A 57,671-nucleotide genomic window follows, 5' to 3' on the forward strand; every position below is an offset into this window, starting at 1 on the left:
CGAGTTGTTTTGGACTTAAACGTGATGCGTATTACAAATACAAATCTAGAGCTGATAAGCGTTTAAAAACAGAACAACAGATTATTGAAATTGTTAGAAAAAGACGCAAATCCCTTCCTAGAGAAGGTGTACGGAAACTTACTAAATCTTTAAATGTAGATTTTACTAAAGCCAATATTAAAGTTGGTAGAGATACTTTGTTTAGCGTGCTTAGAAAACACCAAATGCTGACACTTAGAAAGAAAACTAGTGCCAGAACAACCAATTCTTATCATCGCTTTTATAAATATAACAACATCATAAAAGACTTAGAAATCAATAGAGCTAACCAAGTCTGGGTTAGTGACATAACTTATATTAGAACCGTAAAAGGTTTTTGCTACTTGGCTTTAATTACAGATATGCACTCTCGTAAAATTGTTGGCTATGACCTTAGTGATAGTCTGGAATTAAAAGGTTGTGTAAGAGCATTAAATAAAGCTATTTATCAAGCTAAAGACATTAAACAACTCATTCATCATTCAGACAGAGGTATACAATATTGTAGCAATGTTTACACACAAATACTCAAAAGAAAAAAGATAAATATTAGTATGACCGAAGAAAATCATTGTTACGAAAACGCCATGGCTGAACGTGTAAACGGAATTTTAAAAGACGAGTTTTATCTCGACCAAACCTTTGATAACGTGGCTCACGCAAAGCGGGCTACAAAAAATGCAATTAATTTATACAACGAAATAAGATTACACTTATCTTTAGATTTCAAAACACCTAATATGGTATATAAATTATCAGCGTAAATTCAATTTTAACCTGTAGCCATATTTCAGGACGAGACAGATTTCGTCAACATTGATAATCCCTACGCTTTTACTACTTCGAATTCGTTCAGTTCTATGAGACCAAGATCTCGTTTTCAAGTTGTTGAATTGTTGGTAGTGTTTTCTTTCCAATCCTTTTTTCTTATGAGTAAAAATAAACAATTTTTAGGAATCGATGTTAGTAAAGAAGTCTTAGATGTGTATGATAATCAAGGCAATTGGAGTCAATTTACAAATGATGCATCAGGCTTTAAAGAGCTGTTGTTAATCACAAGCAGCTTAACTCATTGTATAATGGAAGCAACAGGATATTATCATGTACGATTAGCCTATTTTTTATTAGAAAAAGGAATTTTGGTATCGGTAGAAAATCCGTTGAAGGTAAAACGATTTATTCAAATGAATTTATCAAAAGTAAAGACGGATAAGAGTGATGCAAAGCAGTTATATGATTATGGCGTAAGTCAAGCCCCATCTTTATGGAAAGGAGAGAGTAAGGAACAACAAGAATGTTTACAAATAGTACGTTTATTGGGAGTTTACACGAAACAATCTACTCAGTTAAAGAATAAGCTTCATGGCGAATCTGTCTTAGGAAATCCATCAAAAGCTGTAGTTAATTCATTAAAAAGGCATCTAAAAAACATACAAAAAGAGATGTTTAAATTAGAGGAGTTATTGTCAGAGAACGTAAAAAAGAGCTACCAAAATGAAGTGACATTACTAAAGTCTATACCCGGAATAGGAAGCAAGACAGCACTGATGTTATTAGTTTTTACCGATGGGTTTAATCGTTTTACTTCAGCAAAAGAGCTGTGCAGTTACGCAGGTATTACTCCCACTATTAGAGAATCAGGAAGTAGTATAAAGGGAAGACCACGAATAAGTAAAATGGGGAACCCTAAGCTTAGGAATTTATTGTTTATGTGTAGTTTTAATGCTTGTAAATACAACAAAGCATGTCGAGAACTTTATGAACGAATAGTTGCTAAAGGTAAGAGTAAAAAACTTGCTTTAATAGCGGTGTGTAATAAGCTACTAAAACAAGCTTTTGCCATAGTAAAAAGTGGTTTACCTTATGACGCAAATTATAAAAGTACGTTGGTTTAAAAAAGTATAAAATGTATTTGTTTTTTACCTCAGTTCTTTGTTGCCTGTCAGTATTTTTTTTGTTCTTGAATCTCTCCAGTTTCTTTATAAAAAATTTTGCTTATTGGATCTCCGTGTTCATCAATATTTATTAATACTCTTAACTGTCCGCTTTCATAGTAAATTTTCCATTCGCTTTTAGGCGTTGGTTTATCAACGCCACTTAAAAAAAATATACTTTTTAATTGTCCACTCTCATAATAATTTATCCGTTTACCTATCTCTTCTCCTTTCTTATAATTTTTTATGCTTTTTACTTGTCCGTTTTCAAAATAGGATTTCCATTCGCCATCTCTAATATTTTGACTGTAATTACCTTCAGATTCAAGAGAACCATCTTCAAAATACCATTTCCATTTACCTATTTTTTTATTTTTGTCATAAAAATGAGTACCTGCTAAATTTCCATTTTCGTGATAATAGATCCAAGAGCCGTGTTGTTTACCCTCAATGTAATTTCCAGTATAATTCAATTTCCCAGAACTGTAATAGTATTTCCAATCCCCTGTTACTTCATCATCAGTATAGTTTCCGGTGCTTTGTAATTGTCCATTATCATAATAGAATTTCCATTTTCCTTTTTTAGTGCAGCTTTCCAAATTTGGATTGTATTCCTCTCCAGCTTCAACAGCAACAATGCCATTGTTATAGATTTCACAAGCCCCAATAGATTTAACATTTCCATTAGGATAATACTCTTTTTTTTCTTGAGCATAACTTATTAATGAAATCAATAAGCTTATAGTGATTATGGGTAATTTCAATTTACTATTTTTTATTTTAAGTTCAGTCTTTATATTGCAGGCAACACCCAAATATATGGACATTTTAGGGTTCAGACAAGTAAGATCTATTTTAAGTGTGTTGTATCACGAAAGCCTTTTAAATGCTAGTGTTTTATAAAATGTATACTTGTCCTTATTTCGTATATACTTAAGAAGGGATTTAAATTTTTAGGCTGTATTTATATACAGAATATAGACATAATTAAATCTACCTTATTACTGTAATACATAAAAATTTTGTAAGTGCTTGTAATTAAATTCAATTATACAAAATTACGTTGTCGTTTTGCCTCAAAAGTTAAGGTGGATATGGTACCGATACATTCATAGAATCTATCTCTCCTTGCATGGGGTGTTGATATTCTGAGTAGCTTTGTCTCGCCAAACTTGCGTTAACTCTGTAGCTTCAGTACCCACTACCAAAGCAGTAGCCTTAGTATAATCGTTTTTATGGCATTCGTTTGAGTTTTGTAGGGTTAGTATGTTGTGTTTCTTTAAGTACGCTATAATGTCTTCAGAAGTGTTTGTCGCTATCTGATTGGTAAATACACAACCCACACTAGAACGTATAATGTTAGGATTGAATAACTCCGTTTTTGGTATATATACTTCTTTTGTTTTTTCTATGCAGTTATCAGCCTTATGTAGAATTTTGTTTATACTTACAAAAAGAATAATTACTAGCTATTGCTGTTGTTAGGCAAGCAACAGTACTGTTGCTAAACACCAAACACTATTGTTGTTTAACACTAGGTGCTACTGTTTGAATCTTCAAACAAAACCAAAATATGGGGTGTACTAGTTTGTATTAAGCTTCATACAGTAGTGTATGAAGTCACTCGACACTACTGTTATGGTGTAATGATATAGTGGTATATGAAGTTACCATATAGTAGCGTATATTTATTGGTACCGCCAAAGGGTTTAATACCCAGAGGCTTGCCTCGTTTTTTTTCTATAAATACCTTGTGAACTTACTCTGAGGTAGTTTACTTCATAAAAAAAGCTCACCATAGGTGAGCTTTTTTATTTATAATTTTATTAAAAAACTATGCTAACATGGTAACTGGATTCTCTAAATAAGTTTTTAAGGTTTGTAAAAACTGAGCACCAATTGCACCGTCAACTGTTCTGTGATCGCATGCTAAAGTTAATTTCATGGTGTTACCAACTACAATTTCTCCATTTTTAACTACTGGTTTTTGTACAATTGCACCTACCGATAAAATAGCAGAATTAGGTTGGTTAATAATTGAAGTAAAGCTTTCAATACCAAACATTCCTAAGTTAGAAACGGTAAATGTACTTCCTTGCATTTCATTAGGAGTTAGTTTTTTGCTTCTAGCTTTTGATGCTAGTTGACGAACTTCAATATCTATTTGATTGATATTCATGTAATCTGTATTACGAAGAACAGGTACAACTAGACCTTCAGGTACCGCAACGGCTACACCTATATTTATATGTTTATTGTATATTGTTACATCATCATTCCAAGTAGTATTAACTTGAGGGTGTCTTCTCAATGCCATAGCAGAAGCTTTAACCACCATATCATTAAAAGATACTTTTGTTTCTGGCATCTGATTAATAATCTTTCTAGATTCAATAGCATTGTCCATATCTACCTCTATGTTTAAGTAGAAATGAGGAGCGGAGAATTTAGAATTAGCTAGTGCTTTAGCAATAGCTTTACGCATTTGAGAATTCTTAATTTCCTCTACAGATTCTTCTCCTGCAATAGCAAAGTTTGTAACTGCTGAATGAGTTGTAGCTGTACTTGTGGCTACAGGAGCTTCAACTTTAGCAGCAGGAGTATAGTTTTCAACATCTTTTTTGATAATACGACCATTTTCTCCTGAACCGTTAACGTCTGCTAAATTGATTCCTTTATCCTTCGCTATTTTCTTAGCTAAAGGAGAAGCAAAAATACGTCCACCTTTATTATTTGATGTAGTTGCTACTGGAGTAGCCACTGTTTCTGTTTTGTTTTCTTCAACTGCTTTAGGAGCTTCTTCTTGTTTTTCAGAAGAGTCATTATTTAAAGTACCTGCTTTATGAGCTTCTACTAATGATGAAACATCAGTACCAGCTTCACCAATAATAGCTAATAAACTATCTACAGGAGCACTTTCACCTTCTTGAACACCGATATGTAATAAAGTACCTTCATTGAAAGATTCGAACTCCATTGTAGCTTTATCAGTTTCGATTTCAGCTAAAATATCACCTTCCTCAACATTGTCTCCCACTTTTTTTAACCAAGAGGCAACGGTACCTTCAGTCATTGTATCACTTAAACGAGGCATTGTTACTACTTTTACTCCATCAGGTATCGTTGAGTTTATAGTAGTGGTATTTTTTTCTTCAGTTTTAGGAGCTTCTTCCTTAACTTCCGCTTCAGGAGTACTACTTCCATTTAATAATGCTGAAAAATCTTCTCCTTCCTCACCAATAATAGCTAATAAACTATCTACAGGAGCTGTTTCTCCTTCTTGAACACCAATATGTAATAAAGTACCATCGTGGAAAGATTCAAATTCCATCGTAGCTTTATCGGTTTCAATTTCAGCTAAAATATCACCTTCTTCAACTTTATCACCTACTTTCTTTAACCAAGAAGCTACCACTCCTTCTTCCATCGTATCGCTTAAGCGAGGCATGTTTATAATTGTAGCCATAATTTACTTAGATTTTATAAAAGGATAATCTTCTTGTTCATATACCATATCATATAATTGGTTTAGTTCTGGATATGGAGAGTCTTCTGCGAATTTCTCACATTCTTTAACCAAATCTTTTACTTCTTTATCAATTGTTTTAATTTCATCTTCTGAAGCATACTCTTTTTCTTTGATGACTTCTAAAACTTGAGTGATAGGATCTATTTTTTTATACTCTTCAACTTCGTCTTTTGTACGATAATGTTGAGCATCTGACATAGAGTGACCTCTATATCGGTATGTTTTCATTTCTAAGAAAGTAGGACCATCACCACGACGGGCTCTTTGAATAGCTTCATCTACAGCTTCTGCGACTTTGATAGGATTCATTCCATCAACAGGACCGCAAGGCATTTCATACCCTAGTCCTAACTTCCAAATATCAGTATGGTTTGCAGTTCTTTCAACAGAGGTTCCCATGGCATATCCATTGTTTTCAACAATAAACACTACAGGTAATTTCCAGTTCATTGCCATGTTAAAGGTTTCATGTAAAGAACCCTGACGTGCAGCCCCATCACCAAAATAACATAAAGTTACGGCATCACTACCTTTATATTTGTCACCAAAAGCAAGACCAGCTCCTAAAGGAATCTGACCACCTACAATTCCATGACCACCATAAAAACGGTATTCTTTAGAGAAAATATGCATAGAACCTCCCATACCATGAGAAGTACCAGTAGCTTTACCATATAGTTCTGCCATTACGCGCTTAGGGTCTTCACCCATACCGATTGGTTGAACGTGATTACGGTAAGCAGTAATCATTTTATCTTTAGTCAAATCCATTGCATGTAATGAACCTGCTAAAACAGCCTCTTGACCGTTATATAAGTGTAAAAAACCTCTAACTTTTTGTTGAATGTAAACTGCAGCTAGCTTGTCTTCAAACTTTCTCCAAAATAGCATATCTCTATACCAATTGATATAGGTTTCTTTGGTGATTTTCTTCATTATATACTTTAGTTGTTTATTTAAATGTTTGTTTGCTTTGCTTATAGCAAAACGTAGCTACAAAAATAAGTAGTTTTTAGTAATTTAAAAAAACTTATTACTAAAAGTTAAAGAAAGGTTTAAGAAAGGGAAAAGAGATGTAATTACTGTTCTTTCTCTCTAATGACTAGAGCTATTACTTTAGCTCCTCTAGCTAATTGCCATAAGTCAGAAATGACTACTTCATCATAATCATCATAAATAGTGAAGGCTCCTGTATTTGGTCTAAGGCTTCCTTCATCAACTGCTAAAATTTCAATTTTATTAAAACCAAGTTCTAAAGGGATTTTAAACTTTTTTAAACTATGCTTTAAATAGTAATTTTTAATGATAGGCACTCCGTTATTAAAAACAGTTATAATGTCTCCATCTACCTGTCCAAAATCAATAGCATTTATGTTGATGTTTTTAGATTTTGTACGAAAACTTCCTATATCTTTATCTATGAGAGGAATTTTTAAATTAAATTTTTCGGCTTTTTTTTGAAGAGTTATTTTCCTAAGTAACTCAGGGGTTAAAATTCCTTTGTTTTCTAAATCTTTTTGAGCTTGTTTTTTTTGAAGCTCTTTTTGAAGTTCAGAATTAGCTGTTTTAAAGCCATTTGTGTTATTAAAGTCTAACGTTTTAGGTTTTTTAATTTTTTTAGCCGGTGCGGTGATGATTCCAAATGAAGAGTTTCCTTTATTTTTACCACCAGTAGAACCGTCTAATTGTGCAAAACTCTTGGTTGTTATGCTACATAAAAAAAGGATAAAAAATAAATGTATGTTTTTTCTCATAATAAAAATAGAACTTAACAAATATAATGCCGATTTTTATAGCTGTATCTAAATAAAGAGTTAAAACTAATTATTTTACAGGGAAGTCGAAATAAGTTTTAGGAAAAGGCTCTCCACGTAATGTAAAGTGCCACCATTCTTTTATATAAGACCTAAAGCCGTATTTTCGCATTGTTTTTTGTAACAATGTCCTGTTCTTTTTTTGCTCATCGGTTAGGTTTTCGTACATGATGTGAGATGATATGCCAAAAAAGTCAAATGGGCTTCCCATGTCTAGCTCTTCCCCAGTTTTTAAATTAACAATAGTTAAGTCAACAGTACTGCCTCTTGAGTGACCTGATTTAGAAGCAATGTACCCTTGTTTGAATAAGTAACGCTTGTTAACTTCAGGATAATATTGTTCTTTCATTACGGTGTCATTTAGTACTCTTGCCCATTTTACAAAATGATTTACTGCTGTTTGCGGACGATAAGCATCAAATATTTTTAACCCTAGGTTTTTAGTAGCCAGTTCATCTTGGACTTTTTTTAAAGCTTTGGCGGTAGAAGTTGTTGTTATAAGAATATTTTCTTCATATCCATTAACAGGAGTTCCCATAAAGTTGTTGTTATAACAATACCTTAATTCGCCTTGTATTGTTGGAGCAACATCTTTGATATATGAAAAACCTTTGGGTAAACCCTGAGATTGAATTGCTAAGGAAGTAAGCAAAAATAATGTTAAAATCCATTTCATTTGGTAAAAGTAATAAAATGGATTTTAAGAGTTTCTTTCTTAATGAAAGATTAACTTTATTTGTCTAAAAAATCTTGATAAGCATTCTGACTAATAGCTTTTCCTAATGAGTCTAAAGGTTGATAATTACCTTCTTGTATAACAGGTTTGTTGCTTACATAATCATATACAAAAGTTCCATTTTTAGAAATGGTTCCGAAACCTTTATTAAATACATAATGCACATATTGATTTTCAGAGGTGTTAAAAATATTTTTTCCAAATTGAAACTGCTTTGGATTTCCTCCTAACATACCTGTTAAAGTATATGCTAAATCACTCTGAGCACTAAAATTATCAATAGTAATTCCTGTTTTGTTAAGAGCTCCACCTAACCAAACCATTGGGATTTGAAACCTTTTAGGAGAATTAAAATATCCTTTGTGTTTGGGTAATGGATGTCCGTGATCAGATAAAATAACAATTAACGTATTATCCCACCAAGGCTGTTTCTTAGCTTCGTTAATAAATTTACCTATAGCCTTGTCTGTATAAGCTTGTGCGCTTCTGTATAAATTTTCTACTGATTTTTTACCAAACTTGTATTTGCCAGGGAATTCGTAAGGTTCGTGACTGGTAAGTGTAAGAGCTATTTCAAAAAAAGGTTCTTTTAGGGTAGGAGCTGATAAGTCTTTCATAAATCGATCTAAAAAGATATGATCGTGAGCTCCCCATTTTGAATTCCAATTTTCTTTATCAAATTCGGTTCCATCTACAATTTTATCTATTTTACCATTACGTAAGTAGGTAATCATGTTTCCAAAATTACTATCTCCACCATAATAAAAACTAGTATTATAGCCTAGGTTTTTCATTTCTTTGGTAAGTATAGGTAGTTTTCTTGCCTTATATGGAATTTTCATGATGCTTTTTGTTGGCTGAGGATAATAGCCACTTAAAATAGCAGGAACTCCTTTATCTGTTCTGTCTCCATTTCCATAGAAATTGGTAAATAGAATACCTTCTTTAGCTAGCTTGTTTAGATTTACAGTAACATTAGGTTCGCCGCCTAAAGCACCAACAGCTTTTGCTGAAAGACTTTCCCAAATAAGTATAATAACATTTGGTTTTTTTGTGTTTAAAATAGAGTCTGTACTGGCTGTTAAAAGTTGATTTTTAGTGTTATTGATGATGTTTTTAGCAATATCACTTTTATAATGTGTATATGGATTTTTACCATCAGTTTTATGACTAATCGTATTAGCGAAATTCCAAATAAAATTTACTGCAGCATGATTAGCAAACATATTCTTAGAGAAGTACACATTACTTTGGTTAATAGGAATGTTAGCAAAACCACCTCTCATAGGAATAATTAAGCTTGCAATTAAAAGTAAAAATACAGGAGCTTCTAAAAAATGTCTTTTGCTTAATTTGCTAAGAGTTTTGTTTAAGGCCTTGTTAAAAAAGTAAATAGTAGCTACAGAAAGTAATACCCAAGCAAATATTCCGCCAACTAACTGTAAAGTACTCACTGAAGCTAGCATAGCTTTAGGAGTGTTGATGTAATTTAAAACTGTAACATCTATACGAACCCCCCAAAATTTATACAAAGACATGTCTGTTAACATAAATAAGTTGATAACCAAAAGGATTGGGAAGGTATACCCTTTAATAATATAACCAATTATTTTCTTAGGAATCCAGATTGAAAGCAAGATGATTAAAAAAGGAATGGCAGCTAAATAAGCAGCAAAAGAAAAATCTAATTGAATACCGTATAAAAATGTTCTTAAAGTGGTAAAAAAACTTAACTCTGAAGTTTTATCAAAATAATATATTAAAAATAAAAAGCGAGCGAGTAAAAAATATACTACCCACAAGAAATAATATGTAACACTAAAAAGAAACCTGTTTTTAAAGTTAGTCATTGTAGTAAAAAAGAGATTTATTCTGTAACCTTTAAACGAGCTTTGGCTGTTACAGAAATATCAGAATAATCGTTGTTTAAGTATTTTAAATATCCGGCTATTGCAATCATAGCAGCATTATCGGTGGTGTATTCAAATTTAGGAATGTAAGTTGTCCACCCCCAGTGTTTTTCAGCTAAAATTAAGCGTTTTCGTATTTCTGAATTAGCAGAAACCCCACCAGCAATTGCTATGTGTTTGATGCCAGTTTGTTTTACAGTATTTTTAAGCTTATCCATTAATATTTCAATAATAGTATATTGAATAGAAGCGCAGATATCGTTAAGATTTTCTTTAATAAAGTTAGGGTTTTCTTTTACATTCCTTTGTATAAAATATAAGATTCCAGTTTTTAATCCACTAAAACTAAATTCTAAATCACCCACTTTAGGTTTGGTAAATTTAAAAGCTTTAGGATTTCCTAATTGAGCATATTTATCAATTAAAGGTCCGCCAGGATAAGGTAATCCTAATATTTTTGCTGATTTGTCAAAAGCTTCTCCAACCGCATCATCAATCGTTTCACCTAAAATTTCCATTTCAAAATGATTGGTAATTTTTACAATTTGTGTGTGTCCACCGCTAATGGTTAAACAAACAAAAGGAAATGGAGGTGTTTTACTTTCTTCTTCATCAATAAAATGAGCTAAAATATGTGCCTGCATGTGGTTCACATCTATTAAAGGAATGTTTAACCCTAAAGCTAAAGATTTAGCAAAAGAAGTACCAACTAATAAAGAGCCCATTAATCCAGGGCCACGAGTAAAGGCAATAGTATTTAAATTGTGTTTAGTTATGCCAGCTTGTTCAATAGCTTGTTGCACAACAGGAACAATGTTTTGTTGGTGGGCTCTTGAAGCTAGCTCAGGAACCACACCACCGTATTTAGCATGCACTTCTTGGCTTGCAACAACATTACTTAATACTTTTCCGTTACAAATTACTGAAGCACTTGTGTCATCACAAGAACTTTCAATACCTAAAATATAGATGTTTTCTGTACTCAAATCTTTTCGGATTTAGGTTGCAAAAATATTGATATTACGTTAGATTTTCGTTAAAAATAAGATTTCTTTAAAATAAGGCAGCATTTTTGCAGTTTGCTGATTACTTTTGTTAAACAGGATTACAAATAAGGGAAGTTATTAAAAGATTAGGGAATATAGTAGGTAGAATAATAAAGTACGCTGTGCTTTTTTTACTCTTGCTTTTTATTTTACTATCATTACCTATTGTACAAAGTCAACTTGCTAAGTATGCAACTAATTGGGTAAATAAAGAATTCAACACCAATATTGTTGTAAAAAAGATTGATTTGTCTTGGTTTGGAAGTGTTCAGTTAAAAGATATTGAGATTAGAGACCACCACAAAGACACATTAATATTTGTAAATAATTTAAGCACTTCCTTATCAAACGCTAAGCGTGTATTAGAAAATCAAGTAGATTTAGGGGAAGCCTCTTTAGGTGGAGTTCATTTTTATATGAAGACATATAAAGGTGAAAAGAATGATAATATGTCTATTTTCATAGATAGTTTTGAAGATGGAAAACCAAGAGATAGTTTAGCAGCACCGTTTATTCTAAAAAGTGATAAAATTTCCTTAGATGGTTTAACTTTTAAATTACTAGATGAGAATAAAGGAGATCCTCTTGAGTTTGCAGCATACAATGCTGGGGCTGAGTTAAATGATTTTTCAATTGTTGGACCTGATGTTTCTATGAAAATAAGGAACATGTTTTTTACAGGAAATAGAGGAGTAAATGTGTCGAATTTATCCACTGACTTTACATATACAAGGTCCTTTATGGATTTTAAGAACACAACATTAGAAACAGATAATAAAACCAAGCTTCAAGCTAAAATTAAGTTTACCTACAACCGAAAAGACTTTGTGAACTTTAATGATAAGGTAAGAATAAAAGCAAAGTTTCAAGAAAGTGTAGTTTCAGTAAAAGATTTAAATAAACTTTACAATGAAATTGGTGGGCAGGACTTTCTATATATAAGCGGAGATATTGATGGTGTACTAAATAATTTCAGTGCTAATAATGTAAGAGTACATTCAAAGGGAGGTATGAGAATTATTGGAAATATGGGATTTGTTAATGCTGTTAAAACCAGTAGAGGTTTTGTTTTTGATGCAGACTTAGATAATCTTACCGCAAATTATTACCAATTAAGAAATGTACTACCAAATTTATTAGGAAGAACATTGCCAACGGAATTTCAAAGACTAGGTAATTTTACGTTGAATGGAATAGTGAGAGTAACACCACAACAAATGGATGCTACTGTATCAGTAAAATCAGAGATAGGGACTGCAATTTCTGATTTACAGTTAACAAATATTGATAATATTGATGCAGCAAAATACACAGGTGAGGTTGAGTTTAAAAATTTTGATCTTGGTGTTTTTGCAAATGACCCTGTATTAGGAACCGTTTCATTAAAAGCAGATGTAAATGGTAGTGGGTTTAATGTTGATAATGTTAATACCATAATTATAGGAAAAGTAAGTAGTTTATTTTTTAATGAATATGAGTATAAAAATTTACAGGTAAACGGACAGTTTCAAAACAAAAAGTTTGATGGTTTGCTAAATGCAGAAGATGATAATTTTAAATTAAAATTTGAAGGGTTAGCCGATTTTTCATCAGAAATTAACAAATTTGACTTTATTGCGAATGTTGATAGAATTGATTTGAAAAAAACAAACTTATTCACTCGTGATAGTATCTCTGAGTTAAAAGGGAATATTAACTTAAATATTTCAGGGAATACATTTGACGATATTGTAGGAAAAGCAACTTTTAAAAACCTAGTATACACAAATCAAAAACAGAGCTATCCTTTTAAGAGTTTTGAAGTAAACTCATCTGTAAAAGATAGTATAAAAACGATTGAAGTAAACTCAGAAGATATTGTAAAAGGAAGTGTAAAAGGTAAGTTTTCTTTTGAAGAATTACTGCCAATAACCCAAAACGCTTTAGGTAGCGTATATACGAACTACCGCCCTCACGAAGTGGCACCAAATCAATTTTTAGATTTTGATTTCACAATTTATAATCAAATTATCGATGTGTTTTTACCAAATATTTCAATAGGAAAAAATACAAGATTAAAAGGACGCATTAATTCAGATAAAAACTCACTAAAACTTACATTTGAGTCTCCAGAAATAAATGCATATAAAAATATAATTGAAGGAGTAGTGTTAAGGCTGGATAATAAAAACCCACTATATAACACTCACTTAACAGCAAAAAAAGTCAATACAAAGTATTATAATATTGAAAAGCTAAACCTGTTAAACCGTACTCAAAATGATACATTATTTTTTAAATCGGTTTTTAAAGGAGGGAAAGATTATGGCGAGAGTTTTAATTTAGATTTTTTTTATACAATTAATGAGCTACAAAAATCTGTTGTAGGAATTCAAAAATCGACATTATATTACAAAGGTTTTGATTGGGAAGTAAATCCTAATGACGATAAGAATAATAAAGTGACATTTGATTTGCAAAAGGATGATTTTACAATTAGTCCATTTGTTTTTAAATCAGGAGAACAAAAAATAGATTTTAAAGGAATTGTAAGGGATAGTACCTACAAAGACATACAAGCTAACTTTAATAAAGTAAAACTAGCTAGCTTTTTACCCCCAGTAGATAGTTTAAAACTAGATGGAAAACTAAATGGTACATTAGAGTTCAAACAAGAAAATAAAACAGTAGCTCCTAAAGGGAGTTTGTATGTTGAGGATTTTTATATAAACAATTACTCACAAGGAAATTTAGCGTTGAATGTTACAGGAGATAATTCCTACGAAAAATATGACGTCAACTTATATTTAGAAAGTGAAAACGCAAAAAACATTTCAGCTACAGGAGAAGTTGACTTTTCAAGAGAAAGACCAATTATAGATTTAGATATTTACCTGAAAGAGTATGATATTGGAGCTTTCGGACCGTTAGGAGAAGGTGTCTTATCTAAACTAAGAGGAAAAGTAACAGGAGATTTTACGGCAAAAGGTTATTTAAGAAACCCAGATTTTAATGGAGTTCTAAACTTTGAAAATGCAGGATTAGCTTTTCCGTATTTAAACGTAGATTTTGATTTAAAAGGAAACACGAGCGTAGTTTTAGATAAACAAGAATTTGTTTTTAAAGACATAATATTAGAGGATACAAAATACCTAACACAGGGAGATTTATCAGGAAGTATTGTGCATCAAAATTTTGAAGACTGGTTCTTGAATTTTGATATTAATACTCAAAATTTACTGATTTTAGATACACAAGAGACAGAAGAATCTCAATATTACGGAACTGGGTTTTTAGACGGTGAAGCAAAAATTAGAGGACTTACCAGCTATTTAGATATAGAGGTTAATGGAAGAACAAATAAAGGAACTCTTTTTGTAATTCCGTTAAGTGATGTTAAAACAATAGATAATTATAAGTTAATCCGATTTAAAACAGGAGAAGAAGAAGAGGGATCAAAAGGGAAAGTTATTGGTGATATAAAAGGACTTGATTTAAGATTAGATTTAGCTGTAACAAAAGATGCTGTAGCTCAAGTAGTAATTGATAAAGTTTCGGGAAGTGAATTAAAAGGAAGTGGTGAAGGAAATCTTAGAATAGATATTGATACAAGAGGGAAATTTAATATGTTCGGAGATTTTACGGTAGATAATGGTTTTTACAACTTCAAGTATGCAGGAATAACAAAGCCTTTTATAGTACAAAAAGGAGGAACTATTTCTTGGAATGGAGATCCTTATGAAGCTGATTTAGATATAACAGCAGTTTATAGAACCAAAGCAAACCCAGCACAGTTATTAGATAATATCAATTCAAATCGTAAAATTCCAATTGACTTATACACAAAAATTACAGGAGGATTATTTAGTTCAAAACAAGAGTTTGATATTAAAATACCAAATGCAAATTCAACAGTAAGTTCAGAGTTAGAGTTTTTATTAAACGAGAATGATTTAAATACAAAAATGCAACATTTCTCGTTTTTATTAGCTTTTGGTACATTTTATAATGCGGATGCTATTGGTAATAGTGCAAGTTCAGGAATTACAGGAACAGCCTCTGAAATTGCCTCAAGTATTTTAACAAATATGTTAAATAGCGATGGAAACAAATTTCAATTAGGAGTTGGGTATACGCAAGGAGATAGGGGAAATGTTGATAACCTTAATTCGGATGATCAAGTAGATGTGTCTGTGTCAACGCAGTTAACTGATAGAGTGTTGGTTAATGGTAAAGTAGGGGTGCCAGTAGGAACTAATACACAAACTAGTGTTGTTGGAGAAGTAAAAGTAGAAGTTCTTTTAAATGAAGAAGGTAACTTAAGAGGTACGGTATTTAACCGTCAAAATGAAGTGCAATATTCTACCGAAGAAGAAGGGTATACGCAAGGAATAGGTATCTCATACCAAGTTAATTTTAATAACTTGCGCGACTTAGGAAGAAAATTAGGGTTGAATAAAAAAAGAGTAAAAAGAGATACTTTAAAAGATAGTATTCCGCCAAAAAAGAAAAAAGGGCTGATAAACTTTAAATCTAAAGAGAAAAAATAACCAAACTATTTTATGAGTAGAACAAGTAAGGATTACCTTGTAATCATGTTAAAAGGAATGGCTATGGGAGCTGCAGATGTAGTTCCAGGTGTTTCAGGAGGTACCATCGCTTTTATTTCAGGGATTTATGAAGAGCTATTAGGCTCTATAAGTAATATCAATATAAAATTACTTAAAACCTTACAAAAAGAAGGTTTTAAATCAGCGTGGAAACAGGTAAACGGTAATTTTTTAGTATCTCTTTTTGTTGGGATTTTTATTAGTATCGTTTCGTTAGCAAAAATGATTTCTTGGTTATTAGTAAATCACCCAATTTTAGTATGGTCTTTTTTCTTTGGCTTAGTATTAGCAAGCGTTATTTATATAGCAAAACAGGTAACTCAATGGAATCTTGTTTCAGGAGTTCTATTAATTTTAGGAGCGATACTCGCTTACTATATAACAACATTAAACCCACTAGTTTCAGAACATTCATCAATGTCGTTTATGTTTTTAGCAGGCGCTATAGCAATTTGTGCAATGATTTTACCAGGTATTTCAGGGTCTTTTATTTTGGTGTTATTAGGGGCCTATAAACCAGTTTTAGCAGCTGTAAATAACCGTGATTTTACAACTATAACATTTGTTGCTTTAGGAGCAATAGTAGGCTTGCTAACGTTTTCAAGAGTTTTGAAATACTTGTTTTCAAATTATAAAAATTATACGCTAGTTGTGTTAACAGGGTTTATTATAGGTTCATTAAATAAAATCTGGCCATGGAAAAAAGTACTGACTTATAGAACCAATTCTCATGGAGAACAAGTTCCTTTTAATGAGTTATCTATTTCTCCGTTTTCTTATGATGGAAACCCTCAATTAATGTATGCAACTGTGTTGGCCTTAATTGGTTTCGGACTTATTTTATTACTAGAAAAAATAGCAGTAAAAAAGCATTAGAAAATAACTAACTTAGCGTTCTAATTAAACAGCATGAGCATGTATAAAGAGCGCACGCTATCACAAAAAATAAATCTTTTTTTAAAAGGATTGATAATGGGAGGAGCTAATAAAGTGCCGGGAGTTTCTGGTGGTATGGTGGCTTTTGTGATGGGGTTTTATGAAGAACTTATTTATACTTTTCAAAGAATAAATGGTAAAGCTTTTAAATTGTTGCTTAACGGTCGTTTTAAAAGTTTTGCTAGTTATACCAATTTACAGTTTTTAGTATGGGTAATGGGAGGAAGTATGTTTAGCTACTTCAGTGTTTCTCTTGTTTTAGATTACTTCTTAAGAAATTATCAACTATATGTATGGTCATGGTTCTTTGGAATGATTATAGGCTCCATTTACTACATATCAAAAGATTTTGGAGATTGGAAACCTAAAACTATTTTAGGGTTACTAATAGGAGTTTCAGTAGGTGTCTCCATAAGTTTTATGACACCAGCAACAGAAAATGACAACTTGTGGTTTGTGTTTCTATGTGGGATAATAGGAGTCTCAGGAATGACATTACCAGGGCTTTCAGGCTCATTTATTCTCATATTATTAGGGAACTATGTGATGCTGTTGGTAGATAGTGTAAATGTGCTAGGGAATGTAATAGCCAACCTATTGTCTGGAAACTTTGAAGTATTAAATGATCAGGTAAAAGTACGTTACTTAAAAATTATAGGAGTTTTTACAGCAGGTTCAGCGTTTGGTCTTGTGTCTATTTCACATGTTTTGGGTTATGTTTTAAAAAGATGGCATCAAATTGTAACAGCAATTATCATAGGTTTTATTACAGGATCATTAGGGGTTGTTTGGCCATGGAAAGAAACTATTTATAAGAAAGAAGAAGGTGCATTTTTGTTAGATCAAAGCGGAAATAAAATTATAGAAAATTACCAAAGATTTATTCCGAATTTTAACAATCAAGAAACATGGATTTCAATAGGATTTATTATTATTGGAGTTGCATTAATATTAATTATTGATTTTTATGACCAAAAAAGAAAATAAGCATTTATATGCTTTAGTAGGAAAGAACATTTCGTACTCATTTTCTCGTGGATATTTTACCGAAAAGTTTGAAAAATTAGATTTAAAAAATCATGAGTATATCAATTTTGATATTCAATCTATACACGAACTTCCTCAAAAAATAAAAGAAAATAAAAAGCAGTTAAAAGGAATGAATGTGACCATTCCGTACAAACTAGATGTTTTTAATTTTTTAGATAGAATAGATAAGAAAGCCTTAAAAGTAGGAGCGGTCAATACTATTAAAATTACTAAAAAAGGAAGGTTAAAAGGATATAATACTGATGTGTATGGTTTTAAAAAGTCACTAAAACCATTGCTAAAAAAACATCATAAAAAAGCCTTGATCTTAGGAACAGGAGGTGCTTCAAAAGCAGTAGCTTTTGCATTTGAAAGTCTAGGGATGAAGTATAAATATGTATCGAGAACTCCTGAAGGAAAAAAACAGATTTCGTATCAAGATATTACTAAAGAACTTACTGAGTCATACTCTGTTATTGTAAACTGTACACCTCTAGGTACACACCCAAATGTAGAGAACTGCCCAGATATTCCGTATGAATTTTTGTCAGACAAACACCTGTTATATGACTTAATATACAATCCATCAGAAACCACTTTTTTACGCAAAGGAAAAAAACAGGGAACAACCATAAAAAACGGATTAGAGATGTTAGAACTTCAAGCAGAGAAAGCTTGGAAAATATGGAACAATAGCTAAAATTTTAAAAACTAAAATAAAATTTGCTATTCTCTAAGAATCCTTATCTTTATAATCTAAATCAAAGGAACTTAAACATTGTAGATATGTTAGAAAATAACGAAGAGAAAGTAGAAAAGCCAATTACAGAAGAGCAAGCGAAGACAAATGAAGAAACTGAAAATGCTGTTAATGAGGTTGAAAATGAAGTAGCCAATGAATCTGAAAAAGCAGATGAAAAGCACGAAATCCCCATGCTTGATTATGCTTCGATGGAGTTAGAAAAATTGGTAGATGAATTAAAAAAATTGCTTAAAAGCCACCCAATTCAGCAACTAAAATCAAATGTAGATGCTATTAAAACAGCATTTAACTCTAAGTTTGGAGCTTTACTAGCAAAGAAAAAAGAAGCATTTTTAGCCGATGGAGGAAATTCTATAGATTTTCAATTTTCTAGCCCAATAAAAACAGAATACAACAAATTATTAGGTGAATATAAAGCCAAACGTGACGCATACTATTCTCAGTTAGAAAAACAATTAAAAGAAAACTTAGAGAGAAGAAATAATTTGATTGAAGAATTAAAATCTTTAATTAAAAATGCTGATCCTAAAACGATGTATCATGATTTTCAAGAAATTCAAAATCGTTGGAAAAGTATAGGAGCAGTACCAAAAACAAAGTATAACGACACATGGAGAACTTATCACCACCATGTAGAGCGTTTTTATGATTTACTACATTTAAATAAAGACTTTAGAGAGTTAGATTTCAAACATAATCTAGAAGAAAAACTACGATTAATTGAAAGAGCAGAGGCCTTAAATGAAGTAGAAGATGTTAATGTAGCTTTTAAAGAGTTGCAAGAATTACATCGTATGTGGAAAGAAGATATAGGACCAGTATCAAGAGAGCACAGAGAAGATGTTTGGGGTAGGTTTAGTGAAGCTACTAAGAAGATTCACGACAGACGTCATCAACATTACAGAGAGCTAAAGTCAAAGCATCAAGAAATGATTGATGCGAAATTGGCAGTTGCTGCTGAAATAAGTGCATACGATACATCAAATAATAAAACACATAACGATTGGCAAAAAAGTATTGCAGAAATAGAAAAACTGCGTAAAAAATACTTTGACATAGGAAAGCTGCCTTATAGTAAAAGTGAAGCAGTTTGGCAAGAATTTAAAGTAGCTACAAAAAAATTCAATACAGCGAAAAATGCTTTTTATAAGGAAGAAAAAAGTTCTCAAAATGAGAATTTAAAGAAGAAGATGGAGTTGGTAGAACTAGCTGAAAGTTTAAAAGAGAGTGAAGATTGGAGCGAAACTACTAATACTATGAAACGTATTCAGGCTGATTGGAAAAAAATAGGGCATGTACCTAGAAAGTTTTCTGATGATATTTGGAAACGTTTTAAAAATGCTTGTAATCATTATTTTGACAGACTACACGCTCGTAAAAATGAGCAGAATAAAGAGCAGTTAGCTGTAGTAGAAACTAAAAAAGAGTTTATAGAACAAATTAAAACGGCTGAAATATCTAACGAAGAAGATGTAGAAAAAACGTTAGCTGATTGGAGAGCGTTAGGAGCGTTGCCAAGAAATGCACGTTACTTAGACGAAAAATTCAATAAAGCAATGGATGCTCACTTAGATAAACTAGATATGAGTAGAATTGATATTGAAATGATGAAGTTTAAAGGTGTTGTTGATGCATATTTATCACAAGAAGACTACAGAAAACTAGATAGTGAACAGTTCTTTATTAGAAAGAGAATAGATGAAACTGTACGTGAGATGCAACAGTTAGAAAATAATTTAAGTTTTATTTCAAACGCTACAGAAGACAATCCTTTAGTACAAAATGTTCGTAATGGAATACAAGAGTTTAAAGATCAATTAGATCTTTGGCAAGAAAAACTAGATTATTTAAGAAGATTAGATTACTAAGTAATAATGTATAGTTAAAGAAAAACTCGAACCAGATAAGGTTCGAGTTTTTTTATATCTAATTTTTGGTAAGTCTTTTTGCTATGGTAAGTTCAATTATAGATAGAATGATAATAATTGAGACTTCAACTAAAATATATATCCACCCTATACTTGTGATTGTTTTATAATGATAGAATGCTGCTCCAATAGAAAGACAACAATATAGCAGATTTAATATGGCAATTCCTTTTAAAAAAGGTTTTAGTTCATTGTGTATTTTTTGATAACTGTAAAAATCGTAGACAGCAAAAAATATAGGTAATACAGCTAGTAAATAAAGTGTTGAAGGTGCGATGCCTATAATACTTTCAAGATTTACCAATATTACTCCTAATAAAAAAGCTGATAGAACTGCTCCTAATCCGTCAATTAAGAACAGTTTTTTAGGGTTAAGTGTAAGGCTTTTTTAGTAACTGTTTAATCATAAAAGGTAAAATACAGCTATTTTAAACGGATTTAAAGTTAACATAATAATTCTTGTCAACTTTAATAGAGTCTCCTTTAATAGTTTTTACTTGCCAATTCTCAGTAGGATGTAATAATTCAGATTTTCCGTTAATAATTACTTTTAAAGGCATGTTAAACCCTTTTACCACATTACCCCAACGATACTTTAAAGTATTATTTTCAACCTTGTACTCAAATTCAGGAATTTTCACTGTACGTAAATATTGGTCGAATACTTTACTTAAATCAATTCCTGATTTTTCAATCATATATTTTTCAACTTCTTGTGTAGTTACTGTTTGGTGGTAAAAGTCAGCATTTAATCCACGTAAAATTTGTCGCCATTTTTCATCGTTGTTTATTAACTGACGAATAGTATGTAACATGTTGGCACCTTTATAATACATATCACCAGAACCTTCATCATTTACATCATAATTGCCAATAATTGGAATGTCGTTTTGAATTGCATTTCGAGTTCCAATAACATATGCTGCAGAAGCTTCTTTACCGTAGTAATAATCTAAAAATAAGTTTTCTGAATACGCAGTAAAACTTTCATGAATCCACATATCAGCAATATCTACATTGGTAATATTGTTAGCAAACCATTCATGACCCGCTTCATGGATAATAATAAAATCAAACTTTAGCCCCCAACCAGTTCCAGATAAATCTCTACCTAAATATCCATTTTTATATTGATTACCATAGGTAACTGAACTTTGATGTTCCATTCCTAAATACGGAACTTCTACCAGCTTAAAGCCATCTTCGTAAAAAGGATATTTACCAAACCAATGCTCAAAAGCTTTCATCATTTTAGGAGCATCTTTAAATTGCTTTTTAGCTTTTTTTAGGTTGTCATGTAATACATAATAATTCATGTCTAGCTCTCCATCTTCACCGTTATACTTTTCAGAAAAATGAACATAATCTCCAATATTAACGTTAACACCATAATTATTAATTGGGTTATCAACAAACCAATGATATGTTGTAGTATTATCATTATGTTGTTCGATGTTACGTAGACGTCCGTTAGAAACATCCATTAGGTTTTTAGGTACACGAACGCTAATAGCCATAGAATCTACTTCATCATACATATGATCTTTATTTGGCCACCAAATACTAGCACCTAACCCTTGACAAGATGTGGCTACAAAATGATTCCCATTACTGTCTTTTTTCCAAGAAAAACCACCGTCCCAAGGAGCTCTGATAGCTTCTTTAGGATTTCCTTCATAATACACATCAATAGAATTTATTGATCCTTTCTTTTGAGGATATTTTAGTTGAATAAAATGGGCATTTCCTTCAGAAACAACTTGTAGTTCTTCATTGTTTTGAGTGACTTTAGTAATTTTTAAAGGAGGTTGTAAATCTATTTGTAAAACTTGATGAGGTTTTAAAACTTTGTATTGTACCGTGTTTTTTCCTTCAATAAATTTTTTATCAGGATTCACAGCTACGTTAAGATGATAATATGTTAAATCCCACCACAATCTTTCAGGAGTAATAGAACCACGTAAAGAATCTTGACGAGTAAACTTCTCAGTATTTGAAAATAAAGATGTGTTTTTTTGAGCTGTTAAAGAAGAACATCCGACAATTAAAATAGCCAAAGATGTCATAAAAACAGATAAAGAAAATGGTTTTTTATACATAGTGTTTATTCTTGAAAGATAAAAGGCTAAGATAAGTTTTTAAAGTTTTTTTATTGATGGTAACTTTAAGATATTTGCTTAAAATAAGAACAATGTCAAAAATAGTTTTCATTACAGGAGCTTCTTCAGGAATAGGAAAATCAATAGCTTTATATTTATACGATAGAGGGTTTACAATTTACGGAACAAGCAGGAACCCTAAAAAAGTGAATGTTCCATTTCAAATGGTGTCGTTAGATGTAACCAATGAAGAATCTATAAAAGAGGCTATAGCAAAAGTGATTGATGTAGAAGGAAAGATAGATGTGTTGATAAATAATGCAGGAAAAGGGATTACAGGTCCTATTGAAGATACACCAACAGAAGAAATGAAGGAAAACTTTAATACAAACTTCTTTGGAGTAATTGATGTTGTTAAAGCGGTATTACCTCATATGCGAAAGCAGCAATCAGGAACTATTATTAATACAACTTCAATCGCCGGATATATGGGATTACCATTTAGAGGGATTTATTCTGCAAGTAAAGGAGCTTTAGAGTTAGTAACAGAAGCATTGAGTATGGAGGTGAAAAGCTTTGGAATTAATGTTGTAAACGTAGCTCCAGGAGATTTTGCTACGAATATTGCTGCAGGAAGATATCACACACCTGTTTTTGAAAACTCTGCCTACAAAGAAAAGTATGCTGAAAACTTAGCTTTGATGGATACTCATGTAGATTCAGGAGCAGACCCAATACTAATGGCAGAAGCTATTTATAAAATCATTGAAAATAAAAATCCTAAAATTCATTATAAAATAGGTGGATTTATGGAGAAGTTTTCAATTGTGTTAAAAAGAATACTGCCCGATAAAGTTTATGAAAAGCTTCTAATGAATCATTATAAATTGTAAATTCGCAGAAGAATAGTAATTGAAGAAAATTACGGCATATAAAATTGTTTTATAGAGGGTTTAACCCTTTTGAAATACTAAGAATTAGAACACAACTACATAATAAATATACAGATGAAATTTTTTATAGACACAGCTAACTTAGATCAAATTAGAGAGGCACAAGCTTTAGGTATTTTAGATGGAGTAACTACCAATCCGTCATTAATGGCTAAAGAAGGAATAACAGGAGAAGAAAATATTATCAATCACTACAAAGCAATCTGCGAAATTGTTGAAGGTGATGTTTCTGCTGAGGTAATCTCTACTGATTTTGATGGAATGATAAAAGAAGGAGAAGCGTTAGCTGCTTTGAATCCTCAAATTGTAGTAAAGTTACCTATGATTAAAGATGGGATTAAAGCATGTAAATATTTTTCTGACAAAGGAATTAAAACCAATGTTACATTAGTGTTTTCAGCAGGTCAAGCATTGTTAGCAGCAAAAGCTGGAGCAACGTATGTGTCTCCGTTTATTGGTCGTTTAGATGATGTTTCTACAGATGGTTTAAACCTAATTGCTGAAATCCGTCAGATTTATGATAACTATATGTTTGAAACGCAAATATTAGCAGCATCTGTACGTCACACAATGCATGTTATTGATTGTGCTAAGATTGGATCTGATGTTATGACTGGGCCATTAAGTGCTATTGAAGGGTTGTTAAAACACCCATTAACTGATATTGGTTTAGCTAAATTCTTAGCAGATTATAAAAAAGGAAACTAACCAACTTAGTTGGAAATAATACAATGTCATTTCGACAGAAGTGAGAAATCTATTTGTTCAAAAAGGTTTTTCGTTTTTTTCGAAATGACATTTTTTAACTTTAAAAGAAATGTTCCCAAAAAAAGAACTCGCACAATTAGTAATTTCAGCATGTCATCAATTTAATATTGATACCGTTGTTATTTCTCCAGGCTCTCGTAACGCACCGCTTACTATTGGATTTTCAAATCATCCAACAATTGAAGCATTAAGTGTGGTAGATGAACGTTGTGCAGCCTTTTTTGCAATGGGAATAGCACAACAAAAGCAAAAACCTGTAGCTATCGTATGTTCTTCTGGTTCTGCTTTGTTAAATTATTACCCTGCTATAGCAGAAGCTTTTTATAGCCAAATTCCGCTAGTTATAATTTCAGCAGATAGACCTAAACACTTAATTGATATTGGTGACGGACAAACCATTCGTCAAGAAAATGTATTTGAAAATCATATTTTGTCTTCAGCTAATTTGATTGAGGAAGAAAGTAAGTTGAAAAATAATACCGATTTACTGGTTGAAACATTACAAACTTCTATAAACCAAAAAGGACCAGTTCATATCAATGTTCCGTTTGACGAACCTTTATATGAAACTGTAGAAGAACTAAAAGTTTTTGATTTTTCAAGTGTCATTTCGAGAGAAGTCGAGAAATCTCATAAGGACTACGAAATACTTTCTTCTATTTGGAATTCTTCAACTAAAAAAATGATTTTAGTAGGAAGTAATTTTCCAGATGTTGAACTTCAAAAAATATTAGATGTATATGCAGACGATACTTCTGTTTTAGTATTGACAGAAACAACATCAAATGTATATCATCCGAAGTTTATCAATAGTATTGATAAGCTAATATCTAAGTTAACGGAAGAAGAGTATAAAAAACTACAACCTGAAGTATTAATTACTTTAGGAGGAATGGTGATTTCTAAAAGAATAAAACAGTTTTTAAGAAAGTTACAACCAAAACATCACTGGCATGTTGATGAGTTAAAAGCAATGGATACTTATCATTGTTTGTCGGAGTTTGTACAAACGAATCCTGTAACCTTTTTAAGAGTGCTTTCTGGTAAAAAGAAAGATGTTCTAAGTAATTACCAAATAAGGTGGTTACAAGAAAAAGAACTTAAAGCTGTAAAACATGAAGAGTACTTAAAAAACTGTGAGTATTCAGATTTAAAATCTTTTGAAGTTATTTTAAATAGTATTCCTAATAACTCACAAGTACAAATAAGTAACAGTTCAATCATTCGATATTCACAATTGTTTGATGTGAATTCGACCTTGAAAGTATTTTGTAATAGAGGAACTAGTGGGATTGATGGAAGTACAAGTACAGCTATTGGAGCTGCATTTGGTTCAGAAAATCAAACAGTATTTATAACAGGGGATTTAAGTTTCTTTTACGATAGTAATGCGTTGTGGAACACAAATATTCCCAAGAATTTTAGAATTATTATTTTAAACAATGCTGGAGGCGGTATTTTTAGATATATCCCAGGTCCACTATCAACGAACGCTGCTGAATATTTTGAAACACCACACGGTTTAACAGCAGAATATTTATCAAAAATGTATGGTTTTGAATATGTTCAGGTAAAAGACTTAAAAAGCTTACAAAATAGTTTGACTTCGTTTTATGAAGAATCGAATCAACCAAAAATAATGGAGATTTTTACTCCAAAAGAAATAAATGACGTAGTTTTAAAAAACTATTTTAAAAACGTATAAGATGGAATTAAAAGAAGGTGATAAGGTAGATTTAGTAATTGGTGTTCAAACCGCTTTAGGTTATTCGGTTTTAATTAATGAAGCGTATGAAGGCTTGTTGTATAATAATGAAGTTTTTAGTGATGTTGAAGAAGGAATGCGAAAAGTAGGTTACATTAAGAAGATTCGTGAAGACGAAAAAATTGATGTATCACTACGCCCACAAGGATTTGAAAATGTAATTGATTCTGATGTAGAAAAAATACTTAAAAAGTTAGAAGAAAAAGGCTTTTTGCTGTTAACAGATAAAAGCTCTCCTGAATCAATTAAATTTCATTTACAAATGAGTAAAAAAGCATTCAAGAGAGCTGTTGGTAGCTTGTATAAGAGTAAAAAAATAGAATTACAAGAAGACAGAATAGTGTTAAAATAGCCTATTCTTGCTCTTCTTCCTCAATAATTTCCTCATCATTAGTATTATTTTCTTCCTCTGTCTTTTTACTCCCCATTAAATCGTTTACACGTTTAATGTTTTCATAAAAAGCATCGGCGTTAGGGTTAGAAGGATCCATTTTCCCATAAGCAGCTTTATAATAAAAATCAGCTTTTTCGTAGTCTTTCCCCAACTCGTAATATTTACCAATGTAGAAATCACCCATGTGAGAATCAGGGTACTTTATCATTACAAAATCACCTAAAACTCTTAAATAATCACCGTCTTGTCTATCAATAACGATGTCTTCAATAACAAAAATATCATCCAAACGAACATTTAAGTTAGAACCATACAAATATTGAATATCTAAATATTTTTTCTCAACATATTTAATAGCATCTAAAGGAGCTAAATCTTTCACATTAGCCTCAAATTCCTCTTTAGTAATCTTAGAATATAAACTAAACATTTGTGTAAAAGCTCTAGGAATAGTTTCTCCAATCATTGCTAAATAGCTAGGAGAAGATTCAAACTCATCAAAAGTAACATTAAAGTTTTTGGCTTCATATGATGTTAACAAAGTTCTAATTTCACTAAAACGACTGTATTGCTTAGGGTCAATATATTTTTTGTTATTACTTATGTATACAAAGTAGGTATTATCAATAGAACCCAGCCTGCTAAGAGAATATGATTCTAAAATTGCCGGAGCAAATTGAGGTAAATCAGGTGTAATACATATGTATGAGTTAAAAACAGGCTTTTCATCCTTTAAATAATGAGTAATAAAATTAGCACCCTTTCCTTCACCAACAATTGTCATGAAAGGAGAAGTTCTGTAGTTTCCTTCCATAAAAGGAATTAATTCGTGCTTAATAAAATTAAAAAAATGTACTCCAGAACTTGTTAATGCATTGTTAGAGGGTATAATAGAAATATCTTTTCCATAAGTGTTTTTCATGTCAATCCCTACCACAATTTGTCTCGGAGCTTTATCAACATTAGCATAAAGCTTAGCATTTCCTACGTATAAATCAAATAGGTACTCATCACCTAAAACGATAGCTAAAGGGTAGTTAGTAGTTTCGTCTATATCATATCCTTTAGGAAGGTAGATTTTAATGTTCCTATCTTTTCCTAGCTCTTTCGAATTGACTTTTTGAGTAACAATTTTTTGAGAAAAAAGACTAGTGCTAATTAATAAGGTAAATAATAAATATACTTGTTTCATATTAGGGGTAAATTATATCGTTCAAATATAGAAAAGAAAATAAAGTTATTATGTTATTTTTGTACAACTAAATAACGACAATATTTTAAAATTATGATACAGCCAGACTGGAAAGTTGCCAAGGAGTACGAAGATATTACTTATAAAAAGTCACACAACGTTGCGAGAATAGCATTTAACAGACCAAATGTACGTAATGCATTTCGACCAAAAACTACTTCTGAGTTATTAAATGCATTCCAAGATGCGCATGAAGACACCAATATTGGAGTTGTGTTATTGTCGGCAGAAGGACCATCAACTAAAGATGGAGTTTGGAGTTTTTGTTCTGGAGGAGATCAAAATGCACGTGGACATCAAGGATACGTTGGAGAAGACGGGTATCACCGTTTGAATATTTTAGAAGTACAACGTTTAATACGTTTTATGCCAAAGGCAGTGATTTGTGTAGTTCCAGGTTGGGCAGTAGGTGGAGGACACAGTTTACATGTAACTTGTGATTTAACGTTAGCGAGTAAAGAACATGCTATTTTTAAACAAACAGATGCCGATGTAACTTCGTTTGATGCAGGTTACGGTTCAGCATATTTAGCTAAAATGGTAGGACAAAAGAAAGCACGTGAAATCTTTTTTTTAGGAAGGAATTATTCAGCGCAAGAAGCGTATGAAATGGGAATGGTAAATGCCGTAATTCCTCATGACGAGTTAGAGCAAACAGCTTTTGATTGGGCACAAGAAATTTTAGCAAAATCACCAACCTCAATTAAAATGCTAAAGTTTGCAATGAACTTAACGGACGACGGAATGGTAGGTCAACAAGTATTTGCAGGAGAAGTTACACGCTTAGCCTATATGACAGATGAAGCTAAAGAAGGACGTGATGCGTTTTTAGAAAAACGTAAACCTAACTTCCCTAAAACTTGGATACCGTAACTGATTGATAATTTTAAAAATTATGAATTACGAGTTGAAGATTTTTTAATTCGTAATTCTAAAATCATAATTCGTAATTGAAGAAATGAAAATAATTTGCATAGGGCGTAATTACGCAAAACATATAGAAGAATTAGCAAATGAAAGACCAGAAAACCCAGTGGTTTTCTTAAAACCAGATTCAGCTATTCTTCCTAAAAAAATGCCATTTTTTATTCCACCGTTTTCAAATGATATTCATTATGAAGTAGAGGTACTGGTAAAAATAAACAAAGTAGGAAAACATATCTCTCCAAAATTTGCACATAAGTATTATGGCACTGTTGGATTGGGAATTGATTTTACAGCACGTGATGTACAGGCACAGTGTAAAGAGAAAGGATTACCATGGGAAAAAGCAAAAGCTTTTGATGGTAGTGCTGTTGTGGGAGAGTTTTTTCCTAAAGAAGAGTTTAACTTAGAAAACTTATCATTTCAATTACAGAAGAATGATGAGGTGGTGCAAGATGGAAATACATCTAGTATGTTGTGGAAAATTGATGAGTTGATTAGTTATGTGTCACAATATTTTACCTTAAAAAAAGGAGATATTATTTTTACAGGAACGCCAGCAGGAGTTGGTAAAGTAGCAGGAAATGACATTTTAACAGGAACTATTGAAGGAAAGCAAGCTTTTCAAATAAAAGTAAAATAAAATATATCCCGCTTCGGCGGGATTCTTTTTTAGATATATACATGAATGCAGAAATTATTACGATAGGAGATGAAATTCTTATCGGACAAATTGTAGACACCAATTCACAATGGATTGGTCAAGAACTCAATAAAATAGGAGTTTCAGTTTACCAAATATCGTCAATACAAGATGAAGAACAACATATTTTAAATGCGTTAAAAGAAGCAGAAAGTAGAGCTGACATTGTTATTATTACTGGAGGATTAGGACCTACCAAAGATGATATCACCAAAAAAACGATTGCAACATACTTTAAAGATGAAAAGATAGTTGAATATCCCGAAGTTATTGATAACATTAAATATCTATTCAAAAAAGTGAATCATCCATTTAACGAAATTCAACGATATCAAGCGCAGCTTCCTTCCAAAGCAACTTTATTAATGAACCGTTTAGGAACAGCACCGGGAATGTGGTTTTATGAAAATAATACGGTTTTTGTATCACTTCCAGGAGTTCCCTATGAAATGAAAGGATTGATGAAGTATGACGTACTTCCAAAGCTTCAATCTACTTTTAAATTACCGTTCATATTACATAGAACCATTATGACGGTTGGTACAGGGGAAACAATTATTGCTGAAAGAATTTCCGACTGGGAAGATAATTTACCTAATTTTATAAAGTTAGCATATTTGCCGTCTTATGGAAGTGTACGTTTGCGATTATCAGCTAAAGGAAATGATGAAAAACTGCTAGTGCAAGAAATGGAAAAGCAAGTTACTGAACTATACACTTTAATTCCAGAAATTATCGTTGGAGACGATAATGAAACATCATTAGAAAAAGAAGTAGGTAAGCTGTTAAAACAGTATGGAAAAACTGTTGCCACTGCAGAAAGTTTAACAGGAGGTAAAATAGCATCAACTATCGTTACTGTTCCAGGAGCATCATCATATTTTAAGGGCGGTTTTGTTACGTATACAGCAGCTCTAAAGCAACAGTTATTGGGTGTTTCTAAAGAAACAATTGATGAGTTTACAGTAGTAAGTAAAGAAGTAGCTTCAGCAATGGCAAAAGGGTGTTTAGAGAAACTACAAACTGATTATGCTATAGCTGTAACTGGAAACGCAGGGCCAACAACTGATCACAACGATAAGAATGTAGGTCTAGTGTATATCGCTATTGCTACTAAGGATGGAGTAGAGGTTTATGAATTTAATTTTGGACAACCAAGGGAAAAGGTTATTAATAGAACTGTAACTAAATCTTTAGAACTTTTACAGGCTACTATATTAAAATAATTAGTATTTTTGCCGCCGTTACGCTTCCGAATAGGTTAGATGCTGAACCTAGTTTTGAAAAGATTAAAATAATTAGAAATTTAATCGAGAATGTTTTTGTGCAATAAATTAAATTGCATAAATTTGCACCTCGTTTAGAAATAACACTAAAAACTGTCAAGAAGATGTCTAGAGTTTGTGAATTAACAGGAAAAAAAGCGATGGTAGGTAATAATGTATCTCACGCTTTAAATAGAACTAAAAGAAGGTTTAACGCTAATTTAATGAATAAGCGTTTCTATATTCCAGAAGAAGATAAATGGGTAACTTTAAAAGTATCTGCTTCTGCATTAAAAAATATTAATAAAAAAGGAATCTCTGCGGTTATTAAAGAAGCTAGAGAAAAAGGTTTCTTAACTAAATAATTCCTTACTAGATAAAATTTTAGAGAGATGGCAAAAAAAGGAAACAGAGTTCAAGTAATTTTAGAGTGCACTGAGCACAAAGCTTCTGGTAAACCAGGAACTTCTCGTTATATTACAACAAAGAACAAAAAGAATACTCCTGATAGAATGGAATTAAAGAAATTTAATCCAATCTTAAAGAAAATGACAGTTCATAAAGAAATTAAATAATAAGCTACGGCGTAAACTTTAATATAAAATGGCAAAGAAATCAGTAGCATCGTTACAAACAGGTTCGAAAAGATTAACCAAGGCTATCAAAATGGTAAAGTCTCCTAAATCTGGAGCTTACACTTTTGTTGAAGCTATTATGGATCCAGCACAAGTAAACGACTTTATAGCAAAAAAGTAATTCTTGTATACAGTTTAAAGAAAAGCTACTTTCATCAGAGAGTAGCTTTTTTTATGTATTAAAAATCTGTATTTTTGAACGTTACCCTTCGGGTCGGGCTTTTCGCTATATCTTTTTCTTCAAAAAAAGGATGCCGAGATAATCCCTAACGCGAATTGTAATTGTACAATGACAATTTGACCGTATCAAAAATTTGGTATAGTTTTTAACCTATATAAGCGATTATAAAATTTAAGAATGAGTTTTTTTAAAAAAATCTTCTCGAAAGAGAAAAAAGAAACCTTAGACAAGGGATTAGAAAAAACCAAATCAAGTTTTTTCTCTAAATTATCAAAAGCAGTTGCAGGTAAAGCAAAGGTTGACGATGATGTGCTAGATAATTTAGAAGAAGTATTGGTGTCGTCTGATGTAGGAGTTGAAACTACCCTAAAAATTATTGATAGAATTGAAGATCGTGTATCTCGTGATAAGTATTTAGGAACTGAAGAATTAAACCAAATCTTACGTGAAGAAATTGCAGGTTTATTATCAGAAACGAATACAGGAGATGAAACTGATTTTACGATTCCTGCTAATAAAAAACCATATGTGTTAATGGTAGTAGGAGTGAATGGAGTAGGAAAAACAACTACGATTGGGAAGTTAGCCTCACAATTCAAAAAGAAAGGTTTAAAAGTGGTGCTAGGAGCAGCTGATACTTTTAGAGCAGCAGCGATAGACCAACTACAAGTTTGGGCTGACAGAACAGATGTACCTATCATACGGCAAGATATGGGATCAGACCCTGCTTCCGTAGCTTTTGATACTGTAAAATCAGGGGTTAATCAAGATGCTGATGTAATTATCATAGATACAGCAGGACGTTTACATAACAAGGTTAATTTAATGAATGAGTTGACAAAAATTAAACGTGTAATGCAAAAAGTAATTCCAGATGCTCCACACGATGTATTATTAGTGTTAGATGGCTCTACTGGTCAAAATGCATTTGAACAAGCAAAACAATTTACCAAAGCAACAGAAGTAACATCGTTAGCAGTAACTAAATTAGATGGTACTGCAAAAGGGGGAGTAGTAATTGGTATTTCAGATCAATTCCAAATTCCTGTAAAATATATTGGAGTAGGAGAAGGTATCGACGACTTGCAAGTATTTAACAAACACGAATTTGTAGACTCGTTTTTTAAATAATATCTTTTTACTGTGAAAGAATATATAACAAAGTAAAAACTCCCAATTTGGGAGTTTTTTTATTTTAAATTGTTTTAATAACCTTGTTAAATACTAATCTTGATTTTGGTTTTCTATCTGGTTGATTAAAATCTTCGTTATCTCTATAGCCTATAGCTACAGCAACAAGGGTTGCATAACCTTCGTTATTCAAAATTTTGTCATAATTTTCGGGTTCAATACCTTCCATTGGAGTAGCATCAATTCCCATTTCTGCACACGCACTTAAAAAAACACCTAAAGCTAAATAAACTTGTCTGTCAAACCAAGCTTTAATCTCTTCTTCAGGTTTTGGCTTTATAAATTCTTTATAATAACCGACAGCTCCTTCAGGTAGTTCTTCTTCAATTTGTTTTTCAAATAATTCAATATCATTAATTCGGTTGAACACTACAACAGTATCACTCTCAAGAACTTTACTTGTGTTTAACCAAGATACTTCTGAAAGGCGTTGTTTAGTATCAGCATCAGAAACAAAAGTAAATTTCCAAGGCTGACTGTTTATTGATGAAGGGCTTAATTGTAATACCTGTTGTAATTCTTTAATTTTTTTAGATTCAATTTTTTTTGAAGCATTGTATTTTTTGGTAGTATAACGTTGCTGCATTGATGATATAAAGCTCATATTCTATTTTTTAATTAAACTATAAATATTATAGTATCAAAAGTAATTATAGTATTTTATCTTTGCAATAACGGTCAAAAAGGATAGTATAAATTATGGACAGACAAACATCTAAAACATTTACATTTAAAGGGAAAGAATTTCCTTGTTGCACTAGTCTTACTATGGGAGTAATTGGAGGGAAATGGAAAACAGTAATTCTTTTTCATTTAATAAAAGGAACACTTCGTTACAGTGAGTTAAGAAAAGAGATTCCAATGGTTACAGAACGAACTTTAAGCTTACAGTTGAAAGCCTTGGAAGAAGATGGTGTAATTAAAAGAAAAGTGTATACATCAAAACCACCTTTAAAAGTAGAATACTCTTTAACAGATTTAGGACAAAGTTTAATTCCAATAATTCAGTCTATCGCAGACTGGGGAGATTTTGCTGTAAAAAATCATTCCAAATAATAGTGTTTAAACATCATCAGTTATTAGAATTTAGACTGAAGGGTAGTTTTGTTATCCTAAAAGAAGCTTTTCAATTTTTATAATTACATTTGATTATCAGATACTTGGTAAATGAGAAAAGCAGTTTTTTTATTAATAACAATTCTATTAATCAGCGCATGTAAGCAAACACCAGCAAAGGTGCATTTTAAGAAATACGATGAATCTTCTGAAATAGAAAAGCAACAGGAACACGAGAAAAAGAGAATGCAGTTTCAAGTACTTCAGTCTAAATTTTTAGACTTGAATAAAGAGTTTACACCTTTTGAAAAGGAATTATCAAATTTTTCTGAAGAGCAGTATAATGAATTAAAACCATTGGTGTTAGAAAAAGATATTCCGTCTATTCAAAAGAGCATTGCAGAAAAGAAACTTAGCTACGAAAAATTAACTCTGTTTTATTTGTATAGAATTCGAAAGTTTGAAAGTGATAGTACAAAGTATTTAAACGCAATAATATCCCTAAATCCAAAGGTATTAGAAGCAGCAAGAGCAAAAGATAAAGAATCAAAAAAAGTTAGAGAATTCTCTTTGAATGGAATCCCTATTTTAATAAAAGATAATATTGATGCAAAAGGAATGATAACTACTGCAGGAGCTGTAGCCTTGCAAAACAATTCAATTGATAAAGATGCTTTTATTGTTAAAAAGCTAAAAGAAGCTGGTGCTTTGATTTTAGGGAAAGTGAATTTAAGTGAATGGGCATATTTCTTTTGTGAAGACTGTCCACTAGGTTACAGCGCTACAGGAGGACAAACCTTAAATCCTTATAAAAGAAAAATTTTTGAAACTGGGGGTTCTAGTTCAGGAAGTGGAGTATCAGTTGCGGCAAATTATGCAGTGGTAGCTGTAGGGACAGAAACAGCAGGATCAATAACTTCTCCATCAAGTCAAAACTCAGTAGTTGGATTAAAACCAACAATTGGCGTTTTAAGTCGCTCAGGAATTGTTCCAATTTCAAGCACACTAGATACGCCTGGTCCGATGACGAAAAGTATTGTGGATAACGCTATTTTATTTGAAGCAATGTTAGGGAAAGATAATGAAGATAGTTCCTCTTTAAAAACTGAAGGTTTTAATTCTAAAGAATTGCTTAAAGAAAACTACACAATGAAAGGAAAAAGAATAGGAGTGTTAAAACCTATTTTAACAGATTCTATTTACAAAGAAAATATAAAAAAACTACAAGAAACTGGTGCAGAAATTATTGAGTTAACACCACCTGAAATATCGTTTGATGGATTTTTAATACTGTTAAATATAGATATGAAACACGATTTATCTAAGTATCTATCTATTTATGGAAATAAAAAACTAACAATAAAAGATATAGAAGATGTAGTAGTATTCAATAAAAAGGATTCAATTAAAAGAGCACCGTATGGACAACAATTATTTGAAGGAATAGTAAAGGATACTACTAACTTAACTCAATTAGAAGTAATAAAAGATAGCTTAAGTTTTAACGGGAAAAAGTTTTTAAAAGACTTAATAGAACAAAATTTAGATGCTATTGTATCAATAAACAATTATCATTCAGGTATTGCTGCTGTAGCAAAATATCCAACTTTAACAGTTCCTATGGGGTATAAAGAGTCAGGAGAACCAATTAGTTTGACTTTTATAGGAAAACCCTTTACCGAAAAAGACCTATTACAATTAGGGTATGCATTTGAACAACTAACGAAAGCAAGAAAAATACCTGTTAATTATAAATAATAAAAATAGATTATCAAGAAAAATAAATAGCACAAAAACTCCCTAAATGGGAGTTTTTGTGCTATTTATTTTTCTGAAGAATTTTAATTCTCCAATTTTAATTCTCCAATTTGTATTTTCCAATATGACCAGATACATCCCCACCGAGATAAAGATAACCATCATGTTCTTCAACAGAACTTGCTTCTGATACAACTTTACCAGTGGTGTCATAATACGTTTTTAATATTTCTCCATCAGCACTCAAATGCATAATCATTCCATAGCGAGCTACTTTGGGTTGTAAAAAAAGCGGAAGACCATAAACTAATTTTTTTACAAGAGGTTTAGAGTGTATTCCATCTAAAGAAGGATCTCTTTTAGTAGAATAACCAAGCCAAAAACTACCATCGGCTCTCCTAGAGACTCCATTAGGGAAACCAGGGAGATTGTCTAAAAAAATATCTGTTGTTCCTTTATTACTGCCTTTTAACCAGTATCTAAGAATTCTATATTTAGCTAAATCTACCATTAAAACAAAGTCTTCATTTTGAGAAACCGCAACACCGTTTCCAAAATAGGTGCCTTCTATAAGTGTTTTTACTTGTTTGGTTTTCGGGTTGTAGCTATAAAGACCTCCATCTGGTTTCGCTTCCATTAATAGTTTCCAAATATGTGTTCTGCTAAAAGGGATTTTAGAAGAAGTATTGGTAAAATAAATAGTTCCATCAGAAGCAATGTCAACATCATTGGGAATCAAAAATTTGTTTCCGTGTTCATCTTCACTAGCTAAGGTTGTGATTTTTCCGTTTTTATCAACACTGATTAAACCTCTTTCTAAATCGCAAGCAATTAGATTTTGATTGCTATCAAAATGTAATCCTGCTACCCAAGATTCTGTATTACAAAACACAGAGACTTTTCCAGAAGTATCAATTTTTAAAACTCTACCATCTGAAAAATCTGTTTCTGAAATGTGCACCCCACAATATAAATTTCCTTGATTATCCACAGCAATATCTTCTGGACCGTACCAGCCATCTAAATTGATGTGCTGGGTTGAACTTAGCAGGTTATTTTCAAGAAGTACGCCTTCCAGTTTTGGTGGTGTAGGAGGAGACCAAGCTTCTGGATTTATTGAACATGATTTAAACGAAACACTAGCTATAAAAATGAGCAAGATTAAGAGTATAGTATATTTTACTATCGATACTGTTTTCATTGTATTTATTTTATGATTTATAAAGACAAAGAAAATAATGATAAACTATTTTTATCTTGATAAATGTTAGGAAATGACAACCTCTTTTCTAATTCTACTAAGCGACTCAGGAGCTATACCAAGAAAACTAGCTATTTGGTATTGAGGAGCTTTTAAAACAATTTTTTTATCGTAATCTTTTATAAAATCTAAGTACTTTTTCTTGGCTGATTTTGTTTGCATTGTTAATGTTCTTTGTTGGGCGCAAAGGTGATTTCTCTCAGCTAAAACACGTCCAAACTTTTCAAAATTAGGATACTCTTTATATAATTGAGTCAAATTATCAAAAGATATCTTATAAACTACACTATCTTCAATGGCTTCTAAAAATTCAGAAGAAGGAGTTTGGTATATAAAGCTATCAAAAACTGTTATAAAATGCTTATCACAAGCAAAATAGGTAGTGAATTCTTTATCTTCTATGTTTTTAAATGTTCTAAAGAGTCCAGATTCGACAAAGTATAAATCTTTTACTGTTTTTCCTTCCTCAATTAATAAGGATTTAGCTTTATATTCTTTTTTTTCTAATTGATTGTGAAACGTTTGAAATTCATCTTCTGAGAGTCCGATTAAATCGTGCAACAATCTTTTTAGTTCATTCATTACGTAAATAGTGATTAGTGTAGTTTTTAAAGAGATGAAATTCACTGATAGCGAAGTTATCTAAAACAATCCTAAGAATCAAACTAATTTTTAAGGGTTTAAAGTAAAAAAAGATCAATTAAAACGTATCTTTGTACCCCAAAATTTTGATATGCGTACCAAAACAATAAAACAAAACAAAATCAATGTAGTTACCTTAGGTTGTTCTAAAAACGTTTACGATAGTGAAGTGTTAATGGGACAGTTAAAAGCCAATGGTAAAGACGTGGTTCATGAAGATGAAAATGACGATGGTAATATTGTAGTAATTAATACATGTGGCTTTATAGGTAAAGCTAAAGAAGAAAGTGTAGATACTATTTTACATTATGCGCAACGTAAAGAAGCAGGTGAAGTAGATAAAGTATTTGTTACTGGTTGTTTAAGTGAGCGTTATAAACCAGATTTAGAAGCTGAAATTACCAATGTAGATCAGTATTTTGGTACTCACGATTTACCTAACTTGCTTAAAGTTTTAGAAGCAGATTATAAGCATGAGTTAATCGGTGAGCGTTTAACAACGACTCCGCAACATTATGCCTATTTAAAAATAGCTGAAGGTTGCGATCGTCCGTGTTCGTTTTGTGCTATTCCGTTAATGCGTGGTAAGCATGTTTCTACCCCAATTGAAGATTTGGTTACAGAAGCTACGAAGTTGGCTGAAAAAGGAATTAAAGAAATCATGCTAATCGCACAAGATTTAACCTATTACGGATTAGATATTTATAAAAAACGTGCGTTGGCAGATTTACTGCAAGCGTTGGCGAAAGTTGATGGAATAGAATGGATTCGTTTGCATTATGCCTTTCCAACAGGTTTCCCAATGGACGTGTTAGAAGTAATGAAAAATGAGCCAAAGGTTTGTAATTATTTAGATATTCCGCTGCAGCATATCAACACCGAGATTTTAAAGTCAATGAAGCGTGGTACAACGCATGAAAAAACCACTGCGTTGATTCATAAATTCCGTGAAGCAGTACCAAATATGGCAATTCGTACGACATTGATTGTTGGATACCCTGGAGAAACTGAAGAGCAATTTCAAGAATTAAAAGATTGGGTAGAAGAAATGCGTTTTGAACGTTTAGGAGCTTTTGAATATTCACACGAAGAAAACACAGGTGCATATGTTTTAGAAGATGATGTGCCTGCTGATGTTAAGTTTAGACGTGTGAATGAAATCATGGAAGTGCAATCGCAAATTTCTTGGGAATTAAATCAGGAAAAAATAGGAAAGACTTTTAAATGTTTATTTGATAGAAAAGATGGTGGATATTACTACGGACGTACCGAGTTTGATTCACCTGATGTAGATAATGATGTAATTGTTGATGCACGTGAACATTATATCAAATTAGGAGAATTTATTGATATTGAAATTTTTGAAGCAGGAGATTTTGATTTACATGGAAAACCTGTAGTAAAACAAGAAAGACCAGTTCCCTTAAATCAAAAGAGAAAGTAATTTTCACAAATGTCATTCAGAATGAAGAGAGGAATCTTACTGAAAACGAAATAAAAATGAATCCTGCTATTGCAGGATTTTTTTATGCATATTTGTCACATGAAAAAAGCCTATTTTAATTGGAGTTCAGGTAAAGACTCTTCATTAGCATTATACAAAATATTGCAACAAAAGGAATACGATGTGCAAAAATTGATTACGAATGTAAATCAAGATTACCAACGTGTTTCAATGCATGGGTTGCATGAAGATTTACTAGATGCACAAGCTGAAAGTATTGGTATTCCATTAGAAAAAATTTACTTTCCTGCTGAGGTTACGATGGATTTGTATAATGAGAGAGTGAAAGAGAAAACTGCTGAGCTAAAAGATGTAGGTCTTGTAAATGGCATTTTTGGTGATATTTTCTTGGAAGATTTAAGAGCGTATCGTGATTCAAAATTACAAGAAGTAGGAATTACAGGAGTATATCCGCTATGGAAGCAAGATACTAAGGAGTTATTACGTGAATTTCTGAGTTTAGGTTTTAAAACAATTACCGTTTGTGTCAATGCAAAATTGTTGGGAGAAGAGTTTGTAGGTAGGGTTATTGATGATGATTTTATAAATGAGCTTCCTGAGGGAGTAGATGTTTGCGGAGAAAATGGTGAGTTTCATACTTTTTGTTATGATGGACCTATTTTTAAGAAACCTGTAGCCTTTGAAATAGGAGAGAAGGTGTTGAAATCGTATACTTTGCATAAAAACGATGATGACAACTGTTATCAGGATTCAAAGAAATCAGAAAAAAAAGCTACTAAAAACTATGATAGAAGTTTTTGGTACTGTGATTTACTGTTAAAAAAGTAATTTGCTTATTGGTTCTAATAAACTTTTTGCTGGGGCATTTTCTAAGCAAGAATTACAAGCGTTGTACATAAATAAACAATCGATAAAATCGGTTAGCATGTGCAGCAATAATCCTAAACCTATAATATTATAAGGTCTTTTTAAAAAGAGTAAAACAATATAGATTCCAATAGCATAATAAGAGTGAAGTATGTGAAACCCGAAACTACATCGGTTAGAATCAAATATTGGGTTAGCAAATAAATGATCTAGATCTACTAACATAGTAGCAAGCAAAATTAGAGCAATTCTTTTCCAGTTATTTCTAAAAAATAGATAGGCTATGATTATGGGAAAACCAAAATGTAAAAAATAATGAATAAATGCTTGCATTTATTTTAAGATTAAACTACTTCTTTTTCTAAAGCTAAAAAATGTGTGACCTTTGAGCTGTTATTGTTATGCAGTGGAATAATGTGTAATTCACATTTATAGGTAGAGTTATCTTTTCTGTAATTGACAATTATATCTTTAAAAGGCTTTCCTTTTAGTAGTTTCGTTTGAATCCTTTTTCTAGTAGTTTCCTTGGTTTTTTCACCTTGTAAAAAACGTGGAGTTTTGTTTAAAGCAAACTCTTTTTTATATCCCGTCATTTTTGTAAAACCGTTGCTCACCCAAACTATTTTTTTATTAACATCGGTAAGAACTAAAGATTCATAATAGTTTTCTTTTATAATATGTGATATGTTGTTTTTCCAGTTAAGGTTTTTAGATAGCGTTTTTATAATTTTTAAGTCACTATATAACTCTTTTTCAAAAAACAAATCTTGAATACCCCAACTTAAAAGGTTTACACTTTTCTTTGAAGAAGGTTCAAGGTCAGTAGCAATTTTAATATACTCTTCTTTTTCCAAATTAGACACATAAATATCTAAAGACATCATTTTATCAAAACTATTTTTCATATCAACTAAGTAACTACTTTTTTTAGAAAAATTAAAACTTTTCAAAAACGCCTAAACTAAATAAGGCAAAATCATACTTAACAGGGTCTTTTTTATCAAACTTTCTTAACGTTAGGTCAAGTTCTTGAATTGCTTTCCAGTCATTCTGTTTTCGAGTAAGGATTCTCAGTTTTCGAGCAACATTTCCTGTGTGAACATCTAAGGGTAAATGCAAGTTAGCCTGTGAGTGTTTTTTCCATATACCTAAATCGACTCCAGTAGCATTATCGCGTACCATCCAGCGTAAAAACATGTTAATTCGCTTCGATGCTGAACCTTTCAACGGATCGGAAACATGTTTTAAAGTTCTTGGTTGGTGTAGTATTTCAAAAAAAACTTGTTTAAAATGATGAATTGCATGCTGATAATTATCGGCATTACCTTTAGGTTGTAAAACAGCTTCCAATCCACCATGGTTTTGATAGATGTTTTTTAAAGACTGTATAAAAAACTTAAAATCTTCAGCATTAAAAGTTCTGTGGACAAACCCATCAAAACTAGCTAAATCTTCTTCAGTATGATTGAGTACAAAATCGTAAGGTGAGTTTCCCATTAAACTCATCATTTTATGGGAGTTGTTAATAATCATTTTACGATTTCCCCAGGCAATAGTTGCTGCTAGAAAACCAGCAATTTCAACATCTTCTTTCAACGAAAATAGATGTGGAATTTGAATTGGGTCACTATCAATAAAATCAGGATTGTTGTATCGTACAACCTTTTCGTCTAAAAATTCTTTAAGTTCAGTTTTGTTCATTTTATACTAAATCTCCTGCAAAACTAAGCAAAACAAAGAAAGCATTATAGCAAGCATGTAATAAGATACTCCATTGTAAGCCAAAACGAACTCTAATAAATCCTAAATAGCCGCCTAAAATAGTTTGTGGAGCAACTAATATTGGAGCTAATAAAAGGACATTTGTGGTAATACCAAAATTGGTTAAGTGTACTAAACCAAAAAGTATAGCAAAGATATAGAAGGCTTTTTTAAATGTTTTTTTGCCATGAAATAAGGTGATAGGAGCTCTAAAAAATAATTCTTCGAACAAAGGGGCTAAAATAATAGCAAGAAAAGCAATAAACCATTTAGAGTGTGCTTTTAGTAGTTCCTCCATAGCATGCTCATTCATATTTACCCAACCCAATTCTTGAATAAGAATAAAAAGAGGAGACAATACAGCACCTGTAATAATACTTATGATCAATAGATGAAAGAATTTTTGAAATTGATACGTACTATTCTGGTTAGTATCTTTTTCTAAAACAGGGTTTTTTAAATAAATGATAAGCTCTTGAAAAGTTTCTTTCATAGAATTGATTTATTAATTAGTAGCCAGAAACTTCAAATAGTTACACTATTCAACAATAATTCCGTCCTTCATGGTAAGTGTTCTATCAGCCATTTGTGCTAACTCTTTGTTGTGTGTGACTAACACAAAAGTTTGTCCGAACTCACCACGCAGTTTAAAAAATAACTCATGTAAGTTTTTAGCAGAAGTAGAGTCAAGGTTTCCTGAAGGTTCGTCAGCAAAAATAACAGAAGGCTCATTAATTAAAGCTCTGGCAACGGCTACACGTTGTTGTTCTCCACCAGAAAGTTCATTAGGTTTATGGTTCTCTCTATGTGATAATCCTAAAAAGGCTAGTAATTCTTTGGCTCTTTTTTCGGTTTCTGCTTTTCCTTTTCCTCCTATAAAGGCAGGAATACAAACATTTTCTAAGGCAGTAAATTCTGGTAATAACTGATGAAATTGAAAAATGAATCCGATGTGTTTATTTCTGAAAGCAGAAACTTTTGTGTCGTTTAAACCTTTGATAGAAACACCATCGACTAACAATTCGTAGTTTTGATTTTTTAAGGGTTTATCTAAAGTTCCTAAAATTTGTAATAAGGTTGTTTTACCAGCTCCAGAAGGACCAACAATAGCTACAATTTCTCCTTTTTTTATATGAAGGTCAACGCCTTTTAAAATTTCTACCTCTCCGTAATGTTTGTGGATGTTTTTAGCAACAATCATAGTGTTATTTTCTAAGTAACGAATGTATAAAAAAGAAATCAGATAAACTTTAGAGCTTACCTGATTTAAAATAATACATAAACGTGTATTTAAATTATGCTTTTGATGTTGTTATAATCAATAAAATAAACCAAGCGAACTGAAAACCTATGCTGCATGCTTTGATCAAAGAGTTTAGAGATATTGTTTTTAAAATCAATATTTGCAGGGGCAAAATCATGATCAGGTCTTATAGAGTTTCTGTAGAAAAAAATCAATTGACTACCAGGAGCAAATTGCCATTGATAATTTAAGTCTAAGTTCCAACTATTAAAATTTTTATCGTGTTCTCCTTGATAATTATTTGAAGTAAGTTCTCCGTTATCTTCATTTAAGCTAAAATACTTTTCTTGATATGGAACTTTACTCCAGTTATGCCTAAACGATAACGACGCTGCTGATTTTGTGCTAAACGTATATTTCCCAGTTAAAGAATTGTCATAAGTAGCCCAATCTCGTTGCCCGAAAATAATATGATCTTTTAAAGGAGCTAATGAAGGTTTTTCTTCTACATCATCTTCATCAATTTTTGTAACATAGCCTTGACCGTTATTTGTTTTACCATACCTGAAACCATAAATTAAAGAAAACTTGTTGGTAAAACGATATCTAGGAGAAATTCTGAATCCATAGTCTTCTTTAGGATTGTTTTTATAAAAAGTATAATACCAATCGTAGTCTATAGCGAACTTTTTTCTATAATCAGTAGACCCCCAGTGATTCACATTTAGTCTTTCAGGTCTGTTAAAATAAACTCCACTAGTAGTTCCTTGTCTTGGTTCAAAAAAATCTTTTCGTTCTGTGCTATAATTCAAATTTCCTCCAAAACTGAATCGTTCTTTTGTGTCAGTACCAAAAGATAAACTAGCATTTGTACCTACGTACGTTCCTGGATTGTGTAAGAAGTTAACATCATAAAAAATATTAACTCTATAATTATTGAATAGTCCTTTAGGTTTTAACAGCTGGTAACCGATAAAACCGTAAATAACTTGTTCGTTATTGCTAAATAGAATTCCCATGTCGTTAGGGTTATAGTCTTTGTTTTCAAAATTATATCCAATTTCTCCACGCCAATTCCCTGATTGCTTACCTATACTAGTGTCGAAAGTGTAACCTGTATTAGGATTGTCTTCATCGTCAGAGATAGTACTCATTTTAAAACTACCGTCTACATTGTATCTACTTTTTTTATCTTCAACATGCCATAGAAGTCCAGTAACATTAGCATCTCTAAATCGTCCATCACGAGTTACATTGGTGTTAATTAAGGTAACAGATGAGTTTTGATTAAACTGCTGATCTAATACCATAATATTGTAATTAGAAAACGGATTTACTGTAGTTTTATAAGTACTCACATTGCTAATTGTATCCAACCCGTTAATTGTTTGTTCAGTTCTTTCAACAGTAGCTTCTGTTTTTTCGGTAATAGCATTAAAAAAGCCAACTCCTAAACCTCCTTTGGTTCTTCCTGATATTTTTATAGCGTTTAGCATTTGAACTTTATCAGGAATATCTATAACTTCATCATTTACTTTTTTACCATCAGTAAATTCATCATCATCTTTTCGTTCATCAGAAAATTGATCTATTGGTCTTCCACCAACTCTTCTAGAATAAAACAAATTACCTTTGGTAAAGAGGTCGGTTCCTTCTGTAAAAAATTGACGTTGTTCTGTAAATTGTTGTTCGAAAGGGCCGAGGTTTAAGGTAACATTGTCAAAACCTACTTGACTAAAATCAGGAATTAATGTTGCGTCTAGTGTAAAGTTTTCAGTAATTCCATATTTCACATCCATACCTACGCTCCAGTCAAAAACGGTATTATCATCTTTAGTGGTTGTAGTTGCCGATGCGTATGGATAAAAGTTTAATCGAGTAGGAGGTTTTATATTGTTAAAGTTTTTATACAGACCATCGTATTGTGTCCAATTCCCTTGTTGATTATCAATATGGTTCCAAGTAAATTGAGCATTCAAATTTAGAACCTTTCTGTGATAATTGATTCCCCATGATTGAACAGGAACATTGGCAAAACGTAAAGCTCTATAAGGAATCTTCATCTCCACAACCCAAGAGTCTTCGTTAATACTAAAATCGCTATCCCATACAGCACTCCAGTTAAAATCTTCATTTCCGTTTGATACTTTTGAGTCTGCTTGCGCACCAGAACTGGTTACAATAAATTCAAAAGGATTTTGTCCATCATCGTTAGGGTTAATGGTTATTAAAAAGAAGTCGCTATTACCAATATTGTCTCTGTTGGTAAACTCAGCAGGTATTTTTGAAGGATCAGGATCATACATTTTGGCACTGATGTAAATAGCATTGTCATCATACACCAATTTTACTATTGTTTTATGAGTGTTAGGTTCTTCTTTTCCATTGTCAGGACGCATCATCACAAAATCTTTAGCAACAGGAACATTTTGCCAAGCGGTGTCATCTAGTTTTCCATCAATTTTTGGTGGTGAATCTACACGTACTACGTCTAGTTTTTTTCTATTTTGGTTAATAGTTTGAGCAGTTGTGATTTTTATAAAGAAGAAACAGATTGTAAGAAATGCTAAAATTTTAAGCATAGTTGATTGAGATATAGTATTAGTTGTTGAGCTAAATTATTATGATTTGGGTTAATAAATCACAAAATCACGTTAATTACAGTAAAGACCTGTTAAAAAAAAGAATGTTACATGTTTAAGTGTTAAAAAAATGTAAAAACAAAAATTGAATAAAATTGATTTTAATCATAAATTAAAGTACAATTTATAAGGTATTATAAATTGAATTTGTATTTTTGTTCGACTTTAAAAATTCATATCTAATGAACTTACACGAATATCAAGGTAAAGAAATATTAAGCAGTTTTGGCGTTCGTATTCAACGCGGAATTGTTGCAAATACTCCAGAAGAAGCTGTTGAAGCAGCAAAGAAATTAACAGAAGAAACAGGTACAGGTTGGCACGTAATTAAAGCTCAAGTACACGCAGGTGGTCGTGGAAAAGGAGGTGGAGTTAAGTTAGCTAAAAACTTAGACGAAGTAAAAAGCATTTCTGATGATATTTTAGGAATGATGTTAGTAACTCCTCAAACTTCAGCAGAAGGAAAGTTAGTTAACCAAGTGTTAATTGCTGAGGATGTATATTATCCTGGTGATAGTGAGCCAGATGAATTTTATATGTCAGTTTTATTAAACCGTGCTACTGGTAGAAACATGATTATGTACTCTACTGAAGGAGGTATGGATATTGAAACAGTGGCAGAAGAAACTCCACATTTAATTTTTACAGAAGAAATTGATCCTGCAACAGGATTATTGCCTTTCCAAGCTCGTAAAATTGCTTTTAACTTAGGTTTAAGCGGTGGAGCTTTAAAAGAAATGGTAAAATTTGTTACTGCTTTATATACTGCATACATCAAGTCTGATTCTTCGATGTTTGAAATTAACCCAGTATTAAAAACATCTGATGATAAAATTATGGCAGTAGATGCTAAAGTATCGTTAGATGAGAATGCATTATACCGTCATAAAGATTATGCAGCAATGCGTGATTTACGTGAAGAAAACCCTATTGAGGTTGAAGCGAAAGCTGCAGGATTAAACTATGTAGATTTAGATGGTAACGTTGGATGTATGGTAAACGGAGCTGGTTTAGCAATGGGAACTATGGATTTAATTAAGCAAGCAGGTGGTGATCCAGCTAACTTCTTAGATGTTGGTGGTACTGCAGATGCACAACGTGTTGAAACTGCTTTCGGAATTATTTTAAAAGATCCTAATGTAAAAGCTATCCTAGTAAACATTTTTGGAGGAATCGTTCGTTGTGATCGTGTTGCTCAAGGTGTTGTAGATGCTTATAAGAATATGGGAGACAAAATTAATGTGCCTATTATTTGTCGTTTACAAGGAACAAATGCTAAAGAAGCAAAAGAATTAATTGACAACAGCGGAATGGAAATTATCTCAGCTACTGAGTTCCAAGAAGCAGCCGATAAAGTAGGAGAAGTTTTAAACGCTTAAACTACCTTTTAATTCTTAGTTAGAATATAAAAAAACCTCACTGTTATAGTGAGGTTTTTTGTTTTAAATAAGGTAGTTTAAAGTTTTAAAGGACTTTACCTGTTTAGGACACCTATTATTTCTGGAGCATAATATTCTCCTCTAAATGTAAAATAGTTTCCATTAGGTCTAATAATAATATAACTGTAACAAGGATATTGGAATTTAAAAAATGTTTTTTCTATGATTGATTCTTTATCTGGATACCAAGAAAAGTAATCATTAAAGTTATTAACTGTACGTGTGTCTTTAAAAATAAAAAACTGAGATATATTTTCTTTATTCTTTAATTCTTGAACGAAACGCTTAAAGTTTTTAATACTAGCTTTGCTCCAAGGGTTGTTTGCAATATAACAGTTGTCTTGTTTTGGGAAATAATTAATAATAATAGTTTTTGTTGAGTCAATTTTTTCATCAGACAAATAAAAAAGATATTTTTTAATTTTATTATGGGTGTTAATATCAATTCTTCCATGTTTTCTTTTAGCAACTTTTATTAAGGCTATTGTAGTTGAATCTTCTTGTATTTGGAAATGAAAAAAATGTTCATTTTTTTCGTTTGAAAAATATGTTTCCTTAGTAAGTTTAATAAAGTCTTCATTAAGAAAAATAGTATCTTTTAATTGAGCGTAAGAGTTCAAAGAAATAAAAATAATGAGTGAAGTTAAAAATTTTAGCATTTTTCTAGTAAAAATATATAATTTTTATAAAACTACAATTTTTCTTTCAAAATCTCAATTTCATCTCGTAATTGTGCTGCTACTAAAAAGTCTAAAGCTTTGGCAGCTTCTTCCATTTGCTTGCGTTTAGTACGAATACGTTTTTCTATTTCTTGTTTAGGTAGGTATTCCAACTCTTGTTCAGCAGCTTTTTGTGCCACATTATCATAATGATACGAGGTAATAGCATTTTTAGATAGCGTATTGTCTATCTTTTTATTGATTTGTGTTGGAGTAATTCCGTGAGTGGTATTGTAATTAATTTGTTTTTCACGTCTGCGATTGGTCTCGTCAATGGTGAGTTGCATACTGTTGGTAATTTTGTCAGCATACATAATCGCTCTACCGTTTACATTACGAGCAGCGCGTCCAACGGTTTGTGTTAATGATCTGTGTGAACGTAAAAAACCTTCTTTGTCAGCATCTAAAATAGCCACTAACGATACTTCTGGAAGGTCTAATCCTTCCCTTAAAAGGTTAACTCCAATAAGTACATCGAATAATCCTTTACGCAAATCTTGCATAATTTCTACACGTTCTAAGGTATCTACATCAGAGTGAATGTAACGACAGCGTACTTGAATTCTAGTTAAGTATTTAGCTAATTCTTCAGCCATTCGCTTAGTTAGTGTAGTAACCAAAGTACGTTCATCTTTTTCTACACGGATTTGAATCTCTTCAATTAAGTCATCTATTTGATTTAAGCTAGGACGAACTTCAATTTCTGGGTCTAACAATCCCGTAGGTCGAATTACTTGTTCTATAAACAAACCTTCGGTTTTTTGTAGTTCATAATCAGCTGGGGTTGCCGACACATAAATAACTTGATTTTGTAAAGCTTCAAATTCTTCAAACTTTAGTGGACGGTTATCCATTGCAGCAGGTAATCGGAATCCGTATTCTACCAAGTTTTCTTTACGACTTCTGTCTCCACCATACATCGCGTGAACTTGTGGTACGGTAACATGGCTTTCATCAATTACCATTAGATAATCATCAGGAAAATAATCTAACAAACAGAAAGGCCGGGTACCTGCTTCTCGTCCGTCTAAATAACGAGAATAGTTCTCAATTCCTGAGCAATACCCCAATTCACGAATCATTTCTAAGTCGAACTCAGTTCGCTCTTGTAAACGTTTTGCTTCTAAATGTTTTCCTATTTCTTTAAAATAATCTACTTGTTTCACCATATCCTCCTGAATTTGATGAATGGCGTTTTGTAGTATGTCAGGAGATGTTACGAATAAGTTAGCAGGATAAATATTGAGTTTATCTAAACGTGTAATGACTTCGTTGGTTTCAATATCAAAGGTTTCAATTTCTTCTATTTCATCTCCAAAAAAATGAATTCTATATCCATTATCTCCATAAGAAGGATAAATGGTAACAACATCACCTTTTACCTTAAACGTTCCACTTTTTATTTCAACTTCTGTGCGAGCATATAAACTGGTAACTAAGCGATGTAAAAATTTGGTACGAGAAATTTGTTGGTCAACTTCAATAGTAATAACATTTTTTTTGAATTCAGTCGGATTTCCAATACCATACAAACAAGATACTGAGGCTACTACTAACACATCTCGACGTCCTGAAAGTAGGGAAGAAGAGGTGCTAATTCGTAAGCGTTCTATCTCATCGTTGATGGATAAGTCTTTTTCAATGTAGGTTCCTGTTACAGGAATATAAGCTTCTGGTTGATAGTAATCATAATATGAAACGAAATACTCCACAGCATTGTTTGGAAAGAACTGTTTGAACTCAGAGTACAACTGAGCAGCCAAGGTTTTGTTATGAGCCAAAACAAGTGTTGGTCGTTGTACTTCTGCTACTACATTGGCTACCGAGAATGTTTTACCAGAACCTGTAACACCTAAAAGTGTTTGATATCTTTCATCGGCTAAAATTCCGTTTGAAAGTTGTTTAATGGCTTGAGGTTGATCCCCTGTTGGTTTAAATTCTGAGTGTAATTCAAAGTTCATTCAACAAAAATACGGATAGTTTATGTGAAAAACTATCCGTATTTTTTACAATTATTTATGGTTTTTACTTTCTCAATAAAGAAAAATGCCCAGTCTTTTTTCTTACTTTTCCATTGGAATCAATTAGCTCAGCGTTATACCAATAATCATTTGTAGGTAAGGTCGTGCCATTGTATACGCCATCCCAACCTGTGTGATTTTTATCAGTAATTTCATTAATGAGTTTTCCGTAACGATTAAATATTTGGACTTTTACAATATCGTAATAATCGTTATTAACTCCTAATACTTTCCATGTGTCAAAATACCCATCACCGTTTGGTGTAAAGTGACGTTGAAAGTAAATAGTTGAAATTTGGTTTGATGTAGTAATTCCACATCCATTTCGGTCTCTAATAGATATTGAGTTTAATCCAGGAGGAATATCAGTAAAGGTATATGTTAGATTTTCATTTTCTTTAACAAAGTCGCTAAGATTTGTGCTATTTAAAGCATATTCGTAGTCACCAATTCCATCAACAGTGATTTCAATTTTATTACTTACAGGATTGCCTTGATCGTCTACTGATTTAATGTTTACAATTAATGCTTGGTTGGACTCTTTAACAAGAAATGTGTTATATCCCATGCAATATTTAGAAATATTAGGGTATTTCCTATAGGCCTCAACTTTATATTTTCCTGCAGAATTAGCGTTGTAAATATTTGATGTTTCATTAGAAATCAAGTTTCCATTTAAATACCATTTATAAGTGTCGGTTGGGTTTCCTGTGTCAGCATTTAAAGGGATTGTATGTAGTTGAGGGTTTGACTTTGGGTTGTCAATACATAAAATAAGATCATTTAAATTTCCTTGAGGTTTAGGAAGATTTTCAACATGTACATTAAACTTACCTATGCTTTCGCAAGCATTATTGTGTCTTGATATAACTCTTACAAATATTTCTGAGTTATCGGTGAACAAATCATCGTTATAAGGTGAGATAATTTTATTTATTTGTAAAGAAGCATCGATAGCTGTTTTGTAAAATTCAATCAAATGTGTAGTGTTAGTTAAAGCACCGTTAGATTTTGTAATAATATCATCCCTTTTCATGTCGAAATCAAAAAAGGCATTTTGACTTCCTATACTTTGAGTAGCATTTAGGTTTAAAGCATTAGTGTCTAACTCACAAGAATACATATCATCAAATGTACTCAAGCCTGAGGAATTAACAGTTAGGCCTAGGCTTCCTGTATTAAAACATTGTGTTGTGTTATCTATAATTTTTACAAGTAATGTTTGACTAAATGGAGTTGTATTAATATAGTTTTGTGGCGATGTTATAGGTATGTTGTTATTAAAATCAGTTTGATTTTCAAAAAACAATACTGTTATATTTGTAGCATTGTTTGATATTTCAGCCTCTTTGATTTTTAAATTAAATGTAGTGAAACCATCAGTAGGGTTGGCATCAAAATCACATTGTTGATATGGTGGTATTGTAACAAAATCAGGAATAGGTGTTATAATTAGGTTAAAGCTGGATGCAGTATTTAAGCAACCAACATTATTCTCAACTCTTACAAAGATTGCTTGAGTGTCTTTTGTTGTATTAGTAAAAAGAGTGTTTTTATTTATAGGATTTAAATCATTTTGTGCATCAGAAAGACTTTGGTGATAACTCACCATATGTGTATTGGGGTCTAATGCTCCTAAAATTTCACTGTCTTTAGAAGATAATAAAAACGAACTATACAAACCATCAGTATTATTTCCACTATAAGTATCATCACATACAACATAATCTGATGGTTGAGTAATATTAATATTATTGTTTACAATAATATCATAATCGGTTACAGAGAAACATTCAGAGTTTATGTTTGTTAACCTCACAAATATTTTTTGAGGGTTACTTGTGTTTTTAAAAGCATTTGGAGTTACTATAGGGTTTGTGTTGGTTTGAGCATCATTATTACTTAGATGGTAACTAATTTTTACATCTGTTTGTCCATTTAGTATTGAGTTACTATTAATAGTCAAATCAAAATTTGTACTGTTGTCAAAAGTACCATCACTATCACATTCTTCTAAGTCGTACGATTGACCAACTGTTGGAGAATTGATTGTAGGAGGTTTGTTAAAAGTAGCTGTACCTGTCCAATCAATTTTAAAGCTACTGTTACCTATAGGTCTATCAATAACTAGAAAATAAGAATCATTATCATTTACATCAAATGCACTAACAAAGCTATTACCTAGAGAACCAGGTCCTTCAGAAATGTCAGTTTCAGAACTCCTAATACCTGTTAGGTTACTTCCTTGGTTACTTGCAGCTGGATTTGTTGTAGAGCATCGAATGGCTTGTCCTATGTTTCCACAATTTACATTTGGACCAAATATAAAAAAATCAAAATCGATGTTAATGTCAGTATTATGGCTACCGTCAGCATTAGTTGGGGTTAGGGTAAAGCTTAATGTACCTCCTTTATCAATTTTAATTTTAATCCATAAACTATTATTCTCTTGACTAGAACAAGTATTAGATCCTGAAAGTTCTTGAATACCTACCCCTGTCGCGTTTAAGTTTTGAAAACCACTATTACCACAAACAACAATAGCATCAGAACAATCATTTTGAGAAAATAGAGATACGTAAGTAAACAATAGATTTAAGATAATTAATTTTTTCATAGTGTGTGATTTATTTTCTAAGTAGAGAAAAATGCCCTGTCTTTTTCCTTACTTTTCCATTGGAATCAATTAGCTCAGCGTTATACCAATAATCATTTGTAGGTAAGGTCGTGCCATTGTATACACCATCCCAACCTGGGTGATTTTTATCAGTAATTTCATTAATGAGTTTTCCGTAACGATTAAATATTTGGACTTTTACAACATCGTAATAGTTATTGTTTACTCCTAATATTTTCCATGTGTCAAAATTCCCATCACCGTTTGGTGTAAAGTGACGTTGGAAGTAAATAGTTGAAATTTGGTTTGATGTAGTAATTCCACATCCATTTCGATCTCTAATAGAGATTGAGTTTAATCCAGGAGGAATATCAGTAAAGGTATATGTTAGATTTTCATTTCCTTTAACAAAGTCGCTAAGATTTGTGCTATTTAAAGCATATTCGTAGTCACCAATTCCATCAACAGTGATTTCAATTTTATTGCTTTCTGGACTATCTCGATCGTCTACTGATTTAATGTTTATAACTAATGCTTGGTTAGACTCTTTTACAAAAAATGTGTTGTATCCTAGATATGAGGTAGAAATATTAGGATGTTTTCTATAAGCTTCGACTTTATATTCTCCAGAAGCATTAGCATTGTAAGTAGGAGATGTTTCACCTGAAATTAATTTGTTATTTAAGTACCATTTATAGGTGTCCGTTGGATTCCCTGTATCAGCATTTAAATGAATTCTCTTTGGTTGAGGGTTTGTTCTTGGATTATCGACACATAAAATTAAGTCATTAAGGTTTCCTTGTGGTACAGGAATTTTTTCTACAAAAATTTTAAAACTCCCAACGGCTTCACAAGATGTAGCTCCTTTGTTTGAAATTCTAACATATACATCAGAATTATCGGTAAATAAGTCATCTTGGTATGGAAGTACAATTTGATTTGTTTGTAATGATGCGTCCTTTGCTGTTCTATAATATTGGAAATCATGAGTAGTATCAGACAATGTTCCTCCAGAGCTATTAATTATTTTTTGAGTTTTTAAAGAAAAATCAAAAAAACCGTTGTTAGTACCAACACTAAATTTAGCATCAGGATTAGATGCGTTTTGATCTAATTCATGAATGTATTCATTGGTGTATGAAGTTAACCCTGTAGGGTTTACCTGTAAATTGACAACATCAGTTTGGTAACATTGTGTAGTATTGTTTGTAACTCTTACAGTTATAGAATGATTTATGGTTGCTAAATTAGTATAGTTATTTTTGTTAAGAGGTGTTGAAAAACTAGTGTCAGATGTTTCAAAAAAATCTATTGTAACCTCAGAAAGGTTTTTTACTAATGCTTTTTCTAGTATTTCTAGGTTGAAAGTTGTAAATCCATCAATGGTATTGTTATCAAAATCACATTGAATATATGGAGGTAATGTGTTAATTGTAGGCTTTGGTTCAAATGTAATTTGAACTTTACCGGTATATGTTTTTTTACAATAAGAGTTAGATTCTATTTGTATTTCATACAAACCACTGCCATAATTAATATTGTCAATTGTTAAAACCCTTGTATTAGCTACTTCTGTTCCATCTTTAAACCATGTATATGTATCACTAGGGTTGTTCTTTTCTGGTTGAATTTGATAACTTTCTCCAATGCAAAAAATTTGATTGCTATTGTTTAAAACTTCATTATTAGCAAGGTTTATTAGCTTTACAGGGGCAAAAAATGATTGGATAAAAGGAGGTAGTCCTTGTGAAGACCTTGCCCCGCCAAGACTAACAGCATTTGATGTAAACTGAATGTCTGTAGCATTGTCTTCGGGGTTTTCTATGGCTCCTAAATGATTTCTTTCAGGAATGGAAGCATAAATTTTTCCGTTAGGGGCCAGTTGTAAGGCTCCTCTATAACCTTGCTCTTGATGAACTTGAGTTTTAGTTTGTGGAATATTAGAGTCTAACAAATCATATTGAAAAATTCTAAAAGAATTACTGTTTTCATGATATAAAGAAGTATATAGTTTTGTTGATTGTTGTGAAAACTCAACGCCATAAGGGGATCCATCAATTGGGCTATCTGTAAGAATTAGACCATTAGAATCTACTTTACCCGTAGCATTATCAAAATTGTATAATACTAATCTTCCACTTCCGTCATTAGTAAAATCAGCTAATGCTACCTTAGTTCCATCGGGAGATACTTTTAAGTATCCTCTTTTATCTCTTAAAAAATATGAAGAAGTTGAGATTATTGGGTTTGTTGAATCTACTCCATTTTTATCAATTTTATAGGCGTAAAAAGTATTTTGTACTATAGATAAAGCCCATATTTCTTTACAATCTTTTCCTTGTACAGCAGTAACTTTCTCCGACCATTCAAAATCTCTACTATCAGCTAAGTTTACGGGGCCAGAAATAATTTCTCCACCATTACCTTTTGAAATATCTATAGTATAAAATTTAAATCCAGGATTATCTGGGTAGGGAAGGTTTCCTATAAAGTTGGTACCCACGGTAAATATATAATAAAGGTTTTTATCTTCAGGGTTAGGGACAATTAAACCTGATTGTGAGCTTGATGGGTTTCCTTGAAGGTTATCTGCTAAACCACCACTAGAATAATGCATTAACTCGTGATTTTTTGTCCAAACATTAATTCCATCTGAATAAAATAATAAGTTACCATTTTCGTCTGAAATGGTTGAACAACCTTCGTCTGTTTTTAGTAGCCCGTCATTTAATGTTACTGGATTTCCTGAGTTGAAATCCAGTCCTGCATTATTCCCAAAATACCAAATATTTGCTTCTTTTTGGCTATATGAAGAAATAGAAACTATAAAAAAAAGTGCTAGAAGTAGTTGTTTTTTCATTTAAATGGAATTAATTATATAAATAAAACAACTAAACTACATAAAACCCTCTATAAATCTCGTTTTTTTAACAAAGCATATGATGAATAAATAAAAATAGTTGTCCAAATTAATACAATTACGATGTTAAATAAACTAACAGAGTAATCTTTCGTGAAGTTTTCTCCTATTTGATTTGCAACTGATTTAACTGCACCTAATCTTGTAAAAGGTTCTTTAATTAAGTTAGCCATTGACTCTAGAGGAAAAAACTGCATAATTGAGTTGACTGCTTCATCAACACCAGTTTTTATATTTCTAAATGTCCAATATAAATATCCTTTAATTAAACTTTCTACAATTAACCAAACAATCATAGCCGCTACAGCAAAGGCAGATCGTTTAATTAAGACTCCTAAAAACAAACCAAAAGAGAAAAAGCCTAAAAGTTTAATGAAAAAAGCAAATAAATAACCCAAGTCTGAAAATATGATAGAAATTTCATTAAAATCAGAATATATAGCACCAAGAATTAATGAAACAGCAAAAACAAAAACGGTGGAAATAAGAGAAAAAGCTATAACAGTATAAAATTTTGAAAGAATAAATTCTTTTTTGCTTAATCCATCAATTAAGTTTTGTTTTAAAGTTTTATAACTGTATTCGTTAGCCATCATAGAAACAATAACTAGTAATAAAAAGAATTTAAAAATAGCGGCCATATAGGTGTTAAAGTGCCAGATATATGGAAAATTAAAAATTCCTTGTTCAGCTAAATGAAACTTAATAGGGCCTATATCAAATTTTATTGCTGCAATTAAAGCAATTGAGGTCAATAAAGCGAAATATATAATAGAAAGAATTTTGCTAGCTCTGTTATATTTTAATTTATGAATTTCTATATTTAAAAGTCGTAACATGGTGTTGTAGGTTTATTGGTTGTTGGTTAGGTCTAAGAATTGTTGTTCTAAGCTAGGTTTGCGTTTTACTAAATGAGAAAGAGAAACACCTTTATCAAATAAAAATGTATTAATTTCTGATGCTGATAATTCTGATGCTAGACTTGCTATTAAAATTCCATTTTCTTCTTTTATTTTTCCTATTGCTGGATGATTTTCTAAAAGTTGAATAAGTGTATCTTGATTATCTGCTTGAAGCTCAAAAAAACCATTTGAAGCACTCATTTCATCAACTCTACCGCTATATAGTTTTACACCATTTCTAATTACTACAACGTGCGAACATACTTTTTCTACTTCATCAAGTAGGTGAGAGGCAAGTAAAATTGTGGTTCCATTTTTAGCAATTTCTTTAATTATTTGACGAATTTCATGAATTCCTTGAGGATCTAATCCATTTGTTGGTTCATCTAAAATTAAAATCTCAGGATCATTTAATAGGGCAGAAGCAATAGCTAAACGTTGTTTCATCCCTAAAGAATAAGTCTTGAACTTACTATTTCTACGTTCATAAAGGTTAACAGTTTTTAATTTTTCATCTATTTTATCGTATGAAACTCCTTTAATTTTACATATTAATTGTAAGTTTTGAACAGCACTCATGTATGGATAAAAATTAGGACGTTCTATAATCGCTCCTACTTTTTTTAATGCTTCATGTGTAGATAAGTTTCCATTGAACCAGCTAAAACTCCCTGAGGTTTTGTTTACTACATTTAAAATAATACCTAAAGTAGTAGATTTACCACTTCCGTTAGGTCCTAAAATTCCGTACACTGTGCCTTTTTGTATATCGAAGGAAAGATTGTTTACGGCATGAACTTTTCCGTATTTTTTATCGAGGTTTCGAATAGATAAAATTGTTTCCAAGCTATTTTGGTTTTTGTTGATTATATGTATTTGACGATTGATGTAAATTATTGTTACAATGTATAAAAAAAGTAGTAGAAAATAGTTTAAAAGGAAAGTTTAGCTTTTTAGAAAAATACATGATATATTCAGAAGTAAATTTAACTAGATGGTTTAAAACTAAGGTAGTTTTGCATATCAAATTATACAATTATGAAAAAAATAAACTACTTATTAGCAATTATTTTAACAACTGTTTTTTATGTAAGCTGTTCATCTGATGATGTTCAAGAAACACCAAATCAATTTATAATTGAAGGTGAAAATTATTCAATAGAATCAATTTTGGTAGAGAAATTCATGAAAGGAGATACGCCTTCTGTATTCTTACACTTATTGAATGTTACTGAAGAAGATATAGAAGCTGCTCGAAACTCTGGTATAGCTTTAACTGAGGTGGATTTATTTTCAATTACTGTTCGTGATAAAGACTTAACTTCAAAAACTTATACAACAGACAGTTTATGGTATGAATTTATGACGGATGGAGAGTTTTTAGGAGAGTATGATAATGAGCAATTGTTAATGGAGTATGAAACTGGAGATGAAGTTACTTTAACTATAAATTCAATTAATGAAACTAATATATCATTAGATATTAAAGTTAAAAAGGCTAATGGAAATGTAGCAACAGGAAGTTATAACGGAAAATACAGTACTGTTGATAAATCATTAGAGCGTAGTTAGAAAACAAATAGGATAGATAATAAAAAAAGCTTAGGGTTTACCTAAGCTTTTCTTACTTAAAAATGACATTATTTGTTATCAATTAACCTAAATCCTTCACCATGTATATTTAAAATTTCTACATTTTCATCATTCTTCAAGTATTTACGAAGTTTAGCAATATAAACATCCATACTACGAGAAGTGAAATAGTTGTCATCTCGCCAAATCTTTGTCAACGCCAATTCACGTGGCATTAAGTCATTTTTATGCACGGCTAACATTCGTAAAAGTTTACTTTCTTTAGGTGATAACTTTTGAGGTTCTCCACCTTTGTATATTAAATGACGTAGTTTAGAGTTAAAATCAAAAGACCCAATTTTAAACTCAAATTCATCACTGTCGTTTGTCTTTTCTGTTTCTT

At 31.6% G+C, this 57,671-nt stretch carries 50 protein-coding genes (1 of these 50 running past the window's edge); 24 read left to right on the forward strand and 26 right to left on the reverse strand.

Translation table 11 applies throughout. From position 1 onward, the window contains the following. On the forward strand, positions 1–803 hold an 803-nt coding region (locus tag Q4517_RS02945), incomplete at its 5' end, for an IS3 family transposase (RefSeq protein ID WP_303506057.1). Between the two features lie 165 nt (positions 804–968). Beyond that, positions 969–1,934, forward strand: coding sequence for an IS110 family transposase (locus Q4517_RS02950; protein ID WP_303506059.1), 966 nt, complete (start codon positions 969–971; stop codon positions 1,932–1,934). A 47-nt stretch (positions 1,935–1,981) separates the two neighbouring features. On the opposite strand, the gene Q4517_RS02955 is transcribed toward Q4517_RS02950, so the two are convergent. The 8 genes from Q4517_RS02955 to tsaD all read right to left on the reverse strand — a co-directional run bounded on the left by Q4517_RS02955 (position 1,982) and on the right by tsaD (position 10,948). Then, the gene (locus tag Q4517_RS02955; RefSeq protein ID WP_303506062.1) at positions 1,982–2,737 is read right to left on the reverse strand and encodes a toxin-antitoxin system YwqK family antitoxin; all 756 of its coding nucleotides are present in this window, start codon (positions 2,735–2,737) and stop codon (positions 1,982–1,984) included. A gap of 354 nt (positions 2,738–3,091) precedes the next feature. Next, complete coding sequence (locus Q4517_RS02960) at positions 3,092–3,316, reverse strand: hypothetical protein (RefSeq protein WP_408034047.1); 225 nt, start codon at positions 3,314–3,316, stop codon at positions 3,092–3,094. Positions 3,317–3,807: 491 nt separating this feature from the next. Then, complete coding sequence (locus Q4517_RS02965) at positions 3,808–5,439, reverse strand: pyruvate dehydrogenase complex dihydrolipoamide acetyltransferase (protein WP_303506063.1); 1,632 nt, start codon at positions 5,437–5,439, stop codon at positions 3,808–3,810. A 3-nt stretch (positions 5,440–5,442) separates the two neighbouring features. Continuing rightward, entirely contained in the window at positions 5,443–6,438 is a 996-nt protein-coding gene (gene pdhA / locus Q4517_RS02970) for a pyruvate dehydrogenase (acetyl-transferring) E1 component subunit alpha (RefSeq protein WP_303506065.1), read from the reverse strand. Between the two features lie 143 nt (positions 6,439–6,581). Further along, the gene (locus Q4517_RS02975) at positions 6,582–7,256 is read right to left on the reverse strand and encodes a hypothetical protein (protein ID WP_303506067.1); all 675 of its coding nucleotides are present in this window, start codon (positions 7,254–7,256) and stop codon (positions 6,582–6,584) included. A gap of 70 nt (positions 7,257–7,326) precedes the next feature. Beyond that, on the reverse strand, positions 7,327–7,992 hold the full coding sequence (locus Q4517_RS02980; RefSeq protein WP_303506070.1) for a M15 family metallopeptidase: 666 nt from the start codon (positions 7,990–7,992) through the stop codon (positions 7,327–7,329). Between the two features lie 56 nt (positions 7,993–8,048). Then, positions 8,049–9,902 carry an LTA synthase family protein gene (locus Q4517_RS02985; protein WP_303506072.1) on the reverse strand — a complete coding sequence of 618 codons (1,854 nt, stop codon included), beginning with the start codon at positions 9,900–9,902 and terminating at the stop codon, positions 8,049–8,051. Positions 9,903–9,919: 17 nt separating this feature from the next. Continuing rightward, positions 9,920–10,948: a tRNA (adenosine(37)-N6)-threonylcarbamoyltransferase complex transferase subunit TsaD gene (gene tsaD / locus Q4517_RS02990; RefSeq protein ID WP_303506074.1), complete on the reverse strand. Its 1,029-nt coding sequence runs from the start codon at positions 10,946–10,948 to the stop codon at positions 9,920–9,922. A gap of 182 nt (positions 10,949–11,130) precedes the next feature. On the opposite strand from tsaD, the gene Q4517_RS02995 reads away from it, so the two are divergent. The 5 genes from Q4517_RS02995 to Q4517_RS03015 all read left to right on the forward strand — a co-directional run bounded on the left by Q4517_RS02995 (position 11,131) and on the right by Q4517_RS03015 (position 20,193). Further along, positions 11,131–15,537: a translocation/assembly module TamB domain-containing protein gene (locus Q4517_RS02995; protein WP_303506076.1), complete on the forward strand. Its 4,407-nt coding sequence runs from the start codon at positions 11,131–11,133 to the stop codon at positions 15,535–15,537. Positions 15,538–15,549: 12 nt separating this feature from the next. Then, positions 15,550–16,473, forward strand: coding sequence for a DUF368 domain-containing protein (locus Q4517_RS03000; protein WP_303506078.1), 924 nt, complete (start codon positions 15,550–15,552; stop codon positions 16,471–16,473). 39 nt (positions 16,474–16,512) lie between these two features. Beyond that, entirely contained in the window at positions 16,513–17,520 is a 1,008-nt protein-coding gene (locus Q4517_RS03005) for a DUF368 domain-containing protein (RefSeq protein ID WP_303506080.1), read from the forward strand. Further along, the gene (locus tag Q4517_RS03010) at positions 17,501–18,262 is read left to right on the forward strand and encodes a shikimate dehydrogenase (RefSeq protein ID WP_303506082.1); all 762 of its coding nucleotides are present in this window, start codon (positions 17,501–17,503) and stop codon (positions 18,260–18,262) included. Before Q4517_RS03005 ends, Q4517_RS03010 begins: the two co-directional genes overlap by 20 nt. Positions 18,263–18,348: 86 nt before the next feature. Then, positions 18,349–20,193 carry a DUF349 domain-containing protein gene (locus Q4517_RS03015; RefSeq protein WP_303506084.1) on the forward strand — a complete coding sequence of 615 codons (1,845 nt, stop codon included), beginning with the start codon at positions 18,349–18,351 and terminating at the stop codon, positions 20,191–20,193. A gap of 488 nt (positions 20,194–20,681) precedes the next feature. On the opposite strand, the gene Q4517_RS03020 is transcribed toward Q4517_RS03015, so the two are convergent. Next, entirely contained in the window at positions 20,682–22,352 is a 1,671-nt protein-coding gene (locus Q4517_RS03020) for a M1 family metallopeptidase (RefSeq protein WP_303506085.1), read from the reverse strand. 92 nt (positions 22,353–22,444) lie between these two features. Between Q4517_RS03020 and Q4517_RS03025 the strand changes: the two genes are divergently transcribed. The 4 genes from Q4517_RS03025 (at position 22,445) to Q4517_RS03040 (ending at position 26,190) form a co-directional block, all read left to right on the forward strand. Further along, a complete protein-coding gene (locus Q4517_RS03025) occupies positions 22,445–23,245 on the forward strand; it encodes an SDR family oxidoreductase (protein ID WP_303506086.1) in 801 nt (266 codons plus the stop codon). A gap of 114 nt (positions 23,246–23,359) precedes the next feature. Beyond that, the gene (gene fsa / locus Q4517_RS03030; protein ID WP_303506088.1) at positions 23,360–24,013 is read left to right on the forward strand and encodes a fructose-6-phosphate aldolase; all 654 of its coding nucleotides are present in this window, start codon (positions 23,360–23,362) and stop codon (positions 24,011–24,013) included. Positions 24,014–24,122: 109 nt separating this feature from the next. Continuing rightward, positions 24,123–25,778 (forward strand): 2-succinyl-5-enolpyruvyl-6-hydroxy-3-cyclohexene-1-carboxylic-acid synthase, encoded by a 1,656-nt coding sequence (gene menD / locus Q4517_RS03035; protein WP_303506090.1) that lies wholly within the window; start codon positions 24,123–24,125, stop codon positions 25,776–25,778. A gap of 1 nt (position 25,779) precedes the next feature. Beyond that, positions 25,780–26,190: a DNA-binding protein gene (locus Q4517_RS03040; RefSeq protein ID WP_303506092.1), complete on the forward strand. Its 411-nt coding sequence runs from the start codon at positions 25,780–25,782 to the stop codon at positions 26,188–26,190. A 1-nt stretch (position 26,191) separates the two neighbouring features. Here Q4517_RS03040 and Q4517_RS03045 read toward each other — a convergent pair whose 3' ends face one another. Beyond that, entirely contained in the window at positions 26,192–27,424 is a 1,233-nt protein-coding gene (locus tag Q4517_RS03045) for an alpha/beta hydrolase (protein ID WP_303506094.1), read from the reverse strand. Positions 27,425–27,517: 93 nt separating this feature from the next. Between Q4517_RS03045 and Q4517_RS03050 the strand changes: the two genes are divergently transcribed. From Q4517_RS03050 to ftsY, 7 genes are all read left to right on the forward strand, one after another. Further along, positions 27,518–28,357, forward strand: coding sequence for a 1,4-dihydroxy-2-naphthoyl-CoA synthase (locus Q4517_RS03050; RefSeq protein WP_303506096.1), 840 nt, complete (start codon positions 27,518–27,520; stop codon positions 28,355–28,357). Positions 28,358–28,442: 85 nt separating this feature from the next. After that, positions 28,443–29,051 (forward strand): fumarylacetoacetate hydrolase family protein, encoded by a 609-nt coding sequence (locus Q4517_RS03055; RefSeq protein ID WP_303506098.1) that lies wholly within the window; start codon positions 28,443–28,445, stop codon positions 29,049–29,051. Positions 29,052–29,092: 41 nt separating this feature from the next. After that, positions 29,093–30,337: a competence/damage-inducible protein A gene (locus Q4517_RS03060; RefSeq protein WP_303506100.1), complete on the forward strand. Its 1,245-nt coding sequence runs from the start codon at positions 29,093–29,095 to the stop codon at positions 30,335–30,337. 164 nt (positions 30,338–30,501) lie between these two features. Next, on the forward strand, positions 30,502–30,741 hold the full coding sequence (rpmB, locus tag Q4517_RS03065; protein WP_115902236.1) for a 50S ribosomal protein L28: 240 nt from the start codon (positions 30,502–30,504) through the stop codon (positions 30,739–30,741). A gap of 27 nt (positions 30,742–30,768) precedes the next feature. Continuing rightward, positions 30,769–30,951, forward strand: coding sequence for a 50S ribosomal protein L33 (rpmG, locus tag Q4517_RS03070; RefSeq protein WP_093113661.1), 183 nt, complete (start codon positions 30,769–30,771; stop codon positions 30,949–30,951). Between the two features lie 28 nt (positions 30,952–30,979). Next, positions 30,980–31,132, forward strand: a complete 153-nt coding sequence (locus tag Q4517_RS03075; protein WP_115902213.1) for a DUF4295 domain-containing protein — start codon at positions 30,980–30,982, stop codon at positions 31,130–31,132. Positions 31,133–31,369: 237 nt separating this feature from the next. Next, the gene (gene ftsY, locus Q4517_RS03080; protein ID WP_303506112.1) at positions 31,370–32,323 is read left to right on the forward strand and encodes a signal recognition particle-docking protein FtsY; all 954 of its coding nucleotides are present in this window, start codon (positions 31,370–31,372) and stop codon (positions 32,321–32,323) included. A gap of 64 nt (positions 32,324–32,387) precedes the next feature. Here the strand turns inward: ftsY and Q4517_RS03085 are convergent, their stop codons facing one another. Further along, positions 32,388–32,987 carry a nitroreductase family protein gene (locus Q4517_RS03085; protein ID WP_303506114.1) on the reverse strand — a complete coding sequence of 200 codons (600 nt, stop codon included), beginning with the start codon at positions 32,985–32,987 and terminating at the stop codon, positions 32,388–32,390. A gap of 95 nt (positions 32,988–33,082) precedes the next feature. Here Q4517_RS03085 and Q4517_RS03090 point away from each other — a divergent pair, with 95 nt between their 5' ends. Both Q4517_RS03090 and Q4517_RS03095 read left to right on the forward strand, forming a co-directional pair. Continuing rightward, positions 33,083–33,439, forward strand: coding sequence for a helix-turn-helix domain-containing protein (locus Q4517_RS03090; RefSeq protein WP_115902211.1), 357 nt, complete (start codon positions 33,083–33,085; stop codon positions 33,437–33,439). A gap of 111 nt (positions 33,440–33,550) precedes the next feature. After that, the gene (locus tag Q4517_RS03095) at positions 33,551–35,197 is read left to right on the forward strand and encodes an amidase family protein (RefSeq protein ID WP_303506117.1); all 1,647 of its coding nucleotides are present in this window, start codon (positions 33,551–33,553) and stop codon (positions 35,195–35,197) included. A 97-nt stretch (positions 35,198–35,294) separates the two neighbouring features. Here Q4517_RS03095 and Q4517_RS03100 read toward each other — a convergent pair whose 3' ends face one another. Both Q4517_RS03100 and Q4517_RS03105 read right to left on the reverse strand, forming a co-directional pair. Next, entirely contained in the window at positions 35,295–36,398 is a 1,104-nt protein-coding gene (locus Q4517_RS03100; RefSeq protein WP_303506119.1) for an SMP-30/gluconolactonase/LRE family protein, read from the reverse strand. 66 nt (positions 36,399–36,464) lie between these two features. Beyond that, positions 36,465–37,040 (reverse strand): Crp/Fnr family transcriptional regulator, encoded by a 576-nt coding sequence (locus tag Q4517_RS03105; RefSeq protein ID WP_303506121.1) that lies wholly within the window; start codon positions 37,038–37,040, stop codon positions 36,465–36,467. A gap of 151 nt (positions 37,041–37,191) precedes the next feature. Here Q4517_RS03105 and rimO point away from each other — a divergent pair, with 151 nt between their 5' ends. Both rimO and Q4517_RS03115 read left to right on the forward strand, forming a co-directional pair. Next, positions 37,192–38,544, forward strand: coding sequence for a 30S ribosomal protein S12 methylthiotransferase RimO (gene rimO, locus Q4517_RS03110; protein WP_303506123.1), 1,353 nt, complete (start codon positions 37,192–37,194; stop codon positions 38,542–38,544). Between the two features lie 99 nt (positions 38,545–38,643). Further along, positions 38,644–39,393 (forward strand): diphthine--ammonia ligase, encoded by a 750-nt coding sequence (locus tag Q4517_RS03115; RefSeq protein WP_303506125.1) that lies wholly within the window; start codon positions 38,644–38,646, stop codon positions 39,391–39,393. On the opposite strand, the gene Q4517_RS03120 is transcribed toward Q4517_RS03115, so the two are convergent. The 6 genes from Q4517_RS03120 to Q4517_RS03145 all read right to left on the reverse strand — a co-directional run bounded on the left by Q4517_RS03120 (position 39,382) and on the right by Q4517_RS03145 (position 45,018). Continuing rightward, the gene (locus Q4517_RS03120; RefSeq protein ID WP_303506127.1) at positions 39,382–39,765 is read right to left on the reverse strand and encodes a DUF6122 family protein; all 384 of its coding nucleotides are present in this window, start codon (positions 39,763–39,765) and stop codon (positions 39,382–39,384) included. The genes Q4517_RS03115 and Q4517_RS03120 overlap by 12 nt on opposite strands. An 11-nt stretch (positions 39,766–39,776) precedes the next feature. Then, complete coding sequence (locus Q4517_RS03125) at positions 39,777–40,337, reverse strand: PAS domain-containing protein (protein WP_303506129.1); 561 nt, start codon at positions 40,335–40,337, stop codon at positions 39,777–39,779. Between the two features lie 31 nt (positions 40,338–40,368). Beyond that, positions 40,369–41,133 carry a TIGR02757 family protein gene (locus tag Q4517_RS03130; RefSeq protein ID WP_303506132.1) on the reverse strand — a complete coding sequence of 255 codons (765 nt, stop codon included), beginning with the start codon at positions 41,131–41,133 and terminating at the stop codon, positions 40,369–40,371. A 1-nt stretch (position 41,134) separates the two neighbouring features. Then, on the reverse strand, positions 41,135–41,686 hold the full coding sequence (locus Q4517_RS03135; protein WP_303506134.1) for a CPBP family intramembrane glutamic endopeptidase: 552 nt from the start codon (positions 41,684–41,686) through the stop codon (positions 41,135–41,137). A 45-nt stretch (positions 41,687–41,731) separates the two neighbouring features. Next, a complete protein-coding gene (locus Q4517_RS03140; protein WP_303506137.1) occupies positions 41,732–42,394 on the reverse strand; it encodes an ABC transporter ATP-binding protein in 663 nt (220 codons plus the stop codon). An 89-nt stretch (positions 42,395–42,483) separates the two neighbouring features. Next, on the reverse strand, positions 42,484–45,018 hold the full coding sequence (locus Q4517_RS03145) for a DUF5916 domain-containing protein (RefSeq protein WP_303506139.1): 2,535 nt from the start codon (positions 45,016–45,018) through the stop codon (positions 42,484–42,486). Between the two features lie 242 nt (positions 45,019–45,260). On the opposite strand from Q4517_RS03145, the gene sucC reads away from it, so the two are divergent. Next, complete coding sequence (sucC, locus tag Q4517_RS03150; protein ID WP_303506141.1) at positions 45,261–46,457, forward strand: ADP-forming succinate--CoA ligase subunit beta; 1,197 nt, start codon at positions 45,261–45,263, stop codon at positions 46,455–46,457. Positions 46,458–46,552: 95 nt separating this feature from the next. Here sucC and Q4517_RS03155 read toward each other — a convergent pair whose 3' ends face one another. From Q4517_RS03155 to Q4517_RS03180, 6 genes are all read right to left on the reverse strand, one after another. Further along, on the reverse strand, positions 46,553–47,176 hold the full coding sequence (locus Q4517_RS03155; protein WP_303506143.1) for a hypothetical protein: 624 nt from the start codon (positions 47,174–47,176) through the stop codon (positions 46,553–46,555). Positions 47,177–47,208: 32 nt separating this feature from the next. Then, positions 47,209–49,197 (reverse strand): excinuclease ABC subunit UvrB, encoded by a 1,989-nt coding sequence (uvrB, locus tag Q4517_RS03160; protein ID WP_303506145.1) that lies wholly within the window; start codon positions 49,195–49,197, stop codon positions 47,209–47,211. Positions 49,198–49,261: 64 nt separating this feature from the next. Next, entirely contained in the window at positions 49,262–51,874 is a 2,613-nt protein-coding gene (locus Q4517_RS03165) for a T9SS type B sorting domain-containing protein (protein WP_303506147.1), read from the reverse strand. Between the two features lie 10 nt (positions 51,875–51,884). Further along, entirely contained in the window at positions 51,885–54,734 is a 2,850-nt protein-coding gene (locus Q4517_RS03170; RefSeq protein ID WP_303506149.1) for a T9SS type B sorting domain-containing protein, read from the reverse strand. Positions 54,735–54,784: 50 nt separating this feature from the next. Beyond that, positions 54,785–55,633, reverse strand: coding sequence for an ABC transporter permease (locus Q4517_RS03175; protein WP_303506151.1), 849 nt, complete (start codon positions 55,631–55,633; stop codon positions 54,785–54,787). 12 nt (positions 55,634–55,645) lie between these two features. Next, positions 55,646–56,542 carry an ABC transporter ATP-binding protein gene (locus Q4517_RS03180; protein WP_303506153.1) on the reverse strand — a complete coding sequence of 299 codons (897 nt, stop codon included), beginning with the start codon at positions 56,540–56,542 and terminating at the stop codon, positions 55,646–55,648. Between the two features lie 192 nt (positions 56,543–56,734). On the opposite strand from Q4517_RS03180, the gene Q4517_RS03185 reads away from it, so the two are divergent. Then, positions 56,735–57,268, forward strand: coding sequence for a hypothetical protein (locus Q4517_RS03185; protein ID WP_303506155.1), 534 nt, complete (start codon positions 56,735–56,737; stop codon positions 57,266–57,268). A 68-nt stretch (positions 57,269–57,336) separates the two neighbouring features. On the opposite strand, the gene Q4517_RS03190 is transcribed toward Q4517_RS03185, so the two are convergent. Beyond that, on the reverse strand, positions 57,337–57,671 hold the 3' end of the coding sequence (locus Q4517_RS03190; protein WP_047789269.1) for a response regulator transcription factor. Its footprint extends 364 nt past the window's final position; 335 of the gene's 699 nt are visible here — the last part of the coding sequence; its start codon lies off the right edge, out of view; the stop codon is at positions 57,337–57,339.

The organism is Tenacibaculum sp. 1_MG-2023 (genome assembly GCF_030547425.1).
Lineage (GTDB): Bacteria > Bacteroidota > Bacteroidia > Flavobacteriales > Flavobacteriaceae > Polaribacter.

Excerpts from the sequence above, each read along its gene's own strand:
- Q4517_RS02950 (WP_303506059.1), top strand. The coding sequence starts at position 969 with ATGAGTAAAAATAAACAATTTTTAGGAATCGATGTTAGTAAAGAAGTC.
- Q4517_RS02965 (WP_303506063.1), bottom strand. The coding sequence starts at position 5,439 with ATGGCTACAATTATAAACATGCCTCGCTTAAGCGATACGATGGAAGAA.
- pdhA (WP_303506065.1), bottom strand. The coding sequence starts at position 6,438 with ATGAAGAAAATCACCAAAGAAACCTATATCAATTGGTATAGAGATATG.
- Q4517_RS02975 (WP_303506067.1), bottom strand. The coding sequence starts at position 7,256 with ATGAGAAAAAACATACATTTATTTTTTATCCTTTTTTTATGTAGCATA.
- Q4517_RS02980 (WP_303506070.1), bottom strand. The coding sequence starts at position 7,992 with ATGAAATGGATTTTAACATTATTTTTGCTTACTTCCTTAGCAATTCAA.
- Q4517_RS02985 (WP_303506072.1), bottom strand. The coding sequence starts at position 9,902 with ATGACTAACTTTAAAAACAGGTTTCTTTTTAGTGTTACATATTATTTC.
- Q4517_RS03000 (WP_303506078.1), top strand. The coding sequence starts at position 15,550 with ATGAGTAGAACAAGTAAGGATTACCTTGTAATCATGTTAAAAGGAATG.
- Q4517_RS03005 (WP_303506080.1), top strand. The coding sequence starts at position 16,513 with ATGTATAAAGAGCGCACGCTATCACAAAAAATAAATCTTTTTTTAAAA.
- Q4517_RS03010 (WP_303506082.1), top strand. The coding sequence starts at position 17,501 with ATGACCAAAAAAGAAAATAAGCATTTATATGCTTTAGTAGGAAAGAAC.
- Q4517_RS03015 (WP_303506084.1), top strand. The coding sequence starts at position 18,349 with ATGTTAGAAAATAACGAAGAGAAAGTAGAAAAGCCAATTACAGAAGAG.
- Q4517_RS03020 (WP_303506085.1), bottom strand. The coding sequence starts at position 22,352 with ATGTATAAAAAACCATTTTCTTTATCTGTTTTTATGACATCTTTGGCT.
- Q4517_RS03025 (WP_303506086.1), top strand. The coding sequence starts at position 22,445 with ATGTCAAAAATAGTTTTCATTACAGGAGCTTCTTCAGGAATAGGAAAA.
- fsa (WP_303506088.1), top strand. The coding sequence starts at position 23,360 with ATGAAATTTTTTATAGACACAGCTAACTTAGATCAAATTAGAGAGGCA.
- menD (WP_303506090.1), top strand. The coding sequence starts at position 24,123 with ATGTTCCCAAAAAAAGAACTCGCACAATTAGTAATTTCAGCATGTCAT.
- Q4517_RS03040 (WP_303506092.1), top strand. The coding sequence starts at position 25,780 with ATGGAATTAAAAGAAGGTGATAAGGTAGATTTAGTAATTGGTGTTCAA.
- Q4517_RS03045 (WP_303506094.1), bottom strand. The coding sequence starts at position 27,424 with ATGAAACAAGTATATTTATTATTTACCTTATTAATTAGCACTAGTCTT.
- Q4517_RS03050 (WP_303506096.1), top strand. The coding sequence starts at position 27,518 with ATGATACAGCCAGACTGGAAAGTTGCCAAGGAGTACGAAGATATTACT.
- Q4517_RS03055 (WP_303506098.1), top strand. The coding sequence starts at position 28,443 with ATGAAAATAATTTGCATAGGGCGTAATTACGCAAAACATATAGAAGAA.
- Q4517_RS03060 (WP_303506100.1), top strand. The coding sequence starts at position 29,093 with ATGAATGCAGAAATTATTACGATAGGAGATGAAATTCTTATCGGACAA.
- rpmB (WP_115902236.1), top strand. The coding sequence starts at position 30,502 with ATGTCTAGAGTTTGTGAATTAACAGGAAAAAAAGCGATGGTAGGTAAT.
- rpmG (WP_093113661.1), top strand. The coding sequence starts at position 30,769 with ATGGCAAAAAAAGGAAACAGAGTTCAAGTAATTTTAGAGTGCACTGAG.
- Q4517_RS03075 (WP_115902213.1), top strand. The coding sequence starts at position 30,980 with ATGGCAAAGAAATCAGTAGCATCGTTACAAACAGGTTCGAAAAGATTA.
- ftsY (WP_303506112.1), top strand. The coding sequence starts at position 31,370 with ATGAGTTTTTTTAAAAAAATCTTCTCGAAAGAGAAAAAAGAAACCTTA.
- Q4517_RS03085 (WP_303506114.1), bottom strand. The coding sequence starts at position 32,987 with ATGAGCTTTATATCATCAATGCAGCAACGTTATACTACCAAAAAATAC.
- Q4517_RS03090 (WP_115902211.1), top strand. The coding sequence starts at position 33,083 with ATGGACAGACAAACATCTAAAACATTTACATTTAAAGGGAAAGAATTT.
- Q4517_RS03095 (WP_303506117.1), top strand. The coding sequence starts at position 33,551 with ATGAGAAAAGCAGTTTTTTTATTAATAACAATTCTATTAATCAGCGCA.
- Q4517_RS03100 (WP_303506119.1), bottom strand. The coding sequence starts at position 36,398 with ATGAAAACAGTATCGATAGTAAAATATACTATACTCTTAATCTTGCTC.
- Q4517_RS03105 (WP_303506121.1), bottom strand. The coding sequence starts at position 37,040 with ATGAATGAACTAAAAAGATTGTTGCACGATTTAATCGGACTCTCAGAA.
- rimO (WP_303506123.1), top strand. The coding sequence starts at position 37,192 with ATGCGTACCAAAACAATAAAACAAAACAAAATCAATGTAGTTACCTTA.
- Q4517_RS03115 (WP_303506125.1), top strand. The coding sequence starts at position 38,644 with ATGAAAAAAGCCTATTTTAATTGGAGTTCAGGTAAAGACTCTTCATTA.
- Q4517_RS03120 (WP_303506127.1), bottom strand. The coding sequence starts at position 39,765 with ATGCAAGCATTTATTCATTATTTTTTACATTTTGGTTTTCCCATAATC.
- Q4517_RS03125 (WP_303506129.1), bottom strand. The coding sequence starts at position 40,337 with ATGAAAAATAGTTTTGATAAAATGATGTCTTTAGATATTTATGTGTCT.
- Q4517_RS03130 (WP_303506132.1), bottom strand. The coding sequence starts at position 41,133 with ATGAACAAAACTGAACTTAAAGAATTTTTAGACGAAAAGGTTGTACGA.
- Q4517_RS03135 (WP_303506134.1), bottom strand. The coding sequence starts at position 41,686 with ATGAAAGAAACTTTTCAAGAGCTTATCATTTATTTAAAAAACCCTGTT.
- Q4517_RS03140 (WP_303506137.1), bottom strand. The coding sequence starts at position 42,394 with ATGATTGTTGCTAAAAACATCCACAAACATTACGGAGAGGTAGAAATT.
- Q4517_RS03145 (WP_303506139.1), bottom strand. The coding sequence starts at position 45,018 with ATGCTTAAAATTTTAGCATTTCTTACAATCTGTTTCTTCTTTATAAAA.
- sucC (WP_303506141.1), top strand. The coding sequence starts at position 45,261 with ATGAACTTACACGAATATCAAGGTAAAGAAATATTAAGCAGTTTTGGC.
- Q4517_RS03155 (WP_303506143.1), bottom strand. The coding sequence starts at position 47,176 with ATGCTAAAATTTTTAACTTCACTCATTATTTTTATTTCTTTGAACTCT.
- uvrB (WP_303506145.1), bottom strand. The coding sequence starts at position 49,197 with ATGAACTTTGAATTACACTCAGAATTTAAACCAACAGGGGATCAACCT.
- Q4517_RS03165 (WP_303506147.1), bottom strand. The coding sequence starts at position 51,874 with ATGAAAAAATTAATTATCTTAAATCTATTGTTTACTTACGTATCTCTA.
- Q4517_RS03170 (WP_303506149.1), bottom strand. The coding sequence starts at position 54,734 with ATGAAAAAACAACTACTTCTAGCACTTTTTTTTATAGTTTCTATTTCT.
- Q4517_RS03175 (WP_303506151.1), bottom strand. The coding sequence starts at position 55,633 with ATGTTACGACTTTTAAATATAGAAATTCATAAATTAAAATATAACAGA.
- Q4517_RS03185 (WP_303506155.1), top strand. The coding sequence starts at position 56,735 with ATGAAAAAAATAAACTACTTATTAGCAATTATTTTAACAACTGTTTTT.